Origin of the sequence: Massilia sp. 9I, from assembly GCF_902506415.1 — a bacterium.
GTDB lineage: Bacteria > Pseudomonadota > Gammaproteobacteria > Burkholderiales > Burkholderiaceae_D > Telluria.
This window is the reverse complement of record NZ_LR733275.1, coordinates 4,111,204-4,167,924: the sequence shown is the minus strand read 5'-3', so window position 1 is coordinate 4,167,924 and position 56,721 is coordinate 4,111,204. Positions and strand designations below refer to the sequence as shown.

The 56,721-nt window shown below is 65.2% G+C and carries 50 protein-coding genes (1 of these 50 only partly in view); 15 read left to right on the top strand and 35 right to left on the bottom strand.

From position 1 onward, the window contains the following. Positions 1 to 84 precede the first annotated feature (84 nt). From GV068_RS18615 to GV068_RS18590, 6 genes are all read right to left on the bottom strand, one after another. Entirely contained in the window at positions 85 to 840 is a 756-nt protein-coding gene (locus GV068_RS18615) for an SDR family NAD(P)-dependent oxidoreductase (RefSeq protein ID WP_159701181.1), read from the bottom strand. Positions 841 to 874: 34 nt separating this feature from the next. Beyond that, complete coding sequence (locus GV068_RS18610; RefSeq protein ID WP_159701178.1) at positions 875 to 1,909, bottom strand: LacI family DNA-binding transcriptional regulator; 1,035 nt, start codon at positions 1,907 to 1,909, stop codon at positions 875 to 877. Positions 1,910 to 2,199: 290 nt separating this feature from the next. Further along, positions 2,200 to 4,929 (bottom strand): TonB-dependent receptor domain-containing protein, encoded by a 2,730-nt coding sequence (locus GV068_RS18605; protein WP_159701175.1) that lies wholly within the window; start codon positions 4,927 to 4,929, stop codon positions 2,200 to 2,202. A gap of 44 nt (positions 4,930 to 4,973) precedes the next feature. Further along, positions 4,974 to 5,783 (bottom strand): polysaccharide lyase family 7 protein, encoded by an 810-nt coding sequence (locus tag GV068_RS18600; protein WP_159701172.1) that lies wholly within the window; start codon positions 5,781 to 5,783, stop codon positions 4,974 to 4,976. A gap of 359 nt (positions 5,784 to 6,142) precedes the next feature. Further along, entirely contained in the window at positions 6,143 to 7,144 is a 1,002-nt protein-coding gene (locus tag GV068_RS18595) for a gamma-glutamyl-gamma-aminobutyrate hydrolase family protein (protein ID WP_159701169.1), read from the bottom strand. A 143-nt stretch (positions 7,145 to 7,287) separates the two neighbouring features. Then, positions 7,288 to 8,136, bottom strand: a complete 849-nt coding sequence (locus GV068_RS18590; RefSeq protein WP_159701166.1) for a response regulator — start codon at positions 8,134 to 8,136, stop codon at positions 7,288 to 7,290. 293 nt (positions 8,137 to 8,429) lie between these two features. On the opposite strand from GV068_RS18590, the gene GV068_RS18585 reads away from it, so the two are divergent. Further along, complete coding sequence (locus GV068_RS18585) at positions 8,430 to 10,427, top strand: DNA topoisomerase IV subunit B (RefSeq protein WP_159701163.1); 1,998 nt, start codon at positions 8,430 to 8,432, stop codon at positions 10,425 to 10,427. Between the two features lie 162 nt (positions 10,428 to 10,589). Continuing rightward, positions 10,590 to 12,923, top strand: coding sequence for a DNA topoisomerase IV subunit A (parC, locus tag GV068_RS18580; protein ID WP_159701160.1), 2,334 nt, complete (start codon positions 10,590 to 10,592; stop codon positions 12,921 to 12,923). 65 nt (positions 12,924 to 12,988) lie between these two features. On the opposite strand, the gene GV068_RS18575 is transcribed toward parC, so the two are convergent. The 4 genes from GV068_RS18575 to GV068_RS18560 all read right to left on the bottom strand — a co-directional run bounded on the left by GV068_RS18575 (position 12,989) and on the right by GV068_RS18560 (position 16,844). Then, the gene (locus GV068_RS18575) at positions 12,989 to 13,477 is read right to left on the bottom strand and encodes a hypothetical protein (protein WP_159701157.1); all 489 of its coding nucleotides are present in this window, start codon (positions 13,475 to 13,477) and stop codon (positions 12,989 to 12,991) included. A 144-nt stretch (positions 13,478 to 13,621) separates the two neighbouring features. Next, a complete protein-coding gene (locus tag GV068_RS18570; protein ID WP_159701154.1) occupies positions 13,622 to 15,037 on the bottom strand; it encodes an IgA Peptidase M64 in 1,416 nt (471 codons plus the stop codon). A 202-nt stretch (positions 15,038 to 15,239) separates the two neighbouring features. Next, positions 15,240 to 15,674 carry a DUF6678 family protein gene (locus GV068_RS18565; protein WP_159701151.1) on the bottom strand — a complete coding sequence of 145 codons (435 nt, stop codon included), beginning with the start codon at positions 15,672 to 15,674 and terminating at the stop codon, positions 15,240 to 15,242. Between the two features lie 549 nt (positions 15,675 to 16,223). After that, positions 16,224 to 16,844 carry a hypothetical protein gene (locus tag GV068_RS18560; RefSeq protein WP_159701148.1) on the bottom strand — a complete coding sequence of 207 codons (621 nt, stop codon included), beginning with the start codon at positions 16,842 to 16,844 and terminating at the stop codon, positions 16,224 to 16,226. A gap of 50 nt (positions 16,845 to 16,894) precedes the next feature. On the opposite strand from GV068_RS18560, the gene GV068_RS18555 reads away from it, so the two are divergent. Next, complete coding sequence (locus GV068_RS18555) at positions 16,895 to 17,671, top strand: class I SAM-dependent methyltransferase (protein ID WP_159701145.1); 777 nt, start codon at positions 16,895 to 16,897, stop codon at positions 17,669 to 17,671. Between the two features lie 16 nt (positions 17,672 to 17,687). Here GV068_RS18555 and GV068_RS18550 read toward each other — a convergent pair whose 3' ends face one another. From GV068_RS18550 to GV068_RS18540, 3 genes are all read right to left on the bottom strand, one after another. Next, positions 17,688 to 18,986, bottom strand: a complete 1,299-nt coding sequence (locus GV068_RS18550; protein WP_159701142.1) for a cyanophycinase — start codon at positions 18,984 to 18,986, stop codon at positions 17,688 to 17,690. 67 nt (positions 18,987 to 19,053) lie between these two features. Continuing rightward, positions 19,054 to 19,491 (bottom strand): GNAT family N-acetyltransferase, encoded by a 438-nt coding sequence (locus GV068_RS18545; protein ID WP_159701139.1) that lies wholly within the window; start codon positions 19,489 to 19,491, stop codon positions 19,054 to 19,056. A gap of 98 nt (positions 19,492 to 19,589) precedes the next feature. Continuing rightward, positions 19,590 to 20,186, bottom strand: a complete 597-nt coding sequence (locus GV068_RS18540; protein WP_229464328.1) for a hypothetical protein — start codon at positions 20,184 to 20,186, stop codon at positions 19,590 to 19,592. Positions 20,187 to 20,326: 140 nt separating this feature from the next. On the opposite strand from GV068_RS18540, the gene argH reads away from it, so the two are divergent. Beyond that, on the top strand, positions 20,327 to 21,724 hold the full coding sequence (gene argH, locus GV068_RS18535) for an argininosuccinate lyase (protein WP_159701136.1): 1,398 nt from the start codon (positions 20,327 to 20,329) through the stop codon (positions 21,722 to 21,724). Positions 21,725 to 21,864: 140 nt separating this feature from the next. Here the strand turns inward: argH and rsgA are convergent, their stop codons facing one another. Beyond that, positions 21,865 to 22,596 carry a ribosome small subunit-dependent GTPase A gene (gene rsgA / locus GV068_RS18530; protein WP_229464326.1) on the bottom strand — a complete coding sequence of 244 codons (732 nt, stop codon included), beginning with the start codon at positions 22,594 to 22,596 and terminating at the stop codon, positions 21,865 to 21,867. Then, positions 22,547 to 22,897: a hypothetical protein gene (locus tag GV068_RS25290; protein ID WP_229464324.1), complete on the bottom strand. Its 351-nt coding sequence runs from the start codon at positions 22,895 to 22,897 to the stop codon at positions 22,547 to 22,549. The genes rsgA and GV068_RS25290 overlap by 50 nt, the downstream gene beginning before the upstream one ends. Before the next feature lie 296 nt (positions 22,898 to 23,193). Between GV068_RS25290 and GV068_RS18525 the strand changes: the two genes are divergently transcribed. After that, positions 23,194 to 23,877, top strand: a complete 684-nt coding sequence (locus tag GV068_RS18525; RefSeq protein WP_229464322.1) for an HAD-IA family hydrolase — start codon at positions 23,194 to 23,196, stop codon at positions 23,875 to 23,877. Between the two features lie 71 nt (positions 23,878 to 23,948). Further along, complete coding sequence (locus GV068_RS18520; protein ID WP_159701130.1) at positions 23,949 to 24,176, top strand: hypothetical protein; 228 nt, start codon at positions 23,949 to 23,951, stop codon at positions 24,174 to 24,176. A 6-nt stretch (positions 24,177 to 24,182) separates the two neighbouring features. Here the strand turns inward: GV068_RS18520 and GV068_RS18515 are convergent, their stop codons facing one another. The 13 genes from GV068_RS18515 to paaA all read right to left on the bottom strand — a co-directional run bounded on the left by GV068_RS18515 (position 24,183) and on the right by paaA (position 36,637). Further along, the gene (locus GV068_RS18515) at positions 24,183 to 24,647 is read right to left on the bottom strand and encodes a cupin domain-containing protein (RefSeq protein WP_159701127.1); all 465 of its coding nucleotides are present in this window, start codon (positions 24,645 to 24,647) and stop codon (positions 24,183 to 24,185) included. A 49-nt stretch (positions 24,648 to 24,696) separates the two neighbouring features. Then, the gene (gene paaZ / locus GV068_RS18510) at positions 24,697 to 26,748 is read right to left on the bottom strand and encodes a phenylacetic acid degradation bifunctional protein PaaZ (protein ID WP_159701124.1); all 2,052 of its coding nucleotides are present in this window, start codon (positions 26,746 to 26,748) and stop codon (positions 24,697 to 24,699) included. Between the two features lie 186 nt (positions 26,749 to 26,934). Beyond that, on the bottom strand, positions 26,935 to 27,534 hold the full coding sequence (gene paaY / locus GV068_RS18505; RefSeq protein ID WP_159701121.1) for a phenylacetic acid degradation protein PaaY: 600 nt from the start codon (positions 27,532 to 27,534) through the stop codon (positions 26,935 to 26,937). Positions 27,535 to 27,536: 2 nt separating this feature from the next. Continuing rightward, positions 27,537 to 28,739 (bottom strand): 3-oxoadipyl-CoA thiolase, encoded by a 1,203-nt coding sequence (gene pcaF / locus GV068_RS18500; protein ID WP_159701118.1) that lies wholly within the window; start codon positions 28,737 to 28,739, stop codon positions 27,537 to 27,539. Positions 28,740 to 28,755: 16 nt separating this feature from the next. Then, positions 28,756 to 30,069 carry a phenylacetate--CoA ligase PaaK gene (gene paaK, locus GV068_RS18495; RefSeq protein ID WP_159701115.1) on the bottom strand — a complete coding sequence of 438 codons (1,314 nt, stop codon included), beginning with the start codon at positions 30,067 to 30,069 and terminating at the stop codon, positions 28,756 to 28,758. A 29-nt stretch (positions 30,070 to 30,098) separates the two neighbouring features. Beyond that, positions 30,099 to 30,536 (bottom strand): hydroxyphenylacetyl-CoA thioesterase PaaI, encoded by a 438-nt coding sequence (gene paaI / locus GV068_RS18490; RefSeq protein ID WP_159701112.1) that lies wholly within the window; start codon positions 30,534 to 30,536, stop codon positions 30,099 to 30,101. Further along, positions 30,529 to 32,067 carry a 3-hydroxyacyl-CoA dehydrogenase PaaH gene (paaH, locus tag GV068_RS18485; RefSeq protein ID WP_159701109.1) on the bottom strand — a complete coding sequence of 513 codons (1,539 nt, stop codon included), beginning with the start codon at positions 32,065 to 32,067 and terminating at the stop codon, positions 30,529 to 30,531. The genes paaI and paaH overlap by 8 nt, the downstream gene beginning before the upstream one ends. A 1-nt stretch (position 32,068) precedes the next feature. After that, positions 32,069 to 32,860, bottom strand: coding sequence for a 2-(1,2-epoxy-1,2-dihydrophenyl)acetyl-CoA isomerase PaaG (gene paaG / locus GV068_RS18480; protein WP_159701106.1), 792 nt, complete (start codon positions 32,858 to 32,860; stop codon positions 32,069 to 32,071). Between the two features lie 135 nt (positions 32,861 to 32,995). Further along, a complete protein-coding gene (gene paaE, locus GV068_RS18475; RefSeq protein ID WP_159701103.1) occupies positions 32,996 to 34,072 on the bottom strand; it encodes a 1,2-phenylacetyl-CoA epoxidase subunit PaaE in 1,077 nt (358 codons plus the stop codon). 4 nt (positions 34,073 to 34,076) lie between these two features. Then, positions 34,077 to 34,589 (bottom strand): 1,2-phenylacetyl-CoA epoxidase subunit PaaD, encoded by a 513-nt coding sequence (gene paaD / locus GV068_RS18470; protein WP_159701100.1) that lies wholly within the window; start codon positions 34,587 to 34,589, stop codon positions 34,077 to 34,079. Continuing rightward, complete coding sequence (gene paaC, locus GV068_RS18465; protein WP_159701097.1) at positions 34,589 to 35,341, bottom strand: 1,2-phenylacetyl-CoA epoxidase subunit PaaC; 753 nt, start codon at positions 35,339 to 35,341, stop codon at positions 34,589 to 34,591. Before paaC ends, paaD begins: the two co-directional genes overlap by 1 nt. 6 nt (positions 35,342 to 35,347) lie before the next feature. Beyond that, positions 35,348 to 35,632 carry a 1,2-phenylacetyl-CoA epoxidase subunit PaaB gene (gene paaB, locus GV068_RS18460; RefSeq protein ID WP_159701094.1) on the bottom strand — a complete coding sequence of 95 codons (285 nt, stop codon included), beginning with the start codon at positions 35,630 to 35,632 and terminating at the stop codon, positions 35,348 to 35,350. A 15-nt stretch (positions 35,633 to 35,647) separates the two neighbouring features. Beyond that, a complete protein-coding gene (paaA, locus tag GV068_RS18455) occupies positions 35,648 to 36,637 on the bottom strand; it encodes a 1,2-phenylacetyl-CoA epoxidase subunit PaaA (RefSeq protein WP_159701091.1) in 990 nt (329 codons plus the stop codon). A gap of 92 nt (positions 36,638 to 36,729) precedes the next feature. On the opposite strand from paaA, the gene paaX reads away from it, so the two are divergent. The 5 genes from paaX to GV068_RS18430 all read left to right on the top strand — a co-directional run bounded on the left by paaX (position 36,730) and on the right by GV068_RS18430 (position 48,637). Beyond that, complete coding sequence (gene paaX / locus GV068_RS18450; protein WP_159701088.1) at positions 36,730 to 37,647, top strand: phenylacetic acid degradation operon negative regulatory protein PaaX; 918 nt, start codon at positions 36,730 to 36,732, stop codon at positions 37,645 to 37,647. Between the two features lie 57 nt (positions 37,648 to 37,704). Beyond that, positions 37,705 to 38,841 carry a M14-type cytosolic carboxypeptidase gene (locus tag GV068_RS18445; protein ID WP_159701085.1) on the top strand — a complete coding sequence of 379 codons (1,137 nt, stop codon included), beginning with the start codon at positions 37,705 to 37,707 and terminating at the stop codon, positions 38,839 to 38,841. Next, positions 38,838 to 39,074, top strand: coding sequence for a hypothetical protein (locus tag GV068_RS18440; RefSeq protein ID WP_159701082.1), 237 nt, complete (start codon positions 38,838 to 38,840; stop codon positions 39,072 to 39,074). Before GV068_RS18445 ends, GV068_RS18440 begins: the two co-directional genes overlap by 4 nt. Positions 39,075 to 39,281: 207 nt before the next feature. After that, a complete protein-coding gene (locus tag GV068_RS25285) occupies positions 39,282 to 45,425 on the top strand; it encodes a type I secretion C-terminal target domain-containing protein (RefSeq protein ID WP_159701079.1) in 6,144 nt (2,047 codons plus the stop codon). 218 nt (positions 45,426 to 45,643) lie between these two features. After that, complete coding sequence (locus GV068_RS18430; RefSeq protein ID WP_159701076.1) at positions 45,644 to 48,637, top strand: DUF4214 domain-containing protein; 2,994 nt, start codon at positions 45,644 to 45,646, stop codon at positions 48,635 to 48,637. Positions 48,638 to 48,654: 17 nt separating this feature from the next. Here the strand turns inward: GV068_RS18430 and GV068_RS18425 are convergent, their stop codons facing one another. Genes GV068_RS18425 through pmbA form a run of 4 tightly spaced genes read right to left on the bottom strand, consistent with a single transcriptional unit; the run spans position 48,655 to position 51,657 of the window. Continuing rightward, on the bottom strand, positions 48,655 to 49,074 hold the full coding sequence (locus GV068_RS18425) for a DUF1801 domain-containing protein (RefSeq protein WP_159701073.1): 420 nt from the start codon (positions 49,072 to 49,074) through the stop codon (positions 48,655 to 48,657). Continuing rightward, the gene (locus GV068_RS18420; protein ID WP_159701070.1) at positions 49,067 to 50,023 is read right to left on the bottom strand and encodes a DUF4214 domain-containing protein; all 957 of its coding nucleotides are present in this window, start codon (positions 50,021 to 50,023) and stop codon (positions 49,067 to 49,069) included. Before GV068_RS18420 ends, GV068_RS18425 begins: the two co-directional genes overlap by 8 nt. Before the next feature lie 27 nt (positions 50,024 to 50,050). Next, positions 50,051 to 50,290 (bottom strand): hypothetical protein, encoded by a 240-nt coding sequence (locus tag GV068_RS18415; RefSeq protein WP_159701067.1) that lies wholly within the window; start codon positions 50,288 to 50,290, stop codon positions 50,051 to 50,053. 14 nt (positions 50,291 to 50,304) lie between these two features. Beyond that, positions 50,305 to 51,657: a metalloprotease PmbA gene (gene pmbA / locus GV068_RS18410; protein ID WP_159701064.1), complete on the bottom strand. Its 1,353-nt coding sequence runs from the start codon at positions 51,655 to 51,657 to the stop codon at positions 50,305 to 50,307. Positions 51,658 to 51,774: 117 nt separating this feature from the next. On the opposite strand from pmbA, the gene yjgA reads away from it, so the two are divergent. From yjgA to GV068_RS18395, 3 genes are read left to right on the top strand one after another with little or no spacing between them, the layout of a single operon-like run. Then, positions 51,775 to 52,377, top strand: a complete 603-nt coding sequence (gene yjgA, locus GV068_RS18405; protein ID WP_159701061.1) for a ribosome biogenesis factor YjgA — start codon at positions 51,775 to 51,777, stop codon at positions 52,375 to 52,377. After that, positions 52,355 to 52,975, top strand: coding sequence for a molybdopterin adenylyltransferase (mog, locus tag GV068_RS18400; protein WP_159701058.1), 621 nt, complete (start codon positions 52,355 to 52,357; stop codon positions 52,973 to 52,975). The genes yjgA and mog overlap by 23 nt, the downstream gene beginning before the upstream one ends. Before the next feature lie 11 nt (positions 52,976 to 52,986). After that, a complete protein-coding gene (locus tag GV068_RS18395) occupies positions 52,987 to 53,655 on the top strand; it encodes an alpha/beta hydrolase (protein WP_159701055.1) in 669 nt (222 codons plus the stop codon). A gap of 9 nt (positions 53,656 to 53,664) precedes the next feature. On the opposite strand, the gene GV068_RS18390 is transcribed toward GV068_RS18395, so the two are convergent. Further along, positions 53,665 to 54,990, bottom strand: coding sequence for an aspartate aminotransferase family protein (locus tag GV068_RS18390; protein WP_159701052.1), 1,326 nt, complete (start codon positions 54,988 to 54,990; stop codon positions 53,665 to 53,667). A gap of 125 nt (positions 54,991 to 55,115) precedes the next feature. On the opposite strand from GV068_RS18390, the gene GV068_RS18385 reads away from it, so the two are divergent. Then, entirely contained in the window at positions 55,116 to 55,670 is a 555-nt protein-coding gene (locus tag GV068_RS18385; protein WP_159701049.1) for a carboxymuconolactone decarboxylase family protein, read from the top strand. Between the two features lie 4 nt (positions 55,671 to 55,674). Here the strand turns inward: GV068_RS18385 and GV068_RS18380 are convergent, their stop codons facing one another. Together GV068_RS18380 and GV068_RS25270 are read right to left on the bottom strand one after the other, a co-directional pair. Continuing rightward, the gene (locus tag GV068_RS18380) at positions 55,675 to 56,523 is read right to left on the bottom strand and encodes a fumarylacetoacetate hydrolase family protein (protein ID WP_159701046.1); all 849 of its coding nucleotides are present in this window, start codon (positions 56,521 to 56,523) and stop codon (positions 55,675 to 55,677) included. Positions 56,524 to 56,589: 66 nt separating this feature from the next. Next, positions 56,590 to 56,721, bottom strand: the 3' portion of a protein-coding gene (locus tag GV068_RS25270; RefSeq protein WP_229464320.1) for a cytochrome c family protein. The gene runs 222 nt beyond the window's last position; the window shows 132 of its 354 coding nt (coding positions 223-354); its start codon lies beyond the right edge, outside the window; its stop codon occupies positions 56,590 to 56,592.

Genomic DNA, 56,721 nt, shown 5'->3' with positions numbered 1-56,721 from the left:
TGGTGCTGAAAAATTGGGCAAAGCCGGTCCTGCGGCGCCGTGGCAACGGCGCCGTCCGGATTGCTTGTTACGGGGCCCTAAGGCTTAGTACAGGCCGAGACCGCCGTTCACCTGGATGATCTCGCCGGCCAGGAAGGCGGCGCGCTCCGAGGCGAGGAACACCACGACCTTGGCGACGTCGTCCGGCTGGCCTTCGCGGCGGGCCGGGGTGCGCTCGGCGATGGCGAGGCGGTTGGCTGGCGTGTTGAAGGTGTCGTGGAAGCGGGTGGCGATCAGGCCCGGCGCCACGCCGTTGACGCGGATGCCGTTCGGGCCGACTTCCTTGGCCAGCGCGCGGGTGAAGGTGGCCACCGCCGCCTTCGAAGATGCATAGTGGGCCGAGCCGGGGCCGCCGCCGTCGAAGGCCGCCAGCGAGGACATGGTCACGATCGCCCCCTGCTTGCGCGGCTCCATGCGCTTGAGCGCGGCCTGGCAGATGAGGAAGGTCGACGTCAGGTTCAGGTTCATCGACTCGTTCCACAGCGACAGCGGCATGTCGGCCACGCGGCAGCGCTGGATCAGGCCGCCGATGTTCGCGAACAGGACGTCGATGTCGCCGATCGCGCCTTCGGCCTCGGCGTAGACGCGCTCGGCGACGTCGGCGTCGGTCAGGTCGGCCTTGATCGCCTGGGCGCGGCGGCCCATGGCGCGGATCTGGGTGACCACGTCGTTCGCTTCGTCGTTGCTGCTCCAGTAGGTCAGCACCACGTCCGCGCCCGCTTCCGCCAGTGCCAGCGAGGTCGCTTTGCCGATGCCCGATGCGCCGCCCATGACGAGTGCGCGTTTGCCGATGAGTTCCATATGTGCTTTCTAAAAAATGGTGAGTGCTGTCTTGTTAATGCTTGGGGGCTGCAGTCGATTGCCGGACGATTAGTTCCGGTGAGAACAGCTCACCCGAGGACGCGGCATGCGGCGCCAGGATGCGCTGGACCGCCGCGTCGGCCATGGCCTGGATCGGCTGGCGCAAGGTGGTCAGTGGCGGATCGTGGGCCGCCGAGAAGAAAATGTCGTCGATGCCGATCAGGGAAAAATCTTCCGGGATCTTCTTACCCAGCTGCTTCAGGCCGACCCCGATGCCGATCGCCATCATGTCGTTGATGGCGATCGCCGCGGTCGGCGCGCTGGGCGCGCCCAGGATGCGGCTCGCGGCAGCCCGGCCCATTTCGAACAGCTGGGTATCGCCGTGCGGGTCGCTCGGCGCATCGGAAGGATCGGCCAGCACCACCTCGCCCGCGATGCCGGCGCGCGCAGCGGCCTGCTGGAAACCTCGCACCCGCTCCTGGCGGTTGAGCGTGAACGGCGGCGGCGTGACCAGGGCGATGCTGCGGTGGCCCAGCGCCGCCAGGTGCGCCACCGCCATGGCGGTCGCGGCGGCGTTGTCGACCGAGATCGTGCCGATGCCGGTGTGTTGCTGGTCGGTCGGCTTGATGTCGAAGGCCACCACGGGGCAACGCTCGGTCATCGATGCGAGGTGCTCGGTATCGTTCAGCGCCGAGCCGGTAATGATGCCTTGCACGCCGTACGACAGCAGGTCGGCCATCACCGCGCGTTCGCGCTGCGGGTCGCGGAAGGTGCTGAAGGTCATGACATGGCATTGGTAACGGGCGGCTGCCGCCTCGACTGCGCATGCGAGCGAGCCGAAGAACTGGTTCGCCAGGGAAGGCACCAGCAGGCCGACCATGGCGGCAACGCCGGTCTTGAGCTGGCGCGCCGCATTGTTGGGCCGGTAGCCCAGCTGCTTGATCGCATTGGCGATCTTCTGCCGGGTATCCGGCCGCATCTGCTCCATCCGGTTATTCAGGAAGTTCGAGATGCTGGAAGCCGATACACCCGCCAGCTTTGCCACATCCTGAATCTTGGGTTCGCCCATGAGGTCCCCTTATCTTTCTGTAATGTTGCCGTTACTATAAATCGTTGACACATCGTTACAGTGCGCTCGCGGATCTGCAAGCATTTTTTGACGCCGCGACGCGGTAGCGTCCGAGGACTGTAACGATTTAGTGTATCGATTTAGGCAGCTTAACCGAATTCTTATCGAAGTCAACAGCAATCTGTAGGGATCATGCATCCGCGCGTCCCGGTCTTCCAGGCGCACGGACAGCCTCCCGGATGCGAGCCGGGAGGCCTTGTGCTTGAACGGCTGCCAGGCAGCCGGCGCGCTTAGAAGGTGTAGGTGGCGCGTGCGACCACGGTGCGGCCCACTGGGCTAGCCATGCCGCTGGCGTAGCCTTCGTTGCGGTAGTTCGCAACCGGCGGATCGCGGTCGAACAGGTTGTTGATCCCTGCCGTGACCTTCAGCTTCGGATAGCCGGAATACGTCACCGACCAGTTGTAGACGCGGTATGAATCGATCCGGTGGTAGAACTGGGAATCGGCATTGCGGTCCTCGAAGCTCTGCTTGTACTGCTCGTTCAGCGTGGTGCTCCAGGCATTTTTCGGACTGGTCCACTTGATCGACGCGCCATACTTCCAGCGGAAGTTCATCGCGTTTGCATCCAGCGGCCCGAACTTGTTGATGCTCGAAATCCATTCGCCGCCGTTTTCGACCTGGGTGTCGAAGCGGTGCAGGTAGGTGCCGTCCAGCTGGACACCGACGCGTCCATAGCTCGTGCGCGGGAAGGTATAGGTGGCCGTGACGTCGATACCGTCGGTGCGCACGCCGCCCAGGTTGTTGCGCCGATCGTCCACCCACAGCAGGTTCTTGTTGGCGTCACGGATGAACAGGTTGGCGTAGGCAGGATTGGTGAAGATCGCGTTCTGCGCCAGCTGGCCGATCGCGTCGCGCAGCTTGACGTTGAAGTAGTCGAGCGAGACCAGCAGGCTGCGGGTCGGCGTGAACACCGCGCCGAAATTGATGGTGGTCGAGCGCTCCGGACCGACCTCCGGGTTGGCGCCCGTGTTGATCGGCTGGCGCGCCGCGCACACACGTGTGGTGTTGTAGCCCGGCAGCGCGGTGCCGCCGGTGCTGGCGCCTGGCGCGCCGCCCGGGCACAGCACCGGATCGTTATAGGAATCGCTGGTCAGGCCGGTCGGGCCGTTGACCGCGCCGAAGTAGCGTTCGCTCAAGGTCGGCGCGCGGAAGCCGGTACCCACGGCGCCGCGCAGCATCACCACGTCGTTGGCCTTGTAGCGGAAGCTGAGCTTGGGATTCGTGGTCGAGCCGAAGTCGCTGTAGTGGTCGGTGCGCACCGCCACGTTGACGTTCAAGGCCTTGGTCAATGGCAGCTCGAGCTCGGCGTAGGCGGCCACCACGTTGCGCGAAGCGCGCTCGTTGACGGCCGCGGTGGTGCCGGTCTGGCCGCCGGATTGCACGACCGTATCCGGGATCGAGTGATAGGCGGAATCGTGATAGGCGTTGGCGCCCAGCGCCAGCATCATCGGGCCGCCGGCCATGTCCATCAGCTCGCGGCTGCCGCTCAGGTCGAGTCCGTGCAGGCGGTTCAGGCCGGAGTCGGCGGTCTGGCCGTTGGTGGAGATGCTGTCCAGGTAGGCGCGGCCCTCTTCGTTCTGCAGCCCGAAGGGATTCAGTTTGCCGTTGGCGACGCCGGCCAGCAGGCCGTAGCTGTTGACGAAGCCGGAGCGGAAGGTGACGTGCGAGCGGTACAGGGCGCTCCACAGGCTGGCCCGGTAGTCCCATGCACCGACGCGGCCGTCGAGGTCGATATTCGCGCGCGCAGTCTCGGTGTCGTAGTTCAGGACGGTCGGACCGAGGTCGCCGATCAGCGACCAGGCCAGGGTCAGCGTCTGGTTGGTAATGCCGGGCATGGCCGGCACGATGCCCTTGCCGGGGTAGTAAGGGCTGGTCGGGCCGATGGTCAGCGCCGGGAAGTTCGGGATCGACGCGGCGATGCCGTAGGTCGGATTCTTCACCGGACGGTTGTAGATCGACGAATACAGGAGCGATGCCGAGATCCGGTGATCGGGATTGATCGCCAGGGTGCCCTTACTGAACACCGAGGCCTGCTGGCCTTCCTTGGTCAGGGTCAGGTTGTTGGCGTTGAACAGGGAGTAGCAAGTATTGTTAGTGCCCGGCGTCGTGTACGGCGGCAGGCAGCCGCTCGAGTAATACGGATTGCCGGTGATGGTCAGGTTGCCGACCCTGGTCGAGCCGTTGGCGAGAGTGACGTTGGCCGGCACCGAGTTGGTGCCCCTGGTCGCCCGGAACGGCGCGAAGCCAGCGGCCTGGCGGCGCGCGTCCGTGGTCAGCTCGGGACGGGCGCTTTGCGGCAGCTCGTTCTGGTGATTGAAGTCGGCGGTGAGGTAGACGTTCCAGCCGTCCTTGGCAAGGTCGCCCTTGCCGACGATGAAGCTGGCGCCCTTCGACTGGCCGCCGCCGTTCTTGACCGGCGAGGTGCCCTTGAGCGTCACCGAGGCGCCGGTATACGATTTCTTGGTGACGAAGTTCATCACGCCGCCGATCGCGTCGCTGCCGTAGATCGACGACGCGCCGTCGCGCAGCACTTCGGTGCGGTCGAGCGCGCTGACGGGAATGACGTTCGGATTGATCGAGGAGTCATTGACCCGCTTGCCATCGATCAAGACCAGGGTACGTGAGCTGCCGATGCCGCGCATGTTGGCGCTGTTGCCGTTGCCGGCGGTGGTATTCGGCTGGTAGACCGAGGCGGTCGACATCGACATCAGGATGTCGTCGATGGTCAGCATGCCCTGGGCGATCCACTCCTCGGCCTTGACGACCGTGACCGGCAAGGCCTGGTCCGCCACCGCGCGCTTGAAGCTGGTGCCCGTGACTTCGACCTTGCTCATCCCCGCATCGGACTGATCGGACGAGCTCTGCGCCTGGGCGGCGCCGGCCATCGCGAGCAGGGCCAGGGCGACGGCCGAGGCGATCGGACGCTGGGCGTGGAAAAGCATCTTTGAACTTTTATTCACAACATTGTCTCCAAGATTTTTTTACTAAAGATGAAACAGAAAGCTTATTTGCGCTCGAACTTCGTTTCCCTAAAGCTGACCAGACTGCTGCCGATGCCATTGCGTTGGAAATAGGCATCCCAGGTGGCTGGCTTGGTGCTCATGGCGCCGGTGTCGGGGTCGCGTGCCTGCAGGTAGTCGCCGAACTTGAAATAGATCTTGCGGTGGTCGCCCATGATCCGGGTGCGGGGCGTGCTCAGGACGCCATGCTTGCCGGACTTGACGCTCACGCCGGCGTCGCCGGCATCGAACTGGACCTCAAGGGCGAACTGCTCGCCCGACTTGACCGTGCCGAGCGCGGTGGAAGCATCCGTGCCGCTGGTGTCGCGGATGCGCGCGACGATATCGAACACGCCATTGCCTGCCTTGCCGTCGAGCAGTCCTGCCTCGGCCGTGTCCTGGACGTACACCTTGACGATGGTCTCGATGCCTTCGACGTGGTATTGCGCCACGATGGTCCTGGCGCCGGCCGGCAGCGTGGGCGTGACCAGCGCCGAGAAATGCTCGCGCGTCTGTTCGATCGGCAAGCGCTTGGCAGAGCGGATCTTCAGTTCGTTGCGGTAGCCATGGCCATTCGGCGTGGTGTGCTTCGACGTCAGGGCGCTGAAGTTCAGCGTGCCGTCGTAGGGAGTCGCATATGGCGAGTTGCCCTCCAGCTCGAACAGGCTGTCCAGGGTCTCGCGGGTGGTGAAGCCGGCGCCTGGCTTCGCTTCAGGCGTGCCGGCATGGCCGGTTTGCAACGATGCCGCCAGCAGGCTAGCGCAAAGGAGAGGCAGGCGAATGGCAAGTCGGCGCGAACGCTGTGGTGTTGTCATGATTGAAGTCTCCAGAATTGTTTTTTCTATTTTTGCCCGAATAGCCTCAGGGGCTAAACGATTTACTGCAACGTTATAGAAAAACGATTTCTTCTCATCGATCCGGTTGTACGCACACTAATGCGCCCCAGATTCTGTTATGTATCCTACCATTGAGAAAGGGAATTGGGTAAACGATTTACTGCAACGATTTAGTCAAGACTAACAGAAAAAGAATTTGAGTCAAACAATTTCTGCTGATTATGATTGGCACATAAGGACGCCCCGCGTCGCCTCAGGCAGGCGCGCATGGCGGCACAGCAGTGGCGCGTAGCGGGGAGAGCGGCAAGCGCTGTCGCCTTGGGTGGCGCGGTCGAGCTTCAGAGCCGGGTTTCGCGCGCGGCGCGCAGGAATTCGTCGAGCACCGGCGTGCAGTCGAGCAGCTCGGTGCCGCCGGCGCGGTGGAACTCGGGGTGCCACTGCAGCCCCATGACGAAGTCGGCCCGCTGGTAGCGGATCGCCTCGACGATGCCGTCCGGCTCGGAATAGGCCTCGACCTGGATATCGCGCCCCAGTTCCTTCACCGCCTGGTGGTGGATGGAATTGACGATCGGGCGCTCCAGGTGGCCGAACATCTTGCCGAGCGAGGAGCCGGCCGGGAAGCGGATCGCGTGACGGTGCGCGTCGTAGATGTCCTGCACGTGGGCCAGGGCGTCCGGCACATTGGTGACAACGTCCTGGTACAAGGTGCCGCCGAAGGCGACATTGATCAGCTGGCAGCCGCGGCACACGCCCAGCACCGGCTTGCCGGCATCGACGAATTCATGCAGCAGCTCGAGCTCGTAGACGTCGCGCGCGCGGTCGCCGCTCCATTCGGGCCGGGTCGGCACTTCGGAATAGGTTTGCGGCGCCACGTCCGCCCCGCCCTGGAGCACCAGCCCGTCGAGGTGGCGCGCGTAGTGGCGCAGGGTGATATTGCTGGGGTGCAGGAGCCCGTTGGTGTTCACGGTTGGAATCATGAACACCAGCACGTCGCGCGACATCACCCACTGGGCGATGGATTCTTCGAGGTATTGCAGGTTCTTGCTGAGCAGGCCCCTGGCGCCCGGCTCGGGATGGAAGATGCGCGCCGACACCCCGATGTGCAGGGTGCGGTTCATGAAATCGCGGTTGAAGCGCTCGCGCAGCGCGCGCCAGCGCGAGCTCAGCACCCGCCCGGCCAGCGCCAGCGGCGTGTCGCCATCGCGCTGGTACCTGGCATAGCCGCGGCTGGACTCGTCCCGAGTGGCACGGCGGTCAGGCACGCGCGCCGGCGTCTCGGGACGCTTGTCGACCGGGGGACCTGGGACTTCCTCGGTGGGTTTTCGTTCGTGTTCCGCCATGATTGCCAATATAGCTCTGCCGGGACCGCGCACGATTTGAACTTGTTACAAAAATCCTATCGTTCGCCACAACTCATCCGTACAACACCTGCGCCTTGCGGTGAACCCGTTTTTGGTTAATACTGTATGCATTCACAGTAGTTTTAATGTGGCAGTGCCAGGAGTTTCTGGAAAGTGGCCAGCAGGTGGCGGTCCGCAACCGGCTTGTCGAGCAGGCCGCGCACGCCGGCATCGCGGGCGCGCAGGCTGTCGTATTTGAAAGATTGGCCGACAAGAAAGAGCACGGCGGTGCGCCCTGCCCCTTCCTGGGATTTGATGGCGCTGCTGAGGCTATAGGGTTCGATGCCGGAAGCACAGGTATTGATCATGACCAGCGACACCGGGGTTTCGTCGCACAGGCGGACCGCGGCGCGGCTGCTGTCGGTCCACTCGACCGGTCGGGTCGGGGGCCCTACGGTATTGGCAAAGGTGTTGCTGACAACGCGCGCCACGTGATCTCGGAAAGCGCCGCCCTTGTCGATGATGAGAACTGCGCCGTCGGGCGGTCCCTGGCGCAGGCGCTGGTAATAGTCTGGCGCCTCGGTATCCGGGCTCAGCCGCGGCCTTCGTCGTCGCTCCGGCAGGCAGCGCTCGCCGCGTGCGGCCAGGGCCGCCAGCGCTTGGACCCGGCTGTCGAGCAGCTCGGCCAGGGCTTCGTAAAGGCTTGCGGGGTCGACAGGACGTGGGAGGGTACGGCGGCTGCTGGCGCCGTCGCCGCCGATCAGGAGGACAGGCTGGAGGGCGCCGGGCGGCAGGCAGGCCAGGCGCGCCAGGGTGGCGGAGTTGCCGCCGTTGGCGATATACAGGTCTGGTTCTTGCAAACTGTCGTCATGCAGGCAAAAATACGACGGCCCCGGAAGCGGGGCTTGCGCCAACAGGTTCTCCAGTTGGGCGCATTCAGCCGGCGCGAACCCGACCAGGCGGATGGTGAATGGATATCTGGGTGCGTGCATCGCTTTTCCAGCCTTTCCGTGGGAGCAGCTCGCAAAACCTGCTGCGCGTTGCACTGGCGGTCTGTGATGCTCCGCTACGGCGGACCGGCTGTACTTTCGTACAGCTGCCCTTCTCGACCACCATTGCTGCCGCTCGCGACGGTTTTTCGAGCTGCCCCTGGCATCTTCCGGGTCACATCGTTTTAATCTAGCACAATGGTGCGGACTCACAAGCACGTTTGGCATCGCAAAAACGCCAAAACTTTCCGCGCAACAAGATAGAATGCGCAAGCATTGAATTTACGAATATCAGCATGGCGACCAAGAAACCCGCATCCGACTACAGCGAATCATCCATCCGCGTCCTCAAGGGACTCGAGCCAGTGAAACAGCGTCCGGGCATGTATACCCGGACCGAAAACCCGCTGCACATCATCCAGGAAGTGATCGACAACGCCTCTGACGAGGCGCTGGGCGGACACTGCAAGAACATCGCCGTCACCCTGAACACGGACGGCTCGGTCACGGTCGAAGACGATGGCCGCGGCATCCCGGTTGGACTGCACCCGGAAGAAAACGTGCCGACGGTCGAGATCGTCTTCACGCGCCTTCACGCGGGCGGCAAGTTCGACAAGGGTTCGGGCGGCGCCTATGCCTTCTCGGGCGGCCTGCACGGCGTCGGTGTCTCGGTCACCAACGCGCTGTCGACGCGCCTGGAAATCACCGTCTGGCGCAAGGATGACGAAGGCAATGGCGTGCACGACTTGGCCTTCGAGAACGGCGACCTGGTCGAGCCCCTGAGCTCGCGCCCGGCCGAGCGCGGCGGCAAGAAGAACGGTACCCGCGTGACCGCCCGTCCCGATCCGAAGTATTTCGATTCGCCAGTGATCCCGCTGGGCGACATGCAGCGCCTGCTGCGCTCGAAGGCCGTGCTGCTGCCGGGCGTGACCGTCACGCTGACCAACGCCAAGACCGGCGACGTCCAGACCTGGCGCTACGACGAAGGCCTGCGCGGCTACCTCACCGAAGCGCTGGCCCAGACCTCGGGCGGCCAGACCGTGATCCCGCTGTTCGAAGGCGCCCAATACGCGGCCGCCGGCGACGAAGGCTTCGCCGAGGGCGAAGGCGCGGCCTGGGTGGTGGCCTGGACCGAAGAAGGCAGCGTGGTGCGTGAATCCTACGTCAACCTGATCCCGACCGTCAGCGGCGGCACCCACGAATCGGGCCTGCGCGACGGCCTGTTCGGCGCGGTGAAAGGTTTCGTCGAGATGCACTCGCTGCTGCCGAAAGGCGTCAAGCTGCTGCCGGAAGACGTGTTCGCGCGCGTCTCCTTCGTGCTGTCGGCCAAGGTGCTGGACCCGCAGTTCCAGGGCCAGACCAAGGAACGCCTGAACTCGCGCGACGCGGTCAAGCTGGTCTCGACCTTCACCAAGCCGCCGCTCGAACTGTGGCTGAACCAGCACGTCGAATACGGCAAGAAGCTGGCCGAACTGGTCATCAAGCAGGCCCAGTCGCGCCTGCGTTCGCTGCAGAAAGTCGAGAAGAAGAAGTCCTCGGGCGTGGCTGTGTTGCCGGGCAAGCTGACCGATTGCGAATCGTCGGACATCACCCGCAACGAACTGTTCCTGGTCGAGGGTGACTCGGCGGGCGGTTCGGCCAAGATGGGCCGCGACAAGGAATTCCAGGCCATCCTGCCGCTGCGCGGCAAGGTGCTGAACTCCTGGGAGACCGAGCGCGACCGCCTGTTCGCGAACAACGAGATCCACGACATCGCGGTGGCGATCGGGGTCGACCCGCACGGCGTGGACGACAACCCGGACCTGACCGGCCTGCGCTACGGAAAGATCTGCATCCTGTCGGATGCGGACGTAGACGGGTCGCACATCCAGGTGCTGCTGCTGACGCTGTTCTTCAAGCACTTCCCTGCCCTGTTCCGCAGCGGCCATATCTGCGTCGCCAGGCCGCCGCTGTACCGCGTCGACGTGCCGGCGCGCGGCAAGAAGCCGCTGCAGAAGCTGTACGCGCTGGACGACGGCGAACTGCTGGCGATCGAGGACAAGCTCAAGAAGGAAGGCCTGAAGGAAGGCGTCTGGAGCATCTCGCGCTTCAAGGGCCTGGGGGAGATGAACGCGGAACAGCTGTGGGAAACCACCATGAATCCGGATACCCGCCGCCTGCTGCCGGTGGCCTTCGGCCAATACAGCCTGCCGGAATCGGCCTCGCGCTTCAACATGCTGATGGGTAAAGGCGAAGCCGCGGCCCGTCGGGCGTGGCTGGAGGAGCATGGGAATGAAACTGAGGCGGATATTTGATGAGGTAGTGGTCTGCTTGCGAACTTGGATCCCGGCCTGCGCCGGGATGACGTTGTTTGAGTTTACCGTTAGCTCGAAGACCGTCGTTCCGGCGAAGGCCGGAACCCAATTTTCGCACCGCAGCCCCCAACGCTTCCCCGCCCCACGAACAAACACACAATCATGACGACGCAAGCAAGCCTCTTCGAACAACAACACGAGCCATCCGACGACGTCGAAACGCTCACCCTTTCCACCTTCGCCGAGCGCGCCTACCTCGACTACGCCGTTTCGGTGGTCAAGGGCCGCGCGTTGCCGGACGTGTCGGACGGCCAGAAGCCGGTCCAGCGCCGCATCCTGTACTCGATGCACGAGCTGGGCCTGGGCCACACCGCCAAGCCGCGCAAGTCCGCTACTGTGGTCGGCGACGTGCTGGGTAAGCTGCACCCGCACGGCGACCAGTCGGTCTACGACGCGCTGGTGCGCATGGCGCAGGACTTCTCGCTGCGCTACCCGCTGATCGACGGCCAGGGCAACTTCGGCTCGCGCGACGGCGACGGCGCGGCGGCGATGCGTTACACCGAAGCGCGCCTGACGCCGGTGTCGCGCCTGCTGCTCGACGAACTCGACATGGGCACGGTGGACTTCCAGCCGAATTACGACGGCTCCACGACCGAGCCGCGCCAGCTGCCGGCGCGCCTGCCGATGGTGCTGCTCAACGGCGCCTCGGGCATCGCGGTCGGCATGGCCACCGAGATCCCTTCGCACAACCTGCGCGAAGTGGCCTCCGCCGCCGTCAGCCTGATCCGCAACCCGAAGATGACCCACGCCGAGCTGATGACCATGATCACCGGTCCGGATTTCCCGGGCGGCGGCCAGATCATCACCCCGGCCTCGAACATCGCCGACATGTACGCCACCGGCCGCGGCTCGCTCAAGGTGCGCGCCCGCTGGAAGATCGAAGAACTGGCGCGCGGCCAGTGGCAGGCGGTGGTCACCGAGCTGCCGCCGGGCACCTCGGCCCAGCGCGTGCTGGAAGAGATCGAAGAGCTGACCAACCCGAAGATCAAGGCGGGCAAGAAGACCCTGCTGCCGGAGCAGCTGGCGCTCAAGCAGACCATCCTGGGCGCGCTCGACACCGTGCGCGACGAATCGGGCCGCGAGGCCGCGGTGCGCATCGTGTTCGAGCCGAAGTCGAAGAACCAGGACCAGGGCGAGTTCATGCTGATGCTGCTCGCCCACACCTCGCTCGAGACCTCGAGCCCGATGAACCTGGTGATGATCGGCGGCGACGGCCGTCCGCGCCAGAAGGGCCTGATGGAGATCCTGCAGGAGTGGATCGACTTCCGCTTCGTCACCGTGCGCCGCCGTACCGAATTCAAGCTGGGCAAGGTCAACGACCGCATCCACATCCTGGAAGGCCGCGAGACCGTCCTGCTGAACATCGACGAAGTCATCGCGATCATCCGCAATTCGGACGAGCCGAAGGCCGCGCTGATCGAGCGCTTCCGCCTGTCGGACCGCCAGGCCGAGGACATCCTCGAGATCCGCCTGCGCCAGCTGGCGCGCCTGGAAGCGATCAAGATCCAGCAGGAGCTGGCCGAGCTGCGCAGCGAAAAGGAAAAGCTCGAAGACATCCTCGAGAATCCGTCCTCGATGAAGCGCCTGATCATCCGCGAGATCGAGCAGGACGCCAAGCAGTACGGCGACGATCGCCGCACCGTGATCGAGGAAGCCGAACGCGCGGTGGCCGAGCAGAAGATCATCGACGAGCCGGTGACGGTGATCGTGTCGGAGAAAGGCTGGGTACGCGCGCGCACCGGCATCGGCCACGACCCGGCGCAGTTTACCTTCAAGGCCGGCGACTCGCTGCTGCAAGCCTTCGAATGCCGCACGATCGACTCGCTGATCGGCATCGGCAGCAACGGCAAGACCTTCTCGGTGCCGGTGGCCGCCCTGCCGGGCGCGCGCGGCGACGGCGTCCCGATCACGACCCTGGTCGACCTGTCGGGCGGCGTACGCATCCTGCACTACTTCGCGGGCAATCCGGATACGCGCCTGCTGCTGTCCACCTCGAACGGCTTCGGCTTCATCGCCAAGGCCGGCGACATGATCAGCCGCCTGAAGGGTGGCAAGTCCTTCATCACGCTGGACGACGGCGCCGTGCCGCTGGCCCCGCGCATCGTCAGCGACAACGCCGGCGCGATCGCCTGCCTGTCCGAGAAGGGCCGCGTGCTGGTGTTCGGCATCGACGAGATGAAGGTGCTGACCAATGGCGGCCGCGGCGTGATCCTGATCGAGCTCGATCCGAAGGAAAGCCTGCTGGCGGTCCAGCCGATCAACCAGAAGGGCCTGAACGTCATCGGCACCTGGGCCGGCTCGAAGCCGCGCACGGTGGAGCTGTTCGCATCCGGCCTGGAGCCGCACTTCGGCAAGCGCGCGCGCAAGGGCAAGCCGCTGTCGGCCAAGCTCAAGGCGCAGGACCTGGCGATGCGTTCGACCGACTCCGGCGCGTAACGACCGCCGACTCCATGAAAAACGCCGGCTCGCGAGCCGGCGTTTTTCGTTTCAGCGGATGCCGCTTAGTGTTTGGCGGCAGCCTTGTGCACGTCCGCAGTCGCTTCAGCGCGCACTTTTTCGGTCTTGGCCGCAGCGGTCGCCTTGTCGGCGGCTGCTTCGACCTGAGTCTTGATCAGCTTCTCGTCCGCCTTGATCATTTTCTTATTGGCCTTGAGGTTCGCCTCGGCGACCTTTTCTTCCGCCTTGGCGCTTGCCTTGGCACGGTCTTCCGGGTCGGCCTTGGCGATCTTCTCAGCCGCGTCGGCGTGCTTTTCCACCGCATCGGCATGCGCCTTGGCCTTCTTCTCGTTGGCCTTGGCCGCTGCCTTGCTCACCTTTTCGTCGGCCTTGGCAGCGGTTTTCAGTTCCTTTGACTCCGCCTTGGCGATGTCTTTCTGGGCTTCGGCTTCCGCCTTCACGACTTCCTTGGTGGCAGCCGGGGTCGTGGTGGTCTGCGCGCTGGCAGCGGTAGCGAACAGGCCGGCGATGAGGGTGGCGATCAGTTTGTTCATGATGTTTCCTTTCCGGTGAGTGGTCATGGCAGCCTGTATTGCTGCCTTATGTTGTTGTCTTGCTGTGAGTCCAGAATACGGACTCTCCACCCTCCGGGTCTGTTAGCCACCCCACTTAAACCATTGACATTTTGTAAGCAAATTTTACTGTCGAGCTGATCCCGCATAGAGGTCGATGATGTCGGCAATCCCGTCCTGGCACACCGGGCAGAAGGCTTCGCTGCGGTCGAACATCAGGCACTGCATCATAGGGCGGTAGTAACCGCTCGCTTCATAGTTGGCGCCCTCGAAGGCGCCGACCTCGTGCCGGTGCGGCTTGCTCGCGAACAGCGCCTGCGTCGCCTTCAGGTCTTCGCGGAACAGCGCGCTCATCTCGGATTCCGGGCGATTGGCCGCCCGCAGCGCAGCGCGCTTCTTCTGGTAGGCGCGGGAGGCCTCTTCGTATTCCGCCTTCGGCCATGGGGTCGGCAGCGGCGTGCCGGTTTTCACGTGGCGCTTCCACTTGATATTGGCCGGGTCGCGCAGCGCGGTCACGTTCGGCTCCCACGGCTCCATGCGCGTGCTGGCCGCCGCATAAGCGACCGGCGAGGTGTAGTACTCGTCGGCCAAGCCGGCGAAGTGGTGGCCGAATTCGTGCACGAACAGGTAGTTCGCCCATTCGTTGCCGGCCGCCGCGGTGCTGAACTGGCCGAAGATGCCGCCACCGCCATAGGTCTCGTTGTTCACCAGGATTTCGATGAACTCGTAGGGCGCGTGCTGGGCGATGTCGCGCAGCGCGCGGTTGTCCAGCGTGAGCACGTAGCGCTCGCTCCCGAAGATGTCGTAGCGGGTGCCCAGGGGCGAGGCGTGATGCACGCCCGTCGAGGGGCGGCTGATGCCGGATTCGGCCGTCGGCACCGCCAGCGCCCACACGTTGAAGTCCCTGGCGCGCTCGCGGAAGGGCGAGACCGTGAACAGGTGCTGCGTCAGGCGCCGCGCATCGGCCTCGAACTTCTTCATGTCCGCGGCGGTGTAGCCGTCGCCCAGGATCAGGAGGTCGACCTTGTCGGGCGACGGGCCACTGACGTGGATCGGAATCGGCTTCGCGGGTGCGGCCGGCTGCTTCTTCACGACTTCCTGCGCGTCGGTATCGACCTCCACGCTCCAAGCCACCGAGAACTGGTTGCGCTCGTCGCGCTTGAGGATGCGCACGCGCACCGGGCGGTCCGGCTTCGGGAAACGCACCGATTCCTCGAACGAGCGGCTGATCTTGTTCGCCTCTTCCGTTGTGCGCCACTCGCCGAAGACGGTGGAGAAATCGCGCGAATACAGCAGGTCGCCGGTCTTCGCATCGACCACCTCGACCCGGTTCTGGCCGCGGTTGGTGTTGTCAAAAGGGCGCGCCGCGTTGCCCGGCCAGGGCAGCGGCTCGATCAGCACGCGCTCGAGGGCGTACTGCTCGGAGAGTGCATTGCCGCTGTGGGCGTAGTCGACACGGACGGTGGCCGGCTGCGCGGCATGGGCAAGGCCGGCGGCCAGCGCCAGCGCGACGACAAGGATTCGGGAAGCGAAGCGGATCATGGATGGTCCTCGTTACAGGAATGTCATCCATTGTAATGCCGGGCAAGGCTACTTCGGCAGGCATCAACCGCTATGTACCACACAGGTCTTCCAACGAAGCGCTCGGGCCATTGCATCCGTATGCAAACAGGGGCCTAGATTGGCAACCGGACTGTACCATCGTACGTCCGCTTCCGACTCATTGCGGACATCTGCGTAGCCGTTAAGCGGGAGGAAAGTCCTCATACGACTTGGGCAAGTACCCCCAGATCCTGAGTACATCGCCGCGCACTTCGAATTCGAAACCAATAGCCTGGACGACGTTCGAAATCTCTTCCGTATGGTCGATAACTCTAGGTTTAAGAAGCCGGCCTTCCGCCGATACGCCCTCGTACAAGCCGATATCAAACCATTCGACCGATGCGAACGGAAAAGGCAGATGGTAAAACCACTCGACATCCCATCCAGAAATATTGCCTGTGACCGACTTGGACCTATACGAAGGCCGCCATCCCGTTTGGTTACGGAAATAGCTAATTAGCTCATCCCAGCGAGTGTTGTTCGAGGCCCGTGCCAGATTTCCGGCAGATACAGCATTATCGATTCTTTTGCGTGTCGCATCATCGTGCGCAATGCCTGCGTGCGGCAATTCGTCCATTTCATCCTCTACGCTCTTCGGCGTGTGACCGTCTGCTTCTGGCCCATTGCAGACCTGTTGTAGCGTCCGCTCTCGACCCAAAGCGGAAATTCCGCAAGACTTTCGGAGTGCTAGCGAGGCGTCAGCCCTTTGGACTAACTCCAAATTTCTTCAAGCTCAGCAGCAAGTTCGTTGAATTCGCTGCCCCAGCCGCACTCAATCGAGAGTTCTTGTAGATTCGTCGTTGGCAGGAGTAAAGACCTTACGCCTCCCGCAGACAGAAAAGCCAAGATCGCATCAAGGTCTTGGACCGCCTTACTGCGGTCTCTGTACATGTACCCGTCTCCACTTGCTTCTACTCTTGCTTTCAGCTTGAGAAGGATGGTTCGCGTAGCTTCGTCAATATTCATACGACCTAGAAAAGCCTGCTATACGTGATAAGAAATTAGTCCGCTTTTGGCCGGTGGCGGCCGTTCAGCTCAAGCATAGCAGGTTGCCAAGGCCGAAAATCGCAGACACTCACGAAGGACCGGATCCGACCCGGAGCCGCCGTTCGCCAACGGCCACTGTTCAGTCTGCTTTACAAGGAAAGTTTGGATCCAACCTTTCATTCCCTTCGAAAAAGCTCATCGTCCTATAGCTCCAGTAGAAAGTCTTCTCGTTTTCCTTGAAGAGCGCATGTTCAACGAAGTTGAAGTCCTCCCCAGCATGCAGTATTGAAGTCAGAAAGGTGTTCACATGTACGCATTCTGGGTGTCTACTGGCCAACAGACGCTCGATCAAAACATTTTTCTTGTACTCCGCGGCTGTTACAAAAACCAGCAAGAATGTTCCATTAAATGCCCAAGCCAAGAATACCGGCCTGATAGGGTTGCTGTTCTTTCGCTGTGCAACTATGACGGCCGCAACCAGCGAAAGCGCACTACATATCATCGCCAAGACTGCCGGCGTCCAGAAAAACGGGAACATTCTCAACATCTTCGGGACAAGGAAGAACAACCAAAACGGAAGAATGAAAAACCAAAAATATGAAAAATTCAGAAGAGAAAATAGTACCCAGAAGAGGTATGAGTGGAACAAGAAAGTGCGCACTTTAATCTGCAATCCAGTTTGGTATTTGAACGTCGGCAGTTGGCCGACAGCGGACAGATGGTACGGCTCAGTGTACTCGACTGTTGCTTCTTCATTCACGGCAAGCCTGCCGGCGTATTGCAGGCAGCGCCTTATTAAGGGAACGAATTATGCTCCGTATCCGCTTGCGCAATCGCCGCACATCACACGCTTACCGTACGCCATCCATCCTAGTGGCTTGCCTGTCGGCTCTAACGCTGCTGTCATTCGGCAGTAGCGATGCGGAAGCACAGGCGGCAGCAGCCGATACGCCCTATGAACGCGTCGCACGCAGCCCGGATGGCATCGGCAAGCGCTACATGGGCCGCGAGATCGCCAGCGTGATGGGATGGGAAGGCGCCCAATGGCTCGAGCGCGAAAGCCGGGCACGTGAGGAGCAGCCGGCATTGCTTCTGCGGGAGCTGGCGTTGGTCCCAGGCATGACGGTGGCCGACATCGGCGCCGGCACCGGCTACTACACGTGGCAGCTGGCGAAACAGGTCGGGCCCGGCGGACGTGTATATGCGGTCGACGTCCAGCCGGAAATGATCAGCATGCTCGACAGCCAAATGGCTAAGCGCGGTGTGCGCAATGTGGTTTCGGTGCTCGGCAGCGAAACCGCCGTCAAACTACCCCCGGCCAGCGTCGACTTGGCAATCATGGTCGATGTCTATCACGAACTCGCTTATCCTTCGGAGGTCCTCGATAGCGTCGTCGACGCCCTGAAGCCGGGCGGGCGCGTCGTCTTCGTCGAATATCGGGCCGAGGATCCGGCAGTCGCGATCAAGCCGCTGCATAAGATGAGCGAGCGGCAGATACGACGTGAGGCTACGGCACATGGCCTGACGTGGGAGCGCAGCATCGGATCGCTGCCGATCCAGCACGCGATCATGTTCCGGAAGCCCTGAGCGATCGCTGCCGGGTCTACTTGGCGGAATCGCCCCGCCCACCGCCGCCGGCGCTCACCGTGACGTTCTCGACCTGCCGGTACTGATACAGCGGCCGCTGCACCACGATCGGCCGGATGTCGAGCCGCATGTTGTAGACCGAGTACTGCTCGGTGAACGCGGACTGGTAGCCGACGCTGTCGCTGGTACGGGTCAGCTTGAACTCGAAGCCGAGATCGGGCTGGACGCCGTTCGGGCTGTCGAGGGAGAGGCCGATGGCTTCCGGCTGGTCGCTGTCGATCAGCCGGGCCATCAGATCGACCACCGTGCTGTTGCCCAGGATGTCGGCCGAGAACAGCGGTTCGCGGTAGTAGGGCCGCGCCGGATCGACCCGGTTGTCGGCCTTGTCGGGTGCGGGCGTGAAAGTCTGGGTGAGCAGGTTGAAGCGGTCGCCGTTGTCCAGGTAGCTCAGGCGCACATTGCTGATGTTGAGGGGACCGTCGCGCGGCTCGGCCTTGGAGAGATCGACCAGCAGCGCGCCGCGGTAGCCGATGACTTCGACCTCGCGGTTGGCGCCCACCACCATGGCCGTGTTCTCGTCGATGCCGAGGCCGATCTTGTAGCCCTTCTTGAGCATGGCCGGCACCATGCGCGCGAAGCGGCCGCGCACCAGGAGGTGCTGGTCGATGAAGACGTCGTCGCCGATGAAGCCCAGGCCCGGTGCGATTTCCTTGCCGTCGTCGAGGCCGAGCTTCATGGTGGTGAGCACCGGCTTGGGATGGCCGAACATGGTGCTGCTCATGATGGCGGCGCCGGCGCTGGAGCCGGCCAGCATGCCGCCGCGCCGGTACATGTCCCACAGGGCGTCGAGCATGCGGGTATTGCTGCCGTCGGCGCGCCGCAGCGCGCGCGTGATGCGGCCCTGGTCGCCGCCGGCGAAGAAGGCGCCGCCGGCCGAACGCACCGCCGCGGCTAGCGCCGGATCCTCGGCCGCCGCCTGGTAGTCGATGCCGGACAGGCGCACCGCCACCGGCACGAAGAAGGCCTTGGCGCCGTATTGATTGAAGCGCTCGACCAGGAACTTGCCGGATTTTTCGGGACTGGCCGAGGCCGAGGCGAACACGGCGATGCGGGCGCCCTTGCCGCCTGCGAGCTGGACCATGCGCTCCCACACCGCGGCATTGTCGGCGCGCAGCGCGCCGCCGATGATCACCAGGGAACCCTTGGGTTGCGGTGCGTCAGGCGCGGCGCTTGCAAGCGAGTGGCTCGCCAGCAATGTTATGGCGAGCAATGCATTGAAGACAATGCGGGAAAGGCGAGCGATAGCGCGGAGCATACGACATCCTCTGAATTGGGACTATCGTAAGCCTGATTCCAGAAGGCCGTCGCCGTGTTGAGTCTGCTCAGGACAAATATATGTTCGGAAAGTACCGCTCCATCAGGGTCTCGGGCTGCTGGGGCGCAGTGAAACCGAAGCGTTCGTACAGGCTGTGCGCATCGCTGGTGGCGAGCGTGAAACGGCGCAGCTTCTGCAGGCTGGGGTGGCGCAGCACCACACCGATCAATTGCTTGCCGTAGCCGCGGCCGCGGTACTCCGGCACCACGAACACGTCCACCAGGTTGGCGAAGGTGGCGAAGTCGGTGATCACGCGCGCAAAGGCGATCTGACGTCCATCGAGGTAGCCGCCGAAGCACAGCGAGTTCTCGATCGCGCGTTCGACGATCGGCCGCGAAATGCCGACCGCCCAGGTGGACTGCTCGCTCAGGAAGCGGTAGATCATCGGGATGTCCAGCCGCGTCTGGTCGGTACTGACCTGGAAGCTTGAGTCGTTGGTAATCATGGAAGCAGTGAATCTGGCCTAAAAACCAATTCTAGCGCCGTTTTCTTGATGTATTACTTTCAATTGAACGGCGTCCCCCGGGCCCATCAACCGAGTGCTCAACCGTTACGCAGGTAGCGTTCCGGCAGCTGCAGCTTGGCGTCCTCGGCGCGCCAGATCAGGTTCAGCACGTACCAGCGCTGGCCGTCGTGGATCAGCTGGATGCTGTTGACGCCGCGCATGAAAGGCTTGGCGTCGTCCTTCGCGTGGCGCGCTTCGTAGGTGCTGAAGACGTGGGCGATCTGGCCGAAGACTTCCGTGGTGCGGGCCTTTTCGGTTTCGAAGAAACCCATGGTGGCGAAGGTCTTGGTGTTGCGGGCGATGTAGTCTTCCGGGGTCAGGCTGCGCAGGACGTAGCTGCCGTCCGGACGGGCGCCGACTGCGCCCATGCGCCCTTCCGGCGCGAACAGCGAACGCATGCGGTCCCAGTCGCGCGGTGCGCCGGCCGGACCCGAGATCACGTCGTACACCGCGGCGATGATGGCGTCGATCGAGGCAACATCCGCCGCGCGCGCCGCCGGCATGCTGGGCGCCGCCGGGGCGGCCGGTGCGGCGATCGCGGTGGGCGTGGCCGGTGCTGCCGGCGCCCCCTGCTGGGCCATTGCCGCTGGTGCCGTGAATGCCAATGCAAGGCCGATATGGGCCAAACGGTTCATGCGTCCCCCTGAAGTTTTTGTTGTTGGATAAGTCGCCACATGATCACGCATTTCCGGGCGCTTGTCACCCACCATGGGTGGGGCCGGGCCAGGTCGGCAGGCCTCCTTTATAATCGTGGGATACCAAAAGGGATCCCACCATGACCGATCAATTCTCCAAGAAGGCCGAAGCCTGGTCTGCGCGCTTCACCGAACCAGTCTCCGACCTCGTCAAGCGCTATACCGCCTCCGTGTTCTTCGACAAGCGCCTGGCGCCCTTCGACATCCAGGGCTCGCTCGCCCACGCCGAGATGCTGGCGGCGCAAGGCATCATCAGTGAGCAGGACCGCGCAGAGATCGAGCGCGGCATGGCCCAGATCAAGGGCGAGATCGATGCCGGCAGTTTCGAGTGGCTGCTCGACCTGGAAGACGTGCACCTGAACATCGAGAAGCGCCTGACCGAGCTGGTGGGCGACGCCGGCAAACGCCTGCATACCGGACGCTCGCGCAACGACCAGGTGGCGACCGACATCCGCTTGTATGTACGCGCGGCGATCGACGACATCGTGGGCCTGCTGGCCAGCCTGCGCGGCGCGCTGCTTGATCTGGCGGAACGCCATGCGGACACCATCATGCCGGGCTTCACCCACCTGCAGGTGGCGCAGCCGATCACCTTCGGCCACCACATGCTGGCCTACGTCGAGATGTTCGGCCGCGACGCCGAGCGCATGCAGGATGCGCGCCGCCGCGTGAACCGCCTGCCGCTCGGCGCGGCCGCCTTGGCCGGCACCACCTTCCCCATCGACCGCCTGCGCGTGGCCAAGACCCTGGGCTTCGAGGACGTCTGCCACAACTCGCTGGACGCCGTGTCCGACCGCGATTTTGCGATCGAATTCACAGCAGCAGCCTCCCTGATCATGATGCACGTCTCGCGCTTCTCGGAAGAGCTGGTCATGTGGATGAGCCCACGCATTGGCTTCATCGACATCGCCGACCGCTTCTGCACCGGCTCGTCGATCATGCCGCAGAAAAAGAATCCGGACGTGCCGGAGCTGGCGCGCGGCAAGACCGGCCGCGTGTATGGCCACCTGAACGGCCTGCTGACCCTGATGAAAGGCCAGCCGCTGGCCTACAACAAGGACAACCAGGAAGACAAGGAACCCCTGTTCGACACCATCGACACCGTCACCGACACGCTGCGCATCTTCGCCGACATGGCGGGCGGCATCACGGTGAAGGCCGAGAACATGCGCGCCGCGGCGCTGCAGGGTTATGCGACGGCAACCGACCTGGCCGATTACCTGGTCAAGAAGGGCCTGCCCTTCCGCGACGCGCACGAAGCTGTGGCGCATGCGGTGCGTGCCTGCGATATCGCTAGGTGCGATTTGTCGGAGATGTCGCTGGACAAGCTGCGCGAGTTCTCGCCGCTGATTGAGCAGGATGTGTTTGCGGTGTTGACGCTGGAAGGTTCGGTGGCGGCGCGTGATCACGTTGGTGGTACGGCGCCGAACCAGGTGCGGGCAGCGATCGCACGCGTCCGCAAGCAGCTGGAAGGGTAATGTTGTAGGGTGGGCGGGTCTCCCGCCCACGCGTTCAACTACACGATGAGGTGACGCGCATCGTCCAATTCACCGCTGGTTGAACGCGTGGGGTGATCTGGTCCAGTGGACCAGATCACAAGCCGCCCACGCTACGAAACCTAGCCACTGCGCTTATCGCGCCCGCGCTGCTTTGCGGCCTTCATCAGCACCTTCCACTTCCCACGTTCCGCAATCCGGTCGAGCGCCGTCTGCTCCGCCCGCCTGACTTCGCGCAACAGCTTGCGGTAGTTCTGCAGGCGGTCCGCATCCACCACACCACGCACCGCGCATCCCGGCTCGCTTTCATGGCAGCAATCGCGGAACTGGCATTGCTCCGCCAGCGCTGCGATGTCATTGAAGGACATGCCGAGATCGTCCTCGTCCGCATCCGGCTGCCAGGCGCGCAGGCCCGGCGTGTCGATGATGCAGGCGCCACCCGGACAGCGATGCAGCGAGCGCACGGTGGTCGTGTGGCGACCGCGATCGTCGCCGTGCCGGGTGCCGCCGGTGGCCTGCCCGCTTCCCGTCAAGGCATTGGTGAGCGTCGACTTACCCACGCCCGAGGAACCGAGCAGTACCAGCGTCTGCCCTCTTCCCAGCCACGGCGCCAGCACACCCCCGTTTTCCTGCTCCGAAGGAATCAGGTGCAGCAGTGGGACGTCGTCCGGGATGCGCTGGCGCAGTTGCGCAATCCTCTCCTCCACGTCGACGCCGATGTCCGGCTTGGTCAGCACCATCACGGGTTCCACGCCGCAAGTGCGCACCACCGCGATGTAGCGCTCCATGCGGCGCGGATTGAAGTCATTGTCCAGGCCCATCAGCAACAGCGCCGTGTCGACATTGCTGGCCAACACCTGCTCCCGACGGCGTGCGCCGCGCCAGCTGGGTGAAGGGATCGAGGGTATGCGCGATCCAGTATTCGCCGAGTTGCTGGGTGGCGAGCACCCAGTCGCCCACGACGGGCTGGCCGGCCGCGACGAAGCGCGGGCTGCGGGCGGGAAAGGCCTCCTGCCCGTCGTCGAGGGTCAGGACGTCGCGCTGGACGGCGGTGACGCGAGCGAGGCGCTGTTGCGTCGCGCTTGCTGCGAGTTGTGAAACGAAATGCTGCTTGAAGCCGATCCCATGCAGGGTCGGGAAATCGATGTCGATCATGACGATGTGTTTTCCAGTCGATGGCGCAACAGGCGTGCGCAGGCAGCCACGCTAGTCGCGCGGCAAGTTCAAGGAGTGGAAGGTCGGCGCGCTAGCGCGCCTGCGACATCGTCGTGACGAAGCGGCGTGCTAGGGGGCCGACCGGAGGGCGGTATCAGGCGTAATCATGCGGCGTCTCCTCGGATCGGTTGAAAGGTTTGTAGTCTGGCAGCGTGCCGCCTTGAGGTCAAGGTGAACGAAGCCGTCCTGCCTTTTGCGCTATGCTGGACGCCCTTTCCGTTAACGAGAATGTTCCCGTGACACCGACCAATCCTTCCGTCCTGCCTTCGCGCGAATATGCCGCCTTTCTGTTCGACATGGATGGCACCATCCTGACCTCGATCAAGTCCGCCGAGCGGGTCTGGAGCGCCTGGGCCTTGATGCACGGCCTCGACCCGGTGACTTTCGTGCCGACCGTTCATGGCAAGCGTACCGAAGACACCATCCGTGCGATCGGCCTGCCCGGCGTGGACCCGGTCGCAGAGGCGCTGGGCATTGCGCTGGCGGAAATCGAGGATGTGGCCGACATCGAGGAAATCGCCGGCGTGGGCCGCTTCCTGGCCAGCCTGCCGACCGACCGCTGGGCCATCGTCACCTCCGCATCGCGCGCGCTGGCGACGGCACGCATCGCCGCCGCCGGCCTGCCGCTGCCGCCGCTGCTGGTCTCGGCCGACGACGTCAAGCGCGGCAAGCCGAATCCCGATCCTTTCCTGCTGGGTGCGCAGAAGCTGGGCGTCGCGCCCCAGGACTGCCTGGTGTTCGAGGACACGCCGATTGGCCTGGCGGCCGCAGAGGCGGCGGGTATGGATAGCCTGGTGGTGACTGCGACCCATACCCATCCGGTAGAGACGCGCTCGGCCCCGATCGCGGACTATGCAGACCTGGTTGCCGTGCGCACAGAAAGTGGCTTGCTGAAGGTCCAGCGCAAGATCGGCCACTGAGCAGGCGCCGCCTTGTCTTGCGCCGGACAATACCCACATACCAGGTATCGACGACAAACATGGAGGTGCACATGCACCGCTATCGCAATACGAGCGGCGAATCCGGCGTGATCGCCTACGACATCGACAAGGACTCGATCACCATCCAGTTCACCGGCGGCGACCGTTACCTGTACACCGAGCGCAGTGCCGGCGCCGAGAACATTGCCAGGATGCAGGAGTTGGCACGCGAGGGCCGCGGGCTGTCGACCTTCGTCAGCCAGCACATCCGCAGCCGCTACGCGCGCAAGTTGAACTGATCCCGCTCAGTCGCGCGGAGGATACGGCGTACCGTCCTTGTGGGAATAGGACTTGGTAGCACCGTCATAGTGCAGGTCGATGTCCGGATACGTTGCCGTATCTTCCTTGATGCGCGAGCCGACGCACAGGAACACGCCCGGACCCCAGCTGCGATTGATCAGGTGATGCCCGTTCGGCTTTCCACCGGGGAAAGCCGCACAGTCGCCTGCACGCATCAGGGTTTCGCCTTCGTCGGTGACGAGCACCAGCTCGCCCGACACCACCATCACGAACTCATCCTCATGCGAGTGCCAGTGGCGCTGCGACGAGGCCGCGCCCGGCTGGAGCTCGACCAGGTTGACGCCAAACTGGCTCAGGCCGCCGGCATCGCCCAGCGCCTGCCTGGTGCGTCCGTCGACCAGCTCGGCGAACTGCTCGGGGTAGCGGGTGCCGCCCACCACGGGAATACTGCTCAGGTCCAGTCTCGACATGTGGTCTCCTTGATTGGTAACGAAGACGGCGGGGCCGCCTCCGTCGCGGTCATCCGCGTTTCTGTACCAGTGTCAGGATATCGTAACTCGCCACCAGTTCGTCGTGTTGATTCGTCACCTGGACATCCCACGCGACCACACCCTGGCCGCGGCCCTGCTCGTCCGTGCGGTTGCGGTCGACCTTGCGCTTACAGGTCAGGCGTGCGCGGATGGTGTCGCCGATCGCCACTGGCGCCACGAAGCGCAGGTTATCGAGGCCATAGTTGGCCAGCACCGGGCCCGGGGCCGGCGACACGAACAGGCCCGCCGCCGCCGACAGCACGAAGTAGCCGTGCGCGATGCGCTTGCCGAACTGGGTGTCCTTGGCCGCGATCTCGTCGAAGTGCATGTAGAAGTAGTCGCCCGATACGCCGCCGAAGTTGACGATGTCGGCTTCGCTCACGGTGCGGCGGTGAGTCAGCAGCGAGTGGCCCACTTCCAGGTCTTCGAACCAGCGGCGGAATGGGTGGATATCCGTTTCCTTGACTGCGCCGCCACGCACATATTCGTCGGTGACGGCGGTGAGCATGGTCGGCGAGCCCTGCACCGCGGCGCGTTGCAGGAAGTGCTTGACGGCGCGAATGCCGCCCAGCTCTTCGCCGCCGCCGGCGCGGCCTGGGCCGCCGTGCTTCAGCTGCGGCAGCGGCGAACCGTGGCCGGTGGAATCGACCGCCGATTCGCGTTCGAGGATGTGCACGCGGCCGTGCGAGGCCGCGGCGATCGGCACCGCGTGCGCGGCGATCGTCGGGTCTTTCGTCACCAGGGTCGTCACCAGGCTGCCCTTGCCGCGCGCGGCGAGGTGCAGGGCTTCGTCGATGTCGCGGTAGGTCATCACCGTGCTCACCGGACCGAAGGCTTCGATGTCGTGGACGGCGTCGTTGACCATCGCGTTGCGGCATAGGAGCAGGGTCGGCGCGAAGAAGGCGCCGGCAGCTACGCCGTCACCGACCGGATTGAAACCGTCGCGGGCGCTGAACAGGACTTCATTGCCGCGCGCGAGCATCTCGACGCGTTCCGATACGTCGCGGTGCTGGTCCATCGAGGCGAGAGCCCCCATGCGCACGCCCTCGACCTTCGGATTGCCGACGGTGATCTTGGCCAGGCGTTCGCGCAGGCGCGCACCGACGGCGTCGGCATGCTGTTCCGGCACGATGACGCGGCGGATCGCGGTGCACTTCTGGCCGGCCTTGCCGGTCATCTCGCGCGCCACTTCCTTCACGAACAAATCGAATTCCGGGTCGTCGGGCGTGACGTCCGGCGCCAGGATCGCGCAGTTCAGCGAGTCCGCTTCGGCGGTGAACGGGACGGCTTCGCGGATCAGGTTCTGGTTGGCCTTGAGCTTGGCGGCGGTGTCGGCCGAGCCGGTGAAGGTGACGGCGTCAAAACCGCCCAGGCGGTCGAGCAGGTCGCCGGTCGAGCCGATGACCAGCTGCAGCGCGCCTTCCGGCAGTAGGCCGGACTCCACCATCATCTTGACGGTGGCGTGGGTCAGGTAGCTGGTCGCGGTGGCCGGCTTGACGATGCAGGGCATCGCGGCCAGGAAGCTCGGTGCGAATTTTTCCAGCATGCCCCAGATCGGGAAGTTGAAAGCATTGATGTGCACCGCCAGGCCGCCGCGCGGCACCAGGATGTGGGTGCCCGCGAAGCCGCCGCGCTTGCCGAGCGCCATGGCCGGGCCTTCGTGCAGCACGTTCGACGAGGGCAGCTCGCGCGAGCCCATGCTGGCGTAGGCGAACAAGGTGCCGATGCCGCCTTCGACGTCGACCCAGCTGTCCGGACGGGTGGCGCCGGTCAGGTGCGAGATCTCGTATAGCTCTTCCTTCCGTTCCATCATGTACAGGGCCAGGGCTTTCAGGCGCTGGGCGCGCTGCTGGAAGTCGAGCTGCATGAGAGCAGGAATGCCGGTCTTGCGGCCGTAGGTGACGGCTTCGTCGAAGTCGATCTTCTCCGCGTGCGTGTGGAAGATCAGTTCGTTGTTCAGCGCGCTGTGCAGCGGCGTGTGCGCTTCGGCGCCATGCCAGCGGCCGGCGATCAGGCTTTGCAGGGTTGCGATGTTGCCCATGTTATTAGTCTCCGTTCAGTTGTCTCTTCAATTCACCGCTAGCGTTTGATCCGTCATCCCGGCGAAGGCCGGGATCCAATTTTGTCTGCGTCGTGCTAACGCATCTTTTGGCTACGGCACGAAACTTGGGTACCGGGCAAGGGGGACGCCTAGTCCCGGTACGACGTGCAGGGGCTGGTGGTGCAATCACACTCTCGGTTTGTGCCGGCCTTCCGGATCGAACTCGAGGCCCTTGCGGTCCGGCTCGACCTCGCTCAAGGCCTCGACCTCACGCATCGTCTCCAGCGAGCGCACATTCAGCTCGTGATACTGGCGCGTTCCAAAACTCTTCCACTTCACATCTTCATCAGTGAGCTTGCGCATGACCCTGGCCGGCGTGCCCATCACCATGCTGCGTGGCGGGATGACCATCCCCGCCTTCACGAAGCTCATCGCCGCCACGATCGACTCTTCGCCGACCACGGCCTTGTCCATCACTACCGCGTTCATGCCCACCATGGCATTCCTCTTGATGCGGCAGCCATGCAGCACCGCGCCGTGGCCGATGTGGCCGTCGACTTCGACCACCGTGTCCTCGCCCGGGAAGCCATGCATCACGCAGGTGTCCTGCAGATTGGCGCCCTCTTCCAGGATCAGGCGGCCGAAGTCGCCGCGCAGCGAGGCCAGTGGGCCGATGTAGCAGCGCGGGCCGACGATCACGTCGCCGATCAGCACCGCGGACGGGTGCACGTAGGCGCTGGGGTGCACCACCGGCCGTACGCCGTTGATCTCGTACACCTTGACCATGCTTACACTCGCTCCACGATCAGGGCGATGCCCTGACCGACGCCGATGCACATGGTGCACAGGGCGTAGCGTCCGCCGGTGCAGTGCAGCTGGTTGACGGCGGTCGTGACAAGGCGCGCGCCGGAGGCGCCCAGCGGGTGGCCGAGCGCGATGGCGCCGCCGTTGGGGTTCACGTGCGCCGCATCGTCCGGCAGGCCGAGATCGCGCGTCACGGCCAGGCCCTGCGCAGCAAAAGCTTCGTTCAGTTCAATGACGTCCATCTGCTCGAGACGCAGGCCGGTTTGCGCCAGCAGCTTCTTCACGGCCGGGGACGGGCCGAAACCCATGATCCGCGGCGCCAGGCCGGCGGTGGCCATGCCGATTACACGGGCACGCGGCGTCAGGCCGTTGCGCACGGCGGTGGTTTCGGAAGCCAGCAGCAGCGCGCAGGCGCCGTCGTTCAGGCTCGATGCGTTGCCGGCGCTGACCGTCCCGTCGGGCATCACCACCCCCTTCAGTTTCGCCAGCGCTTCCATGCTGGTCTCGCGCGGCTGCTCGTCGGTGTCGAACACGCGCGACTCGCCTTTTTTTCCATGGATCGTAACCGGCACGATCTCGTCCCGGAAGAAGCCTTCGGCATGGGCACGCGCCCAGCGCTGCTGGCTGCGCAGTGCGAATGCGTCCTGGTCTTCGCGCGCGATATGGAATTCGCGCGCCACGTTCTCGGCGGTCTCCGGCATCGAGTCGATGCCGTACTTCGCCTTCATCAGCGGATTGACGAAGCGCCAGCCGAGCGTGGTGTCTTCGATCTTGGCTGCGCGCGAAAAAGCGCTGTCGGCCTTGGCCATCACGAAAGGCGCGCGGGTCATGCTTTCGACGCCGCCGGCGATGATCAGGTTCGCTTCGCCAGCCTTGATCGCGCGTGCGGCGTTACCTACGGCATCCATGCCCGAACCGCACAGGCGGTTGATGGTGTTTGCCGGCACCTCTTGCGGCAGGCCCGCCAGCAGCGCGGCCATGCGGCCGACGTTGCGGTTGTCCTCGCCCGCCTGGTTCGCGCAGCCGTAGAACAGGTCGTCCACCGCGCCCCAGTCCACGTCCTTGTTACGGGCGATCAGCGCGGCGATGGGCAGCGCACCCAGGTCGTCGGCGCGGACGCTCGACAGCGCGCCGCCGTAGCGGCCGAAGGGGGTGCGGATGGCGTCGCAGATGAATGCGTCAGTCATGTTGTCTCCTCAGTATTCAATTCTTCGGGCGCTTGTCGACCACGCGCCGGGCTTTGCCGGTAAGCGTGCGCTCGATCCCGCCAGGCGGGTTCAGGGTCACGCGCGTGGTCACGCCCACATAGGTCTTGATGCAGTGCTGGAGTTCGCGGCATAGGGTTTCGACGTCGCCCGCCGACAGGGACCCATCGCGCAGTTCTCCCAGCACTTCCAGCGTGTCGAGGTGGCCGTCGCGCGCCACCACCAGCTGGTATTGCGGGGCCAGCGCCGGCATCTTCAGGATGATTTCTTCGATCTGGCTCGGGAACACGTTCACGCCGCGGATGATCAGCATGTCGTCCGAGCGGCCGGTGATGCGGCCCATGCGGCGCATCGCGCGCGAGGTCGGCGGCAGCAAACGGGTCAGGTCGCGGGTGCGGTAGCGGATGATCGGCAGCGCCTCCTTGCTCAGCGACGTGAACACCAGCTCGCCCTCTTCGCCGTCCGGCAGCACCTCACCGGTGTCGGGGTGGATGATCTCGGGGTAGAAGTGGTCTTCCCAGATCACCGGGCCGTCCTTGCTCTCGATGCACTCGCTGGCCACGCCCGGTCCCATCACTTCGGACAGGCCGTAGATGTCGACCGCATCGATGCCGGCGCGCGCTTCGATTTCGCGGCGCATGGCGTCGGTCCAGGGTTCGGCCCCGAAGATGCCGACCTTCAGCGAGGACTGCGCCGGATCCAGGCCCTGGCGCGTGAATTCCTCGACGATGTTCAGCATGTACGAAGGCGTGACCATGATGATCGAGGGCTTGAAGTCCTGGATCAGCTGTACCTGCTTCTCGGTCTGGCCGCCGGACATCGGGATCACCGTGCAGCCGAGCTTCTCGGCGCCGTAGTGCGCGCCCAGGCCTCCCGTGAACAGGCCGTAGCCATACGAGATGTGCACCATGTCGCCGGGACGTCCGCCGGCGGCGCGGATCGAGCGCGCCACCACGCCGGCCCAGGTGTCGATGTCCCGCTGCGTGTAGCCGACCACGGTGGCCTTGCCAGTAGTGCCGCTCGAGGCGTGGATGCGCACCACCTGCTCGCGCGGCACTGCGAACAGGCCGAACGGGTAGTTGTCGCGCAGGGTCTTCTTGTCGGTGAAGGGGAATTTCGCCAGGTCGCTTAGCGTCTTCAGGTCTTCCGGGTGCACGCCGGCGGCGTCGAAAGCGGCGCGGTAGTGCGGCACGTTCTCGTAAGCGTGGTGCAGCGACCACTTCAGGCGCTCCAGTTGCAGGGCCTGCAGCTCGTCGCGGCTCGCGCGTTCGATCGGTTCCAGCTCATGAGGAGCAGGATTACGTTGGACCATCTCGACCTCCTATCGTCTTGCAAAAACCTTTACTGCGCGACCTCTGCCACCATGCCGCTCACGCGGTGCGACTTCCCACGGAACAGCGCTACCGTGCGCCCTTCCTGGTTGCTCACCTTGATGTCGTAGACGCCGGTCTTGCCTTGCAGCGCCTGCTCGACCGCCTCGGCCACCAGCACGTCGCCTTCGCGGCCTGGCGCCAGGTAATCGATGGTGCAGCCGGCGCCCACGGTATTGAAGTTGTGCGAGTTGCAGGCGAATGCGAAGGCGCTGTCGGCCAGCATGAAGATGTAGCCGCCGTGGCAGGTCGCGTGCCCGTTGAGCATGTCGCCACGCACGCGCATCGACATGCGCGCGTAGCCGGGGCGGATCTCATCGAGCAGCATGCCCAGCGCCTGGCTGGCCGGGTCGCGTTCGTACATGGTCTTGCCGGCCAGCTCGGCCAATGCCTGCGGGTCGCTATGCATGGAACTTCGCTCCGTGCGGATTGGCGGCGATCTTCCGGCGCAGCAGCGGCGACACGCGGTAGCGGTCTTCCCCATAGCTGGTGGCCAGGTTGGCCAGCACCGCGACGATGTGCTCCAGCCCGACGCTGTCGGCCCAGGCGAGCGGACCGCGCGGGTAGTTGACGCCCTTCTGCATGGCGATGTCGACAGCAAGCGCGCTGCACACGCCCTGATTGACGGCGTCTGCCGCTTCGTTGGCCAGCATGGCGACCGTGCGCATCACGGCCATGCCGGGCACGTCGTCCAGGCGCGTGACCGCAAAGCCGGCGGCCTGGAACATGCCGACCACGGCGTGGTAGGCCTCAATGCTGCACTGGTCGGCGCGGGCCAGCGCAATGCGGGTGGCGCCGGCGGCGTCCAGCAGCAGATCGTAGATCACCGTGTCGTCGTGCCACGCTTCTGCCGCGCGCTCGGTCGCCGTGCGGCCATCGGTCAGGTACACGGCCGCGCCCTGGCACAGGAAGCCTGGGGTGGCATCCAGGGTTTCCTCGCGCGCCATGTCGAAGCCTGCGGCGGCAATGCGGGCGGCCAGGGGCTCGAGCTGTGCGGATTCACTGCCGATCAGCGCGACCGATTCGGGGCGTGGCTGCGCGGTTTCCGTCTGCGGCGCAGGCTTCTCGACGCCCTCGCCATAGCGGTAGAAACCGCGGCCGGTCTTGCGGCCCAGGAAGCCGGCGTTGACCAGTTCCTGCTGCAGGATCGAGGGGGTGAAGCGCGGGTCGCCGAAGTAGGCGTTGTAGACCGAGTTCGTGACCGAGAAGTTGACGTCATGGCCGATCAGGTCCATCAGCTCGAAGGGGCCCATGCGGAAACCGCCGCAGTCGCGCAGCACGGCGTCGATGGTGGCCGGCTCGGCCGCCTGCTCCAGCAGCAGGCGCAGCGCCTCCGCATAGTATGGCCGGGCGACGCGGTTGACGATGAAGCCGGGCGTCGACTTCGCATGCACCGGGTTCTTGCCCCAGGCTTGGGCGGTGTCGTAGGTGGTCTCCGCGACCGCCTTGTCGGTGGCGATGCCGCTAATGACTTCGACCAGCGCCATCAGGGGCACCGGATTGAAAAAGTGCATGCCGACCAGTCGTTCCGGGCGGCGCAGTTGCGCAGCGATGGCGGTGACGGAGATCGACGAAGTATTGGTGGCCAGGATGCAGTCGTCGCCGACGATGGTTTCGAGTTCACCGAACAGGGCGCGCTTGGCGTCCAGGTTCTCGACGATGGCTTCGACCACCAGTGCGGCGCCAGCGGCCTCCTGCAGTGTGCCGATGCGCTTGAGGCGTGCGCGTGCCTCGTCCGCTGCGCCAGCCTCCATGCGGCCCTTCTCCACCAGCTTGGCGTAGGTCTTGCCAATCTCCGCAATCGCTTTGTCCGCCGCTTCCAGGCGGGTATCGAACAGCAGCACCTGGTGGCCGGCGCTGGCCGCGACCTGGGCGATGCCCGAGCCCATGGCGCCGCTGCCGACGACGGCGACGATGCTGCCCTTGTCGAGTGCCGCCATCTTATTCTCCCTTGAAGTGCGCCGGGCGCTTGGCGATGAAGGCGGCGACGCCTTCTCGGTAGTCGTGGCTGTAGCCCAGTTCGCGCATCATCTCGCCTTCCAGCTTGAGCTGTTCCGGCAGGGTGTTGGCCCAGCTGGCCTGCAAGGCTTTCTTGGTGAAGGCCAGACCTTTGGTAGGCGCTGCGGCGAAGTGCTCGGCCATGGCTATGGCCTGGTCCATCAGGGCTTCGTCCGGGACGCAGGCCCAGATCAGCCCCCACTGCTCGGCCTTCTCGGCGCTCAGTTTTTCGCCCAGCATGGCCAGGCCGGAGGCGCGCGCCTGGCCGATCAGGCGCGGCAGGTGCCAGGTGCCGCCGGTATCGGGAATCAGGCCCAGCTTGCAGAAGGCTTCGATGAAGCTGGCCGATTTCGCCGCCAGCACGATGTCGCAGGCCAGGGCCAGGTTGGCGCCGGCGCCGGCGGCGACGCCGTTGACGGCGCAGATGACCGGCATCGGCAGCGACTTCAGGGTCATGACCAGCGGGGCGTAGAACTTCTCGACCGATTCGCCGAGGTCGACGCCGGGGGCGCCGGGTTCGACGGCGCGGTCGGACAGGTCCTGGCCCGCGCAGAAGCCGCGGCCGGCGCCGGTCAGCACCAGCACGCGCACGGATTTATCGGCTTGCAGTTTGTCGAGGGCGTCGCGCACTTCGAGGTGCATGGCCTGGGTGAAGCTGTTCAGGCGATCCGGGCGGTTCAGGGTCAGGAGGGCGATGCCGTTGTCGATCTTGAACTGGATGGATTCGTAGGTCATGGGTGTCTCCAATTTTTATTGTTGTCCTGTGCTCCGTCATTCCCGCGAAGGCGGGAATCCAAGTTTGGCGGTTCGTTGCGAAAGTCAAATTGGGTTCCGGCCTTCGCCGGAACGACGGTTTCTCTGCTAACTGGCCTATTCGGCGATATCGAAGTCCACAACCACCTTGTCGGTAATCGGGAAGCTCTGGCAGCTGAGTACAAATCCGCGCGCGACTTCGTAGTCTTCCAGCGCGTAGTTCACGTCCATCTCCACCTGGCCGTCGAGCACCTTGCAGCGGCAGGTCGAGCACACGCCGCCCTTGCACGAGTAGCGCATGTCGATGCCCGCGCGCAGGCCGGCGTCCAGCAAGGACTCCTTGTCCTTGTCCATCGTGAAGCTGGCGGCGTTGCCGTCCATGATGACGGTGACTTCAGTCTGATGCTGCTGCCCCGCCTCCACCTTGCGCGGCTTGTGCTCGTGCTTGGGGATGCTGGCGGCGAACAGCTCGATACGGATCTTCTCTTTCGCCAGCCCGGCCGCCTGCAGCGAACGGGAGACGCCGTGCATCATGTCTTCCGGGCCGCAGATGAAGGCCACGTCGATGTCGCGGATGTCGATCCAGTGGCGAAGGAAATGGCCGCACTTCTCTTCCGTGATGCGGCCGTTGAACAGTTCGATATCCTGCTGCTCGCGGCTCATCACATACACCAGCTTGAGCCGGTCCATGTAGGTGTCCTTAAGCTCGCTCAGCTCATCGCGGAAGATCACGCTCGACGAGGCGCGGTTGCCATACACGATGGTGAAGCGGCTCTTCGGCTCGGCCTTGAGCGTGGTCTTCACGATCGACAGGATCGGCGTGATGCCGCTGCCGGCGGCAAACGCCAGGTAGTGGCGCTCGCTCTCGGGGTCCAGCGGTACGTTGAAGTGGCCCATCGGCGGCATCACTTCCAGCGTGGCGCCGGGTTTGAGCGCTTCGTTGGCCCAGGTCGAGAACTGGCCGCCGGCGACGCGCTTGATCGCCACACGCAGGGTTTCGTCCTGCACGGCCGAGCAGATCGAATAGGAACGGCGCACATCCTCGCCGTCGATCATCGCGCGCAGGGTCAGGTGCTGGCCCTGCTGGTAGGCGAATTGCGGCTTTAGTTCGGACGGCACGTCGAAGGTGACGGCGATGGCGTCGCGGGTTTCATGCTTCACCTTCGCCACGGTCAGTGGATAGAATTTGCTCATGCTCTCAATGGCATTTGAAGTAATCAAAAGGCTCGCGGCAGTCGAGGCACTTGTACAGCGCCTTGCAAGGCGTCGAGCCGAACTCGCTGGTCAGCTGGGTATGCGGCGAGCCGCAGTGCGGGCAGGCCACCTCGGGCGCGGCGCGGCGGCGGATGCCGGCATGCAGGCCGCTGATGTCGATCGCCTGCTGCACCGGCGGCGCGATGCCGTAGCCCTTGAGAGCCGCCTTGCCGGTCTCGCTCATCCAGTCGGTGGTCCAGGCGGGCGCCAGGCGGGTGGCGATGCGCACGTCTTCCAGGCCATGGGCCTGCAGGGCTTCCTTCACCGCGTCCGCGATGACCTGCATCGCCGGGCAGCCGGAGTAGGTTGGCGTGATCGTCACTACCCAGGTGTCGCCGTCCATGGCGACGTCGCGGATGATGCCGAGGTCCACCACCGAGATGACCGGGATCTCCGGATCGGCGACTTCGCCGAGCCAGCTCCAGACCTGATCGAGGCTGACGCCTACCGTGCTCATTACCACTGCGCTCCCGGATAGGCGCGCTGCAGGAACTGCATCTCGGCCAGGATGTAGCCGAGGCGTTCGGTGTGGCGGCCCTGCTTGCCGCCGCGCTGCATGTAGGCCTCAGGTGAGGGCATGCGCAAGGTCGCTTCCGCGAACACTTCGGCCATGTGGTCGAGGCACAGCTGGCGCAGCGCTTCGCTGCTAGGGGCCACGCCCTGCTCCACCATCGCGTTGTCGACGGCGTCATAAATGAACATCTCGCCGCTGTACATCCACAGCTCGTCCAGCGCCGCCTGCATCTTGCCGTGGCTGACCTCGGTGCCGTCGCCCAGGCGCACCACCAGGTCGCCCGAGCGGCGCAGGTGGTAGGTCACTTCCTTGATCGACTTCTGCGCGATCTCGGCGATGCGCGCATCGCTGGAGCGCGTCAGGCCGTCCATCAGGAAGTAGTGCCAGGTATCGAACAGGAACTGGCGCACCATGACCTCGGCATAACTGCCGTTCGGCTGCTCCACCAGCTGGCAGTTGCGGTATTCGTTGGCATCGCGGTGGAAGGCCAGGCGGTCTTCGTCGCGGCCCTTGCCTTCCAGCTCGCCGGCATAGCTCAGCCACATGCGGGTCTGGCCCAGCAGGTCGAGCGCCACGTTCGACAGCGCCATGTCTTCTTCCAGCGCCGGACCCTTGCCGCACAGCTGGCACAGCTGCTGCGACAGGATCAGCGCGTTGTCGCCCTGGCGGAGAAGGTATTCGATCTTCGCGTCCATGGCGGCTTACAGGTTCTTGACTTCTTCCGGCATCGGGAAGAAGGTCGGGTGGCGGTACACCTTGCTGTTGGCCGGCTCGAACAGGGCTTCCTTGTCGCTCGGGCTGCTGGCGACGATGTCCTGGGCGCGCACGACCCAGATGCTGACGCCTTCGTTGCGGCGGGTGTAGACGTCGCGTGCGTTGTTGATCGCCATCTCGGCGTCAGGTGCGTGCAGGCTGCCCACGTGCTTGTGGGCCAGGCCGTGCTGGCTGCGGATGAAGACTTCCCACAGCGGCCATTCTTTGCTCATTTCATGTCTCCGTTTTTATGCCGCGGCCTTGCGGGCGGCTTTCTTTTCGGCGTGGGCGACCAGCGCGTCGCGGAACCATTCGCCGTCTTCGTAGGCTTTCACGCGGGTGCGCAGGCGCTCGCGGTTGCAAGGGCCGTTGCCCTTCAGGACGTTATGGAACTCGCTCCAGTCGATCTCGCCGAAGTCGTAGGAGCCGCGCTCTTCATTCCATTTCAGGTCCGGATCGGGGATGGTCAGGCCCAGGTATTCGGCCTGCGGCACGGTCTGGTCGACCATGCGCTGGCGCAGTTCGTCATTCGAGAACAGCTTGATGCGCCAGGCGGTCGACTGCGCGCTGTTCACCGACTCGGCATCCGACGGACCGAACATCATCAGGGACGGCCACCACCAGCGGTTCAGCGCATCCTGCGCCATCGCCTTCTGCTCCGGCGTGCCCCTGGCAAGCGCCATCATGATGTCGTAGCCCTGGCGCGCGTGGAAGGACTCTTCCTTGCAGACGCGGATCATGGCGCGCGCATACGGACCGTAGGAACAGCGGCACAGCGGAATCTGATTGATGATGGCCGAGCCGTCCACCAGCCAGCCGATGGCGCCCATGTCGGCCCAGCTCAGGGTCGGGTAATTGAAGATGCTCGAGTACTTGGCTTTGCCCGCATGCAGGGCCTGCAGCAGCTCGTCGCGCGACACGCCCAGGGTCTCGGCCGCGCTGTACAGGTACAGGCCGTGGCCGGCCTCGTCCTGGATCTTGGCCAGCAGGACCGACTTGCGCTGCAGGGTCGGGGCGCGCGTGACCCAGTTCCCTTCCGGGAGCTGGCCGACGATCTCGCTGTGCGCGTGCTGCGAGATCTGGCGGATCAGGGTCTTGCGGTAGGCCTCGGGCATCCAGTCCTTCGGCTCGATCTTGATGCCGGCGTCGATGCGCGCCTGGAACGCGGCTTCTTCCGCGCTCATGTCTTCCTCGGTACGGACTTTCTTGAGTCCGGTCTCCACCATCTGTGCGTACATGTCTGGTCTCCGTTGCAAACCTCACCAATCCATAATACGATACAAAAAATCGGATGTACACCGAAATTTTGAATCATATTGAGGTCTTATCAATGCCACAACTCAGCAGCGCGGAGTGGATCGACCGCTTCCTGACGAACGACCCGCCGCGCCATAAATCGCTGGTGATGACCCTGTGCGGCGACGCCATCGCCCCGCACGGCGGCGCCTTCTGGCTGGGCAGCATGATCGAGCTGCTGGCGCCCCTGGGCGTCTCGGACCGCCTGGTACGCACCAGCGTGTTCCGCCTGGTGCAGGAAGGCTGGCTGGTCGCCAGCCGCGAAGGCCGGCGCAGCCGCTACGCGCTGGAACCGCAGGCCCTGCCGCGTTTCGAGCGCGCCAACCGCCGCATCTATTCGGCGCCGGGCCTGCATTGGGACGGCCGCTGGAGCTTCGTGCTGGCGCCGAGCGGCAGCATCGACGGCGACCTGCGCGCCCTGCTGCGCAAGGAACTGGAGTGGGAAGGCTTCGCCATGCTGGCCACCGGCGTGATGGCGCATCCGGCCCCGAGCCGCGACACCCTGCACGAGATCCTGGCGCGCACCCGGGCCGACGGAAAAGTCTTCGTCTGCGACGCCACCGAACTGCCCGGCGTCGGCTCGCGCCCGCTGCCCGAACTGGTGGGCGACGCCTGGGACCTGTCCGGCGTGGTCGCCGCCTACCACCAGTTCATCGACAGCTTCACGCCGCTGCTGGCGCTGAATGACGACATCAGCCCGCAAGACGCCTTCGCCATCCGCACCCTGCTGATCCACGCTTACCGCCGTGTTCAGCTGCACGACCCGATGCTACCGCTCGAACTGCTACCCGCCCCGTGGCCGGGATCGGATGCTTACGCGCTGGCGCAGCAGGTCTATCGCCGCACCCAGGCCAGGGCCGAAGAGCACATCATGGCCATGCTGGGCAAGGAAGATGCCGCCACGCCGCCGGCCGACGACGCCTTCTACGAGCGCTTCGGCGGTTTGGCTTAGTCGCACACTACGCGGTATGATCAGCGTTTTACCCAACACTCAACACCAGGACACACCATGTCTATCAAGATCAGCAGCCAGTTCGACGCTGGCGCCATCGAGGTCGTGAACGCCACGAGCGCGAACGCCATCGACCTGAACATCCGCAAGGACTCACACGCCGACATCATCCAGTGGTTCTACTTCCGCCTGCAGGGCGCGCAAGGCCAGGCCTGCACCATCCGCTTCCTGAACGCGGGCCAGGCCGCCTATCCGGCCGGCTGGGAAGGCTACCAGGCGATGGCGAGCTACGACCGCGTGAACTGGTTCCGCGTGCCGACCTCGTACGACGGCCAGGTGATGACGATCGAGCACACCCCGGGCATGGACAGCGTGTACTACGCCTATTTCGAACCCTATTCGTGGGAACGCCACCTGGAGCTGCTCGACCGCGCCCAGATGTCGGAGAACGTGCGCATGCTCGACCTCGGCAACACCATCGACGGCCGCGACCTGAATATGCTGGTCATCGGCGAAGCTTCGCCTGAAAAGAAGAAGGTCTGGGTGATCGCACGCCAGCATCCGGGCGAGACCATGGCCGAGTGGTTCGTCGAAGGCATGCTCGACGCGCTGCTGGACCCGGCGCACCCGTTCGGACGCCAGCTCCTGAAAGAAACCGTGTTCTACGTGGTGCCGAACATGAACCCGGACGGCTCGGTGCGCGGCAACCTGCGCACCAACGCGGCCGGCGCCAACCTGAACCGCGAGTGGATGAACCCGAGCATGGAGCGCAGCCCGGAAGTGTTCCTGGTTCTGAAGAAGATGCACGAGATCGGCGTCGACCTGTGCCTCGACGTGCACGGCGACGAAGGCCTGCCCTACGTGTTCGTGGCCGGCAGCGAATCGCTCCCGACCTGGACCGACGCGCAAGCCGCGCAGCAGCAGCGCTTCATCGAGGACTTCAAGATCGCCAGCCCGGACTTCCAGGACGTGCACGGCTACGGCAAGACCCCGTTCACCGACGAGACCCTGACCATGGGTTCCTCGCACATCACCCACGCCTTCGGCTGCCTGTCCCTGACCCTGGAACTGCCGTTCAAGGACAACGCCAACGATCCTGACCCGCAGGTGGGCTGGGACGGCGCCCGCAGCGCGCGCCTGGGCGGCGCGGTGCTGCAGCCGGTGCTGAACGCCATTCGCGCGCTCAAGGCATGAGCATCTTCTCCGCTTCCGTATTCGACGCCACCGTCGTCTTCGAGGGCCAGGAACTGTTCAAGGGCCAGGGCGCAGCCCGGACCTGGGCCGAGAAGGTAGCGAAAGAGCTGGAAACCGAGGTGACGGTCGAGAAGATCGGCACCGGCTGGGCCCTCAAGGCCACGGTCGACGGAGAGCCGGTCACCTGGGGCATCTATGGCCAGCGGCTGAGCCGCATCGAGCAGGCTGGCTGAGCCACCTCCCGCCGAAAAGTATCGCCTGAACGCCCCGGCCCTCCGGGGCGTTCCTGCATCTGGACCATCGTACCGGCCATTCCAAACGACGTCCTACAACAGTTGACATGCGCTCGGCATAATTCGAAAACCTTGCCAAAATATTTATAGACTTGCAAGGCCCGGTGGGTGATATTCAGCAATTATCTTTCGCCTACGCCCTTGAATATGAGCACGCAGCCGGACACCCTCCCCGCACCAGTACGCCAATACGTCGCCACGGGCGCTGCGGCATCCGGAGACGCCGACACCACGGGCCCGACCCTGGTATCCGGGCCCGCCAGGGACCACGCGGTAGGCGCCAACCTGGTCTTCACTTTCAATGAGCCGGTCAAGCTCGGCAGCGGCACCCTGAAGCTGTATGCCGAGGGCGTAGGCCTGGTGTATTCGGCCGATGTTGGCACCGATGCGCGCATCACGGTGGAAGGCAACACGATCAGCTTCGATCCACCGGACGAGCTGAGGGTGAAAACCATTTATAACATCGTGTTCGATCCGCAGGTCGTTCTCGACTTGGCCGGCAATCCGGTAAATCAGTCCTACGGCCTCTGGCTGTCCTTCGAAACGGGCATCAGCCCCAGGGCCGTCAACGCGACGGGCACCGAGCAATCCGACTGGATACATGGAAGCGATTTCGCGGACACGATCTCCGGCGCCGGCGGCAGCGACTCCCTGTATGGGTATGGCGGCGACGATATCCTGCATGGCGACCGCGGCACGGACTATCTCAGAGGAGGCGACGGCGACGACAAGCTGTACGGCGACGCCGACAACGACAACCTGGCCGGCGGCGCCGGTGACGACCTGCTCGATGGCGGGACGGGCGACGACGTGCTCCGGGATGACGCCGGCGCGAACGTCCTGCTCGGCGGCGAGGGTAATGACCAGCTGTATGCCGGCAAGGCGGCGAGCGGCAGGCTCGATGGCGGCGAGGGGAACGACAGGCTCGAGGGCTACGGCGGCGTGGACTATGCCGGCGGCGCCGGCAATGATCGCTTGTACATCACGATGACCGGCGCCGATGCCACCAGTTCGGTCGCCGATGCCGGCGCCGGCGACGACTTCATCGAGCTCTTGTGGGACAGCCCGGCCGATGCCGGCATCGACCTGAAGGGCGGAAGCGGCGCCGACACCTACGTGCTTCGGGTAGCCGGCCTCGCCGCCGGCGCCGCGGACCTGGTGCGGATTACCGACTTTACGCCCGGTGCGAACGGCGACCGCATCGACGTGCTGGGGCTGCTGGCAGCCGATTACAACGGCAACCCATTCGGGAATGGGTTCCTGCGCCTGGTAGCGGATGGCGCCGACACCTTGCTCCAGCTGCGCACGGCCGATACGCCTGCAAGCTACCAGTCCCTGCTGAAGCTGGTCGGGGTCGCGCCCAGCCGCCTGACGCGCGCGAACTTCGCCGGCGACATCGACCCAGCCGGTTCGCAGGTCGGCTTGACGCTGGAGGGCACGGCGTCGTGGGACACGCTGACGGGCACGCTCATGAACGATACTATCCGTGGGCACGACGGCTACGACTACCTGCTGGGCAGTGGCGGCGACGACACGATCGACGGCGGCGACGGCGACGACGGGCTGGTGGGCGGTAGCGGCGACGATGTGCTGCTCGGCGGCGCCGGCAACGACCGCCTCGACGAAAGCGGCGACCGCACCGGAAGCAACCGGCTCGAGGGGGGAATCGGCAACGATACGCTGAGCGTCGCTTCCAGCGGCGCCAATGTGCTCGACGGCGGCGCCGGAGACGATACGCTCTCGGGAGGTAACGGCGCCGACACCTTGCTGGGCGGGGATGGCAAGGACACGCTCACGGCTGTCGATGCCGGCAACAGCACTGCGCGCACGGTCCGCCTGTCCGGCGGCGCGGGCGACGACCTGCTGCAGATCAACACCGTATCGGACCAGGTCATCGTGACGGCGCAAGGTGGCACGGGCGCCGACATCTTCGCCATCATCAGCCCGCGTTCCCAGCTGCGGATCGACGATTTCGACACACTCCAGGGCGACCGCCTGGACCTGCGCGCCCTCGTCCCCGCCAAGCTTGGCGATAACCCGTTTGGCCCGGCTGGCTATCTGAAGGCCGAACAGGCCGGCAGCGATGTGCGGATCTATCTCGACAGCGACGGCGCAGCCGGTGCGGTGCACACGTTCCGGCTGCTGGCCACGCTGGCCGGCACCAACCTGTCTCAGCTGTCGCGCGCCAGCTTCAGCGGCGGCTATGACTGGGGCGGCAGCGACGTCGGCTACACCATCGTCGGCACCGACGGCGAGGATGTCCTCGAGGGCGAGGACCTCGACGACACGATCCGCGGCGGCGAAGGCCGCGACATCCTTTCGGGCGGCAAGGGCGACGACCTGCTCGAAGGTGGCGACGAACGGTTTTACGGCGACAGCCTGTCGGGCGGCATGGGAAACGACACGCTGCGCGGCGGCATGGGGGATGACAAACTCGATGGCGGAGAAGGCGACGATAAGCTGAGTGGCGGCGACGGCGACGACCTGTTGCTCGATACCTTGGGCAATAACGTGCTCGAAGGAGGCAACGGCAACGATAAAATTCGGACCGCCCCAGGCTTCGGTTTCCCCGATGACGGCAAGGCTTACGCCATCACCATCGACGGCGGCGCCGGCGACGACGATATCGAAGCCTCGCTCGATGCCGATGTCGTCCTGGGAGGTACCGGCAACGACCGCATTGTCGTCTCCTGGTACGGCCACAACCTTGCGGCGCAGCCGCCGATGCGGATCGATGCCGGGGCCGGCGACGACACCATCGTCATGGCCGCATGGGCCAGGACGAGCGTGCAGGTCGAGGCTAGCGGCGGTGCCGGCCGCGACACCTATGTCTTCGGTAGCAGCATGGCGATGCCGATGCTGGCGATCACCGACTTCACCGCGGGTGCGGGCGGCGACCTGCTCGACGCATTCTCGCTGATCGACTACAAGGAAAACAGCGGCAACCCCTTCGGTCCGCCCCTGAGTCAGCTGCGCCTCGAGCAGCGCGGCAGCGACACGGTCCTGCAACGCCTCGGAACCGGTTCGGTCACGGGCTGGCAGGATGTCGTCATCCTGCGCAACGTCGCGCGCGACGCGCTCACCGGCGAAAACTTCATCGATGGCGCGCGCCCGGACGGTTCGCCCGTTGGGCACGAGCGCAGCGGAACCGCGGAACACGACAAGATGACGGGCGGGCGCCTCGACGACACGCTGCGCGGCGGGGGCGGTATCGACTGGCTGTACGGCGGAGGCGGCGCCGACAGCCTGTACGGCGACGACGGCGATGACCTCCTGTACGGCGAGGCCGGCAACGACCGGCTGTACGGCGGGGCCGGGCGCGACAAGCTCACCGACAACGCCGGCTTCAACCGCCTCGAGGGCGGCGACGGCGACGATGAGCTGTCGAGCAGCTCTCCCGATGGCGGCGAGCTGCTGGGCGGCGCCGGCAACGACACGCTGTTCGGAAGCGGCGGCAACATGGTGCTCGACGGCGGAGCGGGCAACGACAATCTCTCCGCAGGCAACTTGATTTACACCGGTCCGGCATCGACCATCCTGATGCATGGCGGCGAAGGCGACGACTTCTTCACCGCTGGCCTGAGCGGAAACCACGTGCTGAACGTCGTGGCCGACGGCGGCGCCGGACGCGACACCTACCGGATGTTCGACGTGCCGCGCACCGCGCCATTCAAGATCCTGGACTTCCAGACCGGCGAAGGTGGCGACCTGGTCGACCTGGGCGCCCTGATCAGCGGGGCGGACGGGCCGAATCCCTTCGCTCCCACGAACGGCCTGCGCATCGAGCAGCGCGGACCGGATGCGGTGCTGCAGGCGCGCGTCACGGAAAACGGCGTGCCCGTCTATCGCGACGTGATCGTCTTCGTGGGCATCGACAAGGCGGCAATCGGCGCCGCCAACATTCTCTGGGGCTTCAACCCGGATGGCTCCAACACCGGCCGCACCATCGTCGGCACGGCAGCGGACGAGCTGCTCGCGGGCGGCTGGCTGGACGACGACATCTCCGGGGGAGCCGGCAACGACGAGCTGATCGGCTCGGCCGGCAACGACCATCTGAAAGGCGGCGACGGCGACGACCTGCTATTGGGCGACTACTACGAGCGCAGTCCTCCAGGCGCCTGGAATGCCGCCCTGCTCGCCACCGGGGACGACATCCTCGATGGCGGCGCCGGCAATGACCAGCTGATCACGAGGTGGGGCAACGATATCCTGCGCGGCGGCGACGGCAACGATACCCTGGTCCTGCAGTCGCTGTATGAATTCGACGTCCCGGGACACCGCGTGCTGCTGCAGGGCGATGCCGGTGACGACCTCATCAAGATCGATCCCGAGCGCGGCGTCCGTCTCGACGTCGAGATGGCGGGCGGCGCCGGCAAGGACAGCTTCTGGTTCCACTGGCTGCCGTCGCGCGGCTCGCTCACGATTACCGACTTCCACGCCGGCGCCGCTGGTGACGTGCTCGATGTGTTGTCCGGCATGGAAAGCTACGTCACGTACGGGGAAGTCTCCCCATTCGCCAGCGGCCAGTACCGCCTGGTACAGCGCGGCGCCGATACCGTGCTCCAGATCGACCCCGACGGCGCCGGGAGCGGCGTCCACATGGACTTTGTGACGCTGAAGAACGTCGACAAGAATGCGCTGACTGCTGACAACTTCGCCCAGGCGCTGGCACCGGACGGATCGACCAAGGGTTTTACCCGGACCGGGACGGATGGCGACGATTTCCTTGGCGGCGGCTGGCTCGACGACATCCTGAAGGGCGGCGCCGGCAAAGACCACCTCGAGGGAGGGCGCGGCAACGACCTGCTCGAGGGCGGTGACGGCGACGACAGCATCTTCGACTCCTGGGGACGCGACACCCTGCTCGGTGGCGCCGGCAATGACATGCTGGTTTCGACGGGCGACGACTTTCTCGACGGCGGTGCGGGCGACGACGTCCTGATCAACCAACTCGGCAATGCAACGATGCATGGCGGCGACGGCAACGATCACCTGCAACTCTGGTCGTCGTACTCGGATTCACCCACCGCCCACACGATCATGTCCGGCGGCGCGGGCAACGACCGCTTCACGGTGAAATCGTACGCACCGAATGCCAATGTGGCCACCGTGAGCGGCGGCGCGGGACGCGACGTGTTCGAAACCGACACCGTCAACTACACCGTCACCGATTTCCAGGCCGGCGCCAATGGAGACCAGATCGCGCTCGCACCGCTCGGCTGGTACGTGCCGGTGTCCGATGCTTTCGGAAGCGCCGGTTATCTGCGCCTGGTGCAGCAAGGCGCCGACACGGTGCTGCAATATGACAAGGACGGCACGGGTAGCGGCTATGGCTTTATCAAGGTGATGACCCTGGCGGGCGTCAACGCCGCGAGTCTCACCGCGGCCAATTTCGTCGAAGGCGTCAACCCGCATCCGTCGGCTCCGCCTCCGCCGCCACCTCCAACACCGGCGCCTACTCCTGCGCCGACCCTACCTCCAACCCAGGCACCGACTCCTGCCCCGACCGCCCCTCCGACCCAGGCGCCGACTCCCGCCCCGACGGCAGCGCCCACGCCAGCTCCGACGCCAGCCCCAACACCCGCGCCGACGCTGGCCCCGCAGCCGCCCCAGGAACGCACCGGCACCAGCGGCGGCGACCAGCTGACGGGCGGCACCGGCAACGACAAGCTCGACGGCGGCGACGGCGACGACGTGCTCACCGGCGGCGCCGGCAACGACACCCTGATCGGCGGCGCCGGCATGGACAGCGCGCGCTACGGCGGCAAGGCCAGCGACTACACGGTCACGCGCGTCGGCGACGGGTTCCGGGTGGTGGCCAAGGCCGGCAGCGCCGAAGCAGGCACCGACACCCTGGCCGGGGTAGAACGCCTGGTCTTCGCCGACGCCCACCTGGCGCTCGATACCGAAGGCGTGGCCGGCCAGGCCTTCCGCATCTACCGCGCCGCTTTCGACCGCTCTCCGGACATGGGCGGCATGGGCTTCTGGCTGCAAACCATGGAAAAGGGCAGCCCCCTGCTCCAGGTCGCGGCAGGCTTCGTGGCCTCGAAGGAGTTCGCCGAGGTGTACGGTGTCGCGCCAACCAATGCCCAGCTCGTCATGGGCTTCTACAAGAACATCCTGCACCGCGAGCCGGAAGCGGCCGGCTACGCCTACTGGCTGGATGTGCTCGAGAACAAGCGGGCCACCTTGGCCGACGTGCTGGCCGCGATCAGCGAAAGCGGCGAGAACCAGGAAGGGGTGGCCGAGCTGATCGTCAACGGCATCCCCTTCACGCCATACGAGGGCTGAGGCCGCACACCCGGCGGCAAACAGGTCTCCTGCAACGCCCCGCCAGCGGGGCGTTTCCACATGTGTATGCAACGCAACAAGCGCATCCAGCCCGCATAGACGGCGTTGTACATCCGGCTTTTTCTCGACAAGCAAGCACCGCTCGGTGATAGTAGCGGCTGTTCGGAATTGCCTTTTTTATCATGACCTTATCCAGCCAGTCCTCAGCCGCATTCTCCATGTCGCAAACCGGTTCCGTCGCCAACGTCAGCCCCACCAAGGTCATCGCGACCGGCACCTCCGGTCCAGACGTCATCCACGGCAGCAATCTGGCCGACCAGTTGAGCGGCGGCGAAGGCGATGACAAACTGTACGGCTATGCCGGCGACGACACCCTCGATGGCGGCTTTGGCAACGACCTCCTCGACGGCGGCGACGGCAACGACGCCCTGACCGACGACTACGGCACGAACACGCTGCACGGCGGCGAAGGCGACGACCGGCTGCTTTCGCGCTCGCGCGAGGGCGGCCTGCTGGCAGGCGATGCGGGCAACGACCTCATCGAGGGCCGCCCGGGCCAGGTGCTCGACGGCGGCGCCGGCAACGACCGTATCGACGCGTTCGACCAGGACCGGACCGGCACGCGCATCGTCACCGTCCATGGCGGCGACGGCGACGACACGATCCGCGTGCGGACGGCGTTCCTGCCCGGCTTCACCGTGGTGGCCGACGGTGGCGCCGGCAGGGATATCTATTCCTTCGTCGACGCGACGAACGGCGCGGTCCTGAAGATCCTCGACTTCGCCACCGGCGAGGTCGGCGACATCCTCGACCTGCGCAACTTCACGCCCTACGTCGCGAACCCCTTCGCGCCGGAAAACGGGATGCAGATCATCCAGCGCGGCGCGGACGCGGTGCTGCAGAAGCGCAGCGGCGCCGACCCGTCCAGCGCCGTCGACCTGATCGTCTTCGCCAATACCTCGGCGGCGGCAATCGGCGCCGGCAATATCCTCGGTGGCTACCATCCGGACGGCTCGACCGGCGGCCGCGAGATCGTCGGCAGCGCCGCCGATGACCGCCTGAGCGGCGGTGCGCAAGGCGACGTGATTCGCGGTGAAGGCGGCAACGACACGCTCGACGGTGGGCGCGGCGACGACCAGCTGTTCGGCGGGGACGGCGACGACAGCCTGTATGGTGACTTTCCTGGCGAGAGCCTCCCTACCGGCAGCACCAGCGTGCTTCCATTCGGCAACGACGTGCTCGAGGGCGGCAACGGCAAGGACACCCTGGTCAGCCACGGGGGCAACGACGTACTGCGCGGCGGTGCCGGCGACGACCGGCTGGTACTGGCGTCGGCGAACTCGAACACGCCGGCGGCGCGTGTCGAACTCGACGGGGGCGACGGCAACGACCGCTTCGAGATCGCGCCCTCATTCGATGCGCCGGTCCAGGTGCTGCTCACGGGCGGCGCCGGCAGCGACAGCTTCCACATCGGATGGGCCGCGTGGAAAGGCGCGCTGACGATCACCGATTTCCAGGTGGGTAGCGGCGGCGACCTGCTCGACATCGACCTCGGGAGCTACTGGGTCGCGCCGGAGCGCTCGCCCTTCGCCAGTGGCCACCTGCGCCTGGAACAGCGCGGCGCCGACACCGTCGTCGTGCTCGACACCGATGGCGCCGCCGGGAGCGCCGCACCCAGGGACTTCCTCACCCTGCGCAACGTCGACAAGAACCAGCTGTCCGCAACCAATATGGCGCTGGGCTTGCCGCCGGACGGCAGCACGGCCGGCATCCGCTGGACCGGCAGCGCGGGGGACGACAGCTGGACTGGCGGCTGGCTCGACGACGTCGCCCAGGGCGGCGACGGCAAGGACACGCTGGATGGCGGGCCCGGAAACGACAGGCTCGAAGGCGGCGCCGGCGACGACTACCTGGTCGATCACCTCGGCGACGACACGCTGCTCGGCGGCGCCGGCGACGACATCCTGACCAGCACCGGCGACGACCTGCTGGAGGGACAGGACGGCAACGACACGCTCACCAGCTACGACGGCAAGGCGCGCCTCGACGGCGGCAACGGCAACGACCTGCTCGTCTACATCCCGCTGTTTGCGAATCCCGGCCGCGCAGTCATGCTGGGAGGAGTAGGAAATGACATTTTCCGCGTCGACGTCTGGCGGCGTGGCAGCGATCTCGCGACCGCCACCGGCGGCGAGGGCAGCGACCTGTTCGAGGCGGGTACCACGGGCTATACCGTGACCGACTTCCAGCTCGGAACCGGCGGCGACCGCATCCAGCTGGGAGCACTCGCCCTCGACCTGCCGCTGAACGGGGGGATCAATCCCTTCGGCCCCGCCGGCTACCTGCGGCTGGTGCAAAGCGGCAGCGACACGCTGCTGCAATATGACCTCGACGGCGTGTACAGCACCCACGGTTTCCAGACCGCGCTCAGGCTCGCCGGCATCAGCGCCGGCACGCTCACCGCGGCGCACTTCGTGGAAGGGTTCGACCCACAGCTCACGTCGAACACGCTCCCACCGGTTTCCGCCGCGCCGCGGGACAGCACGGGCGGCGCCGGCCGCGACGCACTGGTCGGCGGCGCCGGCAACGACCGCCTCGATAGCGGCGCCGGCAACGACAGCTTGCTGGGGGCGGGAGGCAACGACATGCTGCTCGGCGGCGCGGGGCTGGATACGGCGCGCTACTACGGCGGCATCGGCAACTACAAGATCACGCGCAATGCAGGTGGCTTCCTGGTAGAGGACAAACGCAGCGCCGGCGACGGTAGCGATAGCCTGGTGGGCGTGGAACGCATCGTCTTCGCCGACGGCCACATGGCGCTCGACGTCGACGGCGTGGCAGGCCAGGCCTACCGGATCTACCGCGCCGCCTTCGATCGCGCGCCGGACACGACCGGCATGGGCTACTGGCTTGCCGAAATGGACAAGGGGGCGTCGCTGACCTCGATCGCTGCCGGCTTCATTGCGTCAAGGGAGTTCGCCAACCTGTACGGCAGCGCCCCGACTAATACGGAGATCGTCTCCCGCCTCTACAAGAACATCCTGCACCGTGAACCCGAGGCGGCCGGCTACGCCTACTGGCTGGACGTCCTCGACAACAAGAAGGCGAGCCTGGCCCAGGTGCTGGCCGCGATCAGCGAGAGTACGGAAAACCAGCAAGCGGTGGCGGAGCTGATCGCCAACGGCATTGTCTACACGCCGTATTTTGCCTAAGGACTGACTGGGGGCTGTCAGGCAGCGTAGCGCGCCCGCGTAAGCTGCGCCGCCCGCGCCACCAGCTGCTCCAGCACGCCCAGGTCGACATCGTCCAGGCGGCGCAGGTACAGGCAGGCCTTGCCCATCTTGTGCCGGCCGAGGCGCCCGAGCAGCGCGTCGTCCTGCGGCAGCTCGCAGGACAGGTAGATGCTGATGTCGCCCTTGCGCGACGAGAAGCCGGTGAGCGGGGCGTCGCCCTCGCGCCCGCTGGCGTACTTGTAGTGGTAGCTGTCGAAGCCGACGATGCTGTCGCCCCACATCACGGGCGATGCGCCGGTCACCCTGTTCATCAGCGCGACGATCGCTTCGCAGTCCGGGCGCCGGGCGGCGTCCGGAATCGCATCCAGGTAGGCGCGCACGCTGGCGCCGTTCGCCTTCGTCTTGTTCTCAGCCATAGGGAGTGTGGGAGAAGCCATTGGCGATCAGCGCCGCTGTGCCGTTGATGTTTTCCGCACTTTCGCTGATCCCGGCCAGCACATCGGCGCGCGACGCGCCGGCATCGAGCCTGCCGACCCAGAAGTCGAGCCCGGCCTGCTCCGGTGCGCGGTCGAGGATGTTGGTGTAGTAGCGCGTGACGAGTTCGCGGTGGGTCATGGCCGAGCCGTAGGCCTCGTGGTATTCGCGCGAATCGAGGAAGCCCTGGGCCACGGTCGTGAACGCGACGCCGCGGTCCAGCAGGCCGATCCAGAAGCCGACGCCGGCGGCGTCCGGCGTGCGGTTGAAGGCGGCTTCGTACAGGCGGTAGGCGCGCCCGCCGGTCTCGCCGGCGCCGACGTCGAGCGCGACGTGGGTGTCGGCGAAGACCAGGCGCTCCACGCCCGTCAGGCTGTCCCGGCCCTCGAGACCGGAGCCATCGATCACCGTGAAGCCGTCGGCCGTGCGTGCGATGCTGAAACCCGCGCGTGCGCCGGCATACAGGGCGATGTCGCGCCCGCTGCCGCCCGAGATCCAGTCGTCGCCCGCGCCACCGCGGATGCGGTCGTTGCCGGCAAAGCCCATCAAGCCGTCCGCGCCGGCGCTGCCCTCGATGCTGTCGTCCCCCGCCAGGAAGGGTTCATACAGGCCGCGCAGGTCGCCCTTGCGCTCGACATAGGGCGCGAGCAGGCTGGCAGCATGGTCGAGGCCGCTGAGGCTGTAGACGAGGCTGTCCTTGAGGAAGTAGGAACTGCTGGCGATCGTGCCGCTCAGGCCGCCGCCTGTCGTGGGCGGGAAGTCGCCCTGGAAGGTCTGGCGCTGACTGGTGTCCGCGATCGAGATGCTGGTGGGATTGGTTTCGCGCAGCATCCAGGTCCAGTCCTGGACGCTGCGGAAATCGAAGGCTTGCGACAAAACGAGCTTGGCCATGTTGCCTCCGTCTGTCGAAACGAAGATTTAGAGTTCGACGCCCAGGTGCTTGGTAACCCAGCTGCCGGCGTCGTCGAGCGAATCGAAATGCAGAGTGGCGATGGTGGTCTTGTCCGCGGCCAGGAAGGTGGCGTAGGCCTTGCGGGTTTCGCTGCCCGAACTGAGCAGGTCAGACGGCTGCGACACTTCGACGGTGGCGACGAGGTCGAGGTTGAGCAGGACGCTCTTCTGACTGTTTTCCTTGTCGATGCGAATGAATTTGCTCATGCTTTACTCCCCTTTCAACTACCGGCGATGACCATTTTCTCGATCAGGATCGAGCCGGTCGATTTGTTGCCACGAGCAAGCACATCGTTGCCGATTGCCACGATTTGGGTGAACATCTCGCGCATGTTGCCGGCGATGGTGATTTCTTCCACCGGGTACTGGATCACGCCGTTCTCGACCCAGTAGCCGGAGGCGCCGCGCGAGTAGTCGCCGGTGACGTAGTTCACGCCCTGGCCCATCAGTTCCGTGACCAGCAGGCCCGTGCCCATCTTGCGCAGCATGCCTTCGAAGTCGTCGGCGCGCTTCGTTTGCGTCGAGACGATGTCGAGGTTGTGCGAACCGCCCGCGTTGCCCGTGGTCTGCATGCCCAGCTTGCGCGCCGAGTACGAGGACAGAAAGTAACCCTGTAGCACGCCATTGTCGACCACCTTGCGGCGGGTGGTGCGCACGCCTTCCTCGTCGAAAGGCGCCGAGCCGACCGCGCCGACCAGGTGCGGGTCTTCGACGATGTTGATGTGCTCGGGGAAGACCTGCTTGCCGAGGGTGTCGAGCAGGAAGCTCGACTTGCGGTACAGCGCGCCGCCCGATACGGCCTGGACAAACGCGCCGAGCAGGCCGGCGGCCAGCGGGGCCTCGAACAGCACCGGGCAGGTGCGGGTGTCGAGCTTGCGTGCATTCAGGCGCGCCAGCGCGCGCTCGGCGGCGTAGCGGCCCACGGCTTCCGGTTTACCCAGCTTTTTCGGGTCGCGCGCCGAGGTGTACCAGTCGTCGCGCTGCATCTTGTTGCCCTTGCCGGCGATCGGCGCCACCGAGATGGTGTGGCGCGAGAACGGGTAGCCGCCAATGAAGCCGCGCGAGTTGGCGCCGACGAAGTGCGACTGCTGCACGTAGACGCTGGAACCCTCGCTGTTGCTGATGCGCGGGTCGACTTCGAAGGCCGCGTTTTCGCAGCGCTGGGCGAGTTCGACCGCTTCCTCGGTGCTGATCTGCCAGGGGTAGAACAGGCGCAGGTCGCGCGGGTTCATTTCCAGCAGCTCGGCGTCGGGCAGGCCGGCGCAGTTGTCTTCGGCGGTGAAGCGGGCGATGTTCCAGGCCGCTTCCACGGTGTCCTTCAGGGACTTGGTGGAGAAGTCGGAGGTATTGGCATTGCCGCGCCGCTGGCCATAGTAGACCGTGACGCCGATGCCCTTGTCCTTGTTCTGCTCGATGGTCTCGATCTTGCCTTTACGCACGGAAACCGACAGGCCGCTGCCTTCGCTGATTTCGACCGATGCATCGGTGGCGCCCTGCTCTTTCGCGAACGCCAATACGTCGCGGGCGAGCTGTTTCAGCTGGTCCTGGGTATGGGTAAAAGCGGAGTCGTTCATGTCGTGTTTTTCGTAGCGAGCCCTAAAACAGTTATCATAGCAGCCGTTTACTATTTTCACTGACCGGCCTCGCGCAATAGGAACACTGCGGGATCAATCCGAGTCATTCCAGATATCATGCCTAATCCAAACCGCGGCTCCGTGGGCTTCCAGTCCAACGAGTTCGAACAAGAATACGAACGTCCCTCCAAGTCCGAAGCCAAGCGCCAGTCGAACGAGCTGCAAAAGCTCGGCGAACAGCTGGTCGAGGCGCCGCGCGACCGCGTCAAGCGCGTCGAGATGCCGGAAGACGTGAAGGAAGCCATCCTCACCTGCCAGAGCATTACCAACCACGAAGGCCGCCGCCGCGCGCTGCAGTTCGTGGGCAAGAAGATGCGCACGCTGGACGAGGCGGAAGTCGACGTCATCAAGCGCACCATCGACAGCTGGAAAGGCGCCTCGAAGGCCGAGACCGCCGCGCTGCACGCCCTCGAGCGCCGCCGCGAAAAGCTGCTGGCGGACGACAAGGCCCTGACCCAGCTGCTGGAAGAGAACCCGGAACTGGACGTGCAGCACCTGCGCACCCTGATCCGCAACGCGCGCAAGGAACAGGCGGAGAACAAGCCGCCGAAGGCCTACCGCGAGATCTTCCAGATCCTAAAGGATCTGGGCAAGAAACCGAAGCAGTCGGCAGGCGACGACGAGGAAGAAACGGGCGATGACGAGTCCGACGACGAGTGATCAGGAATTGATCATCGGCCTGGTGTCGGTCTCGGACCGCGCCAGCGGCGGGGTCTACGAGGACAAGGGCATTCCGGCCCTGAACGACTGGCTGGCGCAAGCCATCACCACGCCGTTCCGGGTCGAGACCCGTTTGATCCCCGACGAGCGCGCCGAGATCGAACGCACCCTCATCGACCTGGTCGACAATGTGCGCTGCCACCTGGTCTTGACGACCGGCGGCACTGGCCCTGCGCGGCGCGACGTGACGCCCGAGGCGACGCTGGCCGTGGCAAGCAAGGAAATGCCCGGCTTCGGCGAGCAGATGCGCCAGATCAGCCTGCGCTTCGTGCCGACCGCGATTCTGTCGCGCCAGACGGCGGTGATCCGCGAGACGCAAGACCACGCGGCCCTGATCATGAATCTGCCGGGCCAGCCGAAGTCGATCAAGGAAACGCTGGAAGGCCTGAAGGACGATGCGGGCACTGTGGTGGTGGGCGGCATCTTCGCCGCGGTCCCCTACTGCATCGACCTGATCGGCGGCCCGTATATGGAAACCAACCCCGCGGTGAGCAAGACCTTCCGCCCGAAGTCGGCGCTGCGTCCTCCCGCCGCATAAAGGAAAACTGCATGACCCAGCTGCTGGAAAACATCGAGATCGAAACCAAACCGAATCCGGAAGTGGCCGTCATCTGGCTGCACGGACTGGGCGCCGACGGCAACGACTTCGTCCCGCTCGTGAACGAACTGGACTTGTCCGGCCTGCCCGGCATCCGCTTCGTGTTCCCGCATGCGAAGACGATGCCGGTGACGATCAACGGCGGCTACGTGATGCGCGCCTGGTACGACATCACCGGCGCCGAGCTGACCCGCCGCGAGGACGAAGGCGGCCTGCGCGCCTCGCAGCGCGACGTGGAAGCCCTGATCGCCCGCGAAAAGGCGCGCGGCATCCCGGCTTCGCGCATCATCCTGGCCGGCTTCTCGCAGGGCTGCGCGATGACGCTGCAGACCGGCATGCGCCATCCGGAAAAGCTGGCGGGCATGCTGTGCCTGTCGGGCTACCTGCCGCTGGCCACCGTGGTGGGCCAGGAACGCAGCGAAGAAAGCCTGTCCACCCCGATCTTCATGGCCCACGGCACCCACGACAACGTGGTGCCCTTCATCCGCGCGCAGCAGTCGGCGCAGGTGCTCCAGGAGCTGGGCTACCAGGTCGAGTGGCACCAGTACACGATGCAGCACTCGTTGTGCCTGGAAGAAGTGCAGGACATCTCGAAGTGGATCCGCAAGGTCCTGGCCTGACCCGCCTCCTTACTGCTTCAACGCCGCCTCCACCGCATCGGCGAGGCGCGTCACGATCTCCGACAGATCCGCCGCCGTCGCGATGAAGGGCGGCGCCAGCAGCACGTGGTCGCCGACCTGCCCGTCGATGGTCCCGCCCATCGGGTACACCATCAGCCCGTTTTCCATCGCCTTGGCCTTGATCGCCGCGTGCAGCTTGCGCTCCGGCGGGAACGGCGTCTTGGTGGCGCGGTCCTGCACGAATTCCAGCGCCAGGAACAGCCCGCGGCCGCGGATGTCGCCCACGTGGTCGTGGGTCCCGAAGACGTCCCCCAGCATGCGCCGCAAGGTGGCGCCGCGGCTGCGCACCCGGCCGAGCAGGTCGTCGCGCTCGATCACCTTCTGTACTTCCAGCGCGGCAGCCGCCGCCACCGGGTGGCCGATGTAGGTATGCCCGTGCTGGAACACGCCGCTGCCGCTGCGCAGGCAGTCGATGATGGTCTGGTGCGCCAGCACCGCGCCGATCGGCTGGTAGCCCGCGCCCAGGCCCTTGGCGATGGCGATGATGTCGGGCGCCACGCCGTCCTGCTCGATCGCATACATGCTGCCGGTGCGGCCCATCCCGCACATCACTTCGTCGGCGATGAGCAGGATGCGGTAGCGGTCGCAGATGTCGCGCACGCCCTGGAAGTAGCCGGGCGTGGGCGGGATCGCGCCGCCGGTCGCGCCCACCACCGGTTCGGCGACAAAAGCGATGATGTTCTCCGGCCCGGCTTCCAGGATGCGGGTTTCCACCTCGTCGAGCAGGCCGGCGGTATAGTCGTCCACGCTCTGGTGGGCGGCGCGGCCGCGGTATTCGTAACAGGCGTTCACCCGCACGGTGTCCATCAGCAGCGGCGCGAAGGCCTTGCGGCGCCACTCGTTGCCGCCCACCGCCAGCGCGCCCAGGGTGTTGCCGTGGTAGCTCTGGCGGCGCGCCATGAACAGGCGCCGCTGCGGCTCGCCCGCCTCGACCCAGTACTGGCGCGCCAGCTTGAGCGCCGTCTCCATCGCTTCCGAGCCGCCCGAGACCAGGTAGACACCGCCGATGTCCTGCGGCGCGCCCGCGATCAGGCGGTCCGCCAGCTCCTCGGCCGCGTCGGTGGTGAAGAAGGCGGTGTGGGCATAGGCGCAGCGGTCGATCTGGCGGTGCATGGCGGCGATCACGTCCGGGTGGCCATGGCCCAGCGAGGACACGGCCGCCCCGCCGCTGGCGTCGATGTAGACGCGGCCGGCCTTGTCGCGCATGCGGATGCCGTCGCCCGACACCGCGGTCGGCGGTACCTGGCGCAGGTTGCGGTGGAGGATATGGCTCATTGCGACTCCCTCGGGAAGTAGAAGGCTTTGACAATAAGCGTGCGGCGCGCCGGTTCTTTTGATTTTTGACGGACGCTGTGCAATTATTTTCCAATTACAACAATTGTTGCTTGCGCTTCCCTGCCATGACCGACCGACTCGGACCGATCGCGCTCGAGGATATGACCCCGGCCCAGCGCGCCGCGGCGCAGGCCATCATCGACGGCCCGCGCGGGGCGGTCTACGGGCCTTTCGTGCCGTTGCTGCGCAGCCCGGAACTGATGGAGTACGCCCAGCGCATGGGCGAATACCTGCGCTATCGCAGTGCGATCGGGGTGCGGCTGTCGGAGCTGGCGATCCTGGTCACGGCGCGCCAGTGGAACCAGCAGGTGGAATGGGCGATCCACGCGCCGATCGCCGCCCAGGTGGGGATCCCGCCCGCGGTGGTCGAGGCGATCGCCGAGCGCCGCCGGCCGGAGGGCATGCTGGTGGACGAAGCCGTGGTGCACGACTTCTGCATCGAGCTGCACGAGCGGAAGTCGGTGTCGGACCGGGTGTACGCGGACGCGCTGGCCCTGTTCGGCGAACAGGGCGTGGTCGACCTGATGGGATTGAATGGCTACTACACCTTCCTGGCCATGGTGATGAACACGGCCAGGACGGCGGTACCCGGCTCAGGGGTGGGGCCCCTGCCGGATTAAGACTTTACTTCGGAAACGCCACCACGTCCTGCTGCTGCTCGCCCAGGCCCGCGATCCCCAGGCGCAGCTTGTCGCCTTTCTTCAGGAAGCGCTGCGGCGAGCGGCCCATGCCGACACCCGGCGGGGTGCCGGTGGTGATGATGTCGCCCGGCTCCAGGGTCATGAAGCGCGATACGTAGCTGACGATCTGCGCCACCGTGAAGATCATGTTCGAGGTGTTCCCGGTCTGCATGCGCTTGCCGTTCAGTTCCAGGTAGAGGTCGAGGTCCTGCACGTCATAGACCTCGTCGCGCGTTACCAGGAAGGGTCCGACCGGGCCGAAGGTGTCGCAGCCCTTGCCCTTGTCCCACTGCGAGCCCATCTCGAACTGGAAGGCGCGCTCGGACACGTCGTTGACCACCGTGTAACCGGCCACGTACTTGAGCGCTTCTTCTTCCGTCACGTACTGGGCGCGGGCGCCGATGATCACGCCGAGTTCCACTTCCCAGTCGGTCTTCTTCGAGCCCTTCGGCAGCTGGACCGGATCGTCGGGACCGGACAGGCAGCTGATCGCCTTGGTGAAGAAGATCGGCTCCTTCGGCACCGCGGCGCCCGTCTCGGCGGCGTGGTCGGCGTAGTTCATGCCGATGCCGATGAACTTGCCGACCCCCTTGACCGGCACGCCCAGGCGCGGATTGCCGCGTACCTGCGGCAGCGTCTTCCAGTCGAGCTTCGCCAGCTTGCGCAGCGCCTTGTCGCCCAGCTGGGACGCGTCGATGTCGTCGATGATCCCGGACAGGTCGCGCAGGCGGCCCTCTTCGTCGAACAGGCCCGGCTTTTCCTTGCCCGGGCGGCCATAGCGCACCAATCTCATTCTTGTCTTCCCCATGTGTAGAACATGCCCCGCAGGGCCAAGCGGGCGATGATACCAAAGGCGCGCTTATTGCGTGAGCAGATAGGCGCTGATGTCCAGCGCATCGCGTTCGCTCACGCCCATGTCCGGCATCGCGGTATGCGGGTCGACCGACTGCGGATCGCGGATCCAGCGCACCAGGCTGGCCTGGTCGTTCGG

What these genes read in the sequence shown, in the direction of transcription:
- paaY (WP_159701121.1), bottom strand. Translation starts at nt 27,534, where the DNA reads ATGGTCAAGGTGTACGAGATCAACGGCGTACGGCCGGTGGTGCACCCC.
- paaZ (WP_159701124.1), bottom strand. Translation starts at nt 26,748, where the DNA reads ATGGGCAACATCGCAACCCTGCAAAGCCTGATCGCCGGCCGCTGGCAT.
- pmbA (WP_159701064.1), bottom strand. Translation starts at nt 51,657, where the DNA reads ATGAACGACTCCGCTTTTACCCATACCCAGGACCAGCTGAAACAGCTC.
- GV068_RS18565 (WP_159701151.1), bottom strand. Translation starts at nt 15,674, where the DNA reads ATGGACGAATTGCCGCACGCAGGCATTGCGCACGATGATGCGACACGC.
- GV068_RS18575 (WP_159701157.1), bottom strand. Translation starts at nt 13,477, where the DNA reads ATGAACAAACTGATCGCCACCCTCATCGCCGGCCTGTTCGCTACCGCT.
- paaB (WP_159701094.1), bottom strand. Translation starts at nt 35,632, where the DNA reads ATGAGCAAAGAATGGCCGCTGTGGGAAGTCTTCATCCGCAGCCAGCAC.
- paaI (WP_159701112.1), bottom strand. Translation starts at nt 30,536, where the DNA reads ATGCATAGCGACCCGCAGGCATTGGCCGAGCTGGCCGGCAAGACCATG.
- GV068_RS18585 (WP_159701163.1), top strand. Translation starts at nt 8,430, where the DNA reads ATGGCGACCAAGAAACCCGCATCCGACTACAGCGAATCATCCATCCGC.
- GV068_RS18415 (WP_159701067.1), bottom strand. Translation starts at nt 50,290, where the DNA reads ATGAGCAAATTCATTCGCATCGACAAGGAAAACAGTCAGAAGAGCGTC.
- GV068_RS18380 (WP_159701046.1), bottom strand. Translation starts at nt 56,523, where the DNA reads ATGAGATTGGTGCGCTATGGCCGCCCGGGCAAGGAAAAGCCGGGCCTG.
- GV068_RS25285 (WP_159701079.1), top strand. Translation starts at nt 39,282, where the DNA reads ATGAGCACGCAGCCGGACACCCTCCCCGCACCAGTACGCCAATACGTC.
- GV068_RS18520 (WP_159701130.1), top strand. Translation starts at nt 23,949, where the DNA reads ATGCACCGCTATCGCAATACGAGCGGCGAATCCGGCGTGATCGCCTAC.
- GV068_RS18550 (WP_159701142.1), bottom strand. Translation starts at nt 18,986, where the DNA reads ATGCTCCGCGCTATCGCTCGCCTTTCCCGCATTGTCTTCAATGCATTG.
- GV068_RS18540 (WP_229464328.1), bottom strand. Translation starts at nt 20,186, where the DNA reads ATGAACCGTTTGGCCCATATCGGCCTTGCATTGGCATTCACGGCACCA.
- GV068_RS25290 (WP_229464324.1), bottom strand. Translation starts at nt 22,897, where the DNA reads ATGATCGACATCGATTTCCCGACCCTGCATGGGATCGGCTTCAAGCAG.
- GV068_RS18545 (WP_159701139.1), bottom strand. Translation starts at nt 19,491, where the DNA reads ATGATTACCAACGACTCAAGCTTCCAGGTCAGTACCGACCAGACGCGG.
- GV068_RS18440 (WP_159701082.1), top strand. Translation starts at nt 38,838, where the DNA reads ATGAGCATCTTCTCCGCTTCCGTATTCGACGCCACCGTCGTCTTCGAG.
- parC (WP_159701160.1), top strand. Translation starts at nt 10,590, where the DNA reads ATGACGACGCAAGCAAGCCTCTTCGAACAACAACACGAGCCATCCGAC.
- GV068_RS18570 (WP_159701154.1), bottom strand. Translation starts at nt 15,037, where the DNA reads ATGATCCGCTTCGCTTCCCGAATCCTTGTCGTCGCGCTGGCGCTGGCC.
- paaX (WP_159701088.1), top strand. Translation starts at nt 36,730, where the DNA reads ATGCCACAACTCAGCAGCGCGGAGTGGATCGACCGCTTCCTGACGAAC.
- GV068_RS18395 (WP_159701055.1), top strand. Translation starts at nt 52,987, where the DNA reads ATGACCCAGCTGCTGGAAAACATCGAGATCGAAACCAAACCGAATCCG.
- paaG (WP_159701106.1), bottom strand. Translation starts at nt 32,860, where the DNA reads ATGACCTACGAATCCATCCAGTTCAAGATCGACAACGGCATCGCCCTC.
- GV068_RS18610 (WP_159701178.1), bottom strand. Translation starts at nt 1,909, where the DNA reads ATGGGCGAACCCAAGATTCAGGATGTGGCAAAGCTGGCGGGTGTATCG.
- GV068_RS18615 (WP_159701181.1), bottom strand. Translation starts at nt 840, where the DNA reads ATGGAACTCATCGGCAAACGCGCACTCGTCATGGGCGGCGCATCGGGC.
- argH (WP_159701136.1), top strand. Translation starts at nt 20,327, where the DNA reads ATGACCGATCAATTCTCCAAGAAGGCCGAAGCCTGGTCTGCGCGCTTC.
- GV068_RS18600 (WP_159701172.1), bottom strand. Translation starts at nt 5,783, where the DNA reads ATGACAACACCACAGCGTTCGCGCCGACTTGCCATTCGCCTGCCTCTC.
- paaK (WP_159701115.1), bottom strand. Translation starts at nt 30,069, where the DNA reads ATGGTCCAACGTAATCCTGCTCCTCATGAGCTGGAACCGATCGAACGC.
- paaA (WP_159701091.1), bottom strand. Translation starts at nt 36,637, where the DNA reads ATGTACGCACAGATGGTGGAGACCGGACTCAAGAAAGTCCGTACCGAG.
- pcaF (WP_159701118.1), bottom strand. Translation starts at nt 28,739, where the DNA reads ATGACTGACGCATTCATCTGCGACGCCATCCGCACCCCCTTCGGCCGC.
- GV068_RS18390 (WP_159701052.1), bottom strand. Translation starts at nt 54,990, where the DNA reads ATGAGCCATATCCTCCACCGCAACCTGCGCCAGGTACCGCCGACCGCG.
- GV068_RS18445 (WP_159701085.1), top strand. Translation starts at nt 37,705, where the DNA reads ATGTCTATCAAGATCAGCAGCCAGTTCGACGCTGGCGCCATCGAGGTC.
- GV068_RS18430 (WP_159701076.1), top strand. Translation starts at nt 45,644, where the DNA reads ATGTCGCAAACCGGTTCCGTCGCCAACGTCAGCCCCACCAAGGTCATC.
- GV068_RS18590 (WP_159701166.1), bottom strand. Translation starts at nt 8,136, where the DNA reads ATGCACGCACCCAGATATCCATTCACCATCCGCCTGGTCGGGTTCGCG.
- GV068_RS18420 (WP_159701070.1), bottom strand. Translation starts at nt 50,023, where the DNA reads ATGGCCAAGCTCGTTTTGTCGCAAGCCTTCGATTTCCGCAGCGTCCAG.
- yjgA (WP_159701061.1), top strand. Translation starts at nt 51,775, where the DNA reads ATGCCTAATCCAAACCGCGGCTCCGTGGGCTTCCAGTCCAACGAGTTC.
- paaD (WP_159701100.1), bottom strand. Translation starts at nt 34,589, where the DNA reads ATGAGCACGGTAGGCGTCAGCCTCGATCAGGTCTGGAGCTGGCTCGGC.
- paaH (WP_159701109.1), bottom strand. Translation starts at nt 32,067, where the DNA reads ATGGCGGCACTCGACAAGGGCAGCATCGTCGCCGTCGTCGGCAGCGGC.
- GV068_RS18515 (WP_159701127.1), bottom strand. Translation starts at nt 24,647, where the DNA reads ATGTCGAGACTGGACCTGAGCAGTATTCCCGTGGTGGGCGGCACCCGC.
- GV068_RS18555 (WP_159701145.1), top strand. Translation starts at nt 16,895, where the DNA reads ATGCTCCGTATCCGCTTGCGCAATCGCCGCACATCACACGCTTACCGT.
- GV068_RS18385 (WP_159701049.1), top strand. Translation starts at nt 55,116, where the DNA reads ATGACCGACCGACTCGGACCGATCGCGCTCGAGGATATGACCCCGGCC.
- paaC (WP_159701097.1), bottom strand. Translation starts at nt 35,341, where the DNA reads ATGGACGCGAAGATCGAATACCTTCTCCGCCAGGGCGACAACGCGCTG.
- mog (WP_159701058.1), top strand. Translation starts at nt 52,355, where the DNA reads ATGACGAGTCCGACGACGAGTGATCAGGAATTGATCATCGGCCTGGTG.
- GV068_RS18595 (WP_159701169.1), bottom strand. Translation starts at nt 7,144, where the DNA reads ATGGCGGAACACGAACGAAAACCCACCGAGGAAGTCCCAGGTCCCCCG.
- paaE (WP_159701103.1), bottom strand. Translation starts at nt 34,072, where the DNA reads ATGAGCAAATTCTATCCACTGACCGTGGCGAAGGTGAAGCATGAAACC.
- GV068_RS18425 (WP_159701073.1), bottom strand. Translation starts at nt 49,074, where the DNA reads ATGGCTGAGAACAAGACGAAGGCGAACGGCGCCAGCGTGCGCGCCTAC.